This window comes from Pseudonocardia alaniniphila (assembly GCF_022524485.1).
GTDB classification, from domain to species: Bacteria; Actinomycetota; Actinomycetes; order Mycobacteriales; family Pseudonocardiaceae; genus Pseudonocardia; species Pseudonocardia alaniniphila.
Genome location: NZ_JAKXMK010000008.1, coordinates 1 through 57,671, shown reverse-complemented (window position 1 = coordinate 57,671; position 57,671 = coordinate 1). Strand labels below are relative to the sequence as shown.

The window sequence follows — 57,671 nt, the reverse complement described above, 5'->3', positions numbered from 1 at the left end:
TCCCAGCCGCGGACTTCCGCCGTGTTCACCTGGCCGGCCGACGTCACCCCGACGCGGCAGCGCAACGCGTTGGCTCCGAACTCCAGCACGAAGGGGCTTTTCTCCGACGAGGTGGTGTCAGGTGGCGCGCCGGACGCAGGCGGCCGCTTCGTGAACTGGAGCTTGCCGTCGCGGTCGACGTACACGTAGACGTCGTTCTCCATGGCCAGCCGGGTCATGAAGTCCCAGTCGGTGATGTTGGGCTGGGTCGCCTGCTCGTACTGGGTCTTGGTCGGGTCGATCGTGCCGGTCTTCACGTTGTTGGTCTTCGCGATCTTCTGGACGATCGCTGAGGCCGTCATCTTCTTGTAGCTCTCGACCCGGCGGTTCCTCTGCAGCCGGTGGGCCGCGTCGTAGCCGCGGACCCGGAGCGTCCGGCCGGCCCGGTCCGCGTCCACCTCCATCGCGGTGATGTCACCGGTGATCAGCGGCTTCTTCGACTGCGTGCCATCCGCGATGACCGACATCTCGACGGTCGTCCCGATTGCCAGCTGCGGGAAGTTCTTGGTCACGTCGCTGTACGGGTCGGAGAAGGTGAGCTCGAACGCGGAAGGAAGGTTCATGCTGCTGTCCGTCCAGCCGGACGTCATCAGCTGCGCCAGCTGATCCGGCATTTTCGCGCCGTTCAGCTTCACCTGGAGAATGTTGGTGTAGATCTTCTGGCTCATTCGCCCACCTCCTCGGCGGCGGGCAGCAGGAGTTCCCGTCCCGGTCTCAACCGCATGGGATCATCGATGTTGTTCGCCCGCGCGATCGCCCGCCACACGGTGGGGTCGCCGTACTCGTTCCAGGCCAGCGACGCCAGTGAATCCCCGACCACCACCGAATGCACCCGGTTCGCGCTGAGCGCCCCGGATGTCGGGTTCTGGCCCTTGGTCGGCTGAGGAACCTCCTGGAGCGCCAGCTGGCACCGCGCACGGTTGGGCGTGCCGTCGGGGCTGAACCTCGTGAACGACACGTTGACGCTCGTCATGATCGCCGTGAACTGGGCTGCCTTGAGCGACCCCCAGGACAGCTTGACCCACGGCGGTGACGGGCGCTTGCTGTTCACACTCTGTGGGTCCACCTCACAGCAGGACATCAGCAGGTCGACATTCTTCGCGACGTCACCGCCGGTGATCGCGCCGAACGTGCCTCCGTCGAGGATGACCTCGATGTTCATCGTGGCCGGCTGGGCGCCGTGGAACTCAGGCGTGGGGCCGCGGTCGAAGGTCACCGCCGTCTGTGCGCTCCACGAGGCGGACCGGGACATCTGTACCTGGCCCGGGTTGTACTCGAAGTCGACATCGGCGATCTTCGAGCCCAGTGCGCCACCCGCCGATGCGGGCGGGCGGAAGATCGACAGCGAGGCGTGTGAGACCGCGAAGCTGCCGAGGCCCGGCACCGATCCCGCGATGTTCTGCCCGGCGCTCTTGAGCTTGCTTCCAATGCCGCTGGTCATGGGTCAGAACGGTCCGGTGAAGCCGTGGTAGGCGAGTTCCAGGGTCTCTGTCGCCACTCCTGGACTGGACGAGTCGAAATGCGGCCCGTCCCAACTCACGGGTGTCACCTGGTTGAGCCCCCACGAGCAGACCTCGGATCCGTCGGGGCGCAGCGCGGTGATCTCCGCGGTCGGTCGCAGGAAGCCGACGGCCACGGAGGCCTCCATCCACTGGTTGGCCTTGTTCGAGTCCTCGTTGATCGGCCGGGACAACCGGATGTTGCTGTAGTTGAGGCGCGTCGCGAAATGCCAGGTGAAGGAGTTGTTGCCGCCCTCTTCGTGCTGTTCTGCCGGCGCCTGCACGGAAAATCCCTCGCAGGTGTTGAACAGCCCGAGGTCCAGCCCGTCGATCGACAGGCGATAGAAGACTGTCGAGCCGGGATCCTTAGGTGCAGACATTCGTCCTTCTCCTGGTACTAGTGGTCACGCAACCGGCCGTTGCGTTCACGGTCCATCCGCAGTTCTGCCTTCAGCAGACGCGAGAGCGGGCCGATGAGCTGGCGAGCCAGTTCGTCCAGCTCCTGGCGACTCGCGGCAGCGGACGGCAGGGCGCGGCCCGTCGGGGCCGCGCCCTGTTGCTGCTGCTCGGTCTGGGGCGGTGGCGCTGTGCCCGGCAGAGCCCGGCGTTGAACGGCCGCGTTCGAACTGCTCGTCGACGGGGTGGAGGGCCGTGCGGCCGAGCGGTTGGCCGCCGAAATCCCCATGGCGCTCCGCTGCACCGTGGCGGCCTCATCTCGTCTCCGGCTCGGGACGGGAACAGGCAGCGGGGCCGGGTAGCTCCGCGGTGTCAGGGCTACCGCCGCGGATTCCGTGGTCGAGGCTCCCGCCGCCGGGGACCGCTGCACTGCGGCGGTCGGCGCCACACCGCCGGGCTCGGCAATGCCGGGCCCGGCGGCGCTCCCCTGGGGAGCGGTGGAACCGGGCAGCACGCCGGGCGGGTTCGGCAGGCCCGGCAGTGGGAGTCCGCCCGCCGCCGATCCCGTCGGCGGCGAGTCCGTGCCGGTGCCCGACGGCGTGGCTGCTGTCCCTACTGCCGGAGTGGGACCGGCGTTGGTGGATGCGGTGGGGGTCGACGTGCCGGTGCGGCGCCGGAGCTGCACCGCCGGCGGCGAGGCCTGCGGTGCGGCCGATCCCACCGTGCCCGGCGTCGGTGCCGGATCCGGAGCCCCGCTCATCGAGGATTCGGCCAGGCCCAGCACCGAGATGCCACGCAACGGTGCCAGCTCCGTCCGGGACGGTGGGGAAGCCGTCGACGAGCCTTCGGGCAACTCGGAGGTGGTCGAGTTCTCCATCGCCCGTTGAACCGCGGTCGACGCCGACAGCCCCGTCGCCGCCGCGCCGAGGCGCGACATCGACGCTCCGCTTGCGGAGGTCAGCGGCGTGACAGCGCTCGAGACGTGCCCCAGGCCGTCGGACCGGGCCGACGACGGGCCGGTCGCTCCGCTGCCCGGTGGTGCGGATCGGACAGGGCCGGCCACGGCCGCGTGCGTGCTGCGTCGGACTGCGGTGCCGGCCGGTGTGCTCGATGGCGACGTCGAAACGTGTGCTGTGCTGCGTTGCACGGCGGAGGCGGGCGGTGTGGCGGGTGACGCGGTAGTGGCACCCGGTGTGCTGCGTTGCACGGTGGCACCGCCGCCCGTGCCGGGTGCCGCGGGTGGCGGAGCCGCGGTGCCCGACGTGGCGGTTCGTGCGTCGTCACCGGGCGTCGCGACCGGCGAATGCCTGACCGTCCTGCCGGGAGCGGCAACCGGGAGGCCCGACGTGTCCGAGTCGGCCAGGCGCTGCACGTTCGTGCCGGATGACGACGCGAGTGGAGCGCCCTGAGCGGACGCCGAGGCCCCGGGCTGTGGCGCCTCGCGGTTTGCCCCCGAGGACTGCGGCGTGAGCGGCGTCGCGGAGGCGATCGGCCGGGTACCCGTCGTCGCCGCGCCTGCAGCGGTCGACGACGAGGGTGCGGTGCTGGAGGGATGGGAGGTATCCGCGGCACCCGCCGCCGGGCCCGCTGTGGAGGGGCTCGTGCCCGTTGCCGAGCGGGTCGACGGTGGTGTCGTGGCTCGTGCCGGTGAGGCGGCTGCGCGTTGCACCGTGGTTCCCGACCCGGACCCCGGCGACGCGGTTGCGGAGGTCGGAGTGGTCGAGGGGGACCACGGTGCGGTCTGTCGGCTTTCCGTGGTGCTGCCGGTTCCGGCGGGCCGGGTAGCCGACTGGGAGCTAGCCGACTGGGAGCTAGCCGACTGGGAGCTAGCCGACTGGGAGCTAGCCGACTGGGAGCTAGCCGACTGGGAGCTGGCCGGCGGGGTGAGGGCCGACGACGTTGTTGCCGCCGGATCGGATGCTGCCGGATTGGTGGCCCTAGGACTGGTTGCCGTCGGATCGGTGGGTGCGGGGGTAGTGGCCGCCGGGGTGGTGGCGGTCAGGGGCGGCGCCGCGGAGGTGAGGGGCCGGCGCTGCATCGCCGCGGGTCCGCCCGGCGGTGATGCGGCCGACGTGCTGGTGGTCGATGTGGTCGATCCACCGGAGGAGGTCGACGTGCTGGACCTCGTCGACTCGCTGGACGCGCCGGACGTGCTCGACGCGCTGCCGGTGGACGAACCGCCGGACGTGGCCCGCCCACCGGACGTGCTCGGCGGGGTCGACGAGCTTGCCGGGCGCGGCGTTGCCGAGTTGCTGCTCGGCGTCATGCCCGGCGTGGCTGGACCGGTAGGGGAGGTGGGCGAGTGACCGGGTGCCGCCGAGCGGTCCGGCCCTGGTGTGGCCGGGGTCGTGGCACCGGCGGCCGTGCGTTGCACGGTGGCGCTCCCGGTCACCGGGGTCGAGGCCGTCCTGGGGGTGCCTGCAGGGGCGATGGTCGGCTGACCCTCGGCGGTGGTCCCGGTCGCGGGCGACGGCGCGGTAGCCGGTGGGGTCGTGGTGGTCAGGGGTGGCGCCGCCGAGGTCAGGGGCCGGCGCTGCACCGCAGTCGGCTCGCCGGAACGCGATGCGGCCGACGAGGTCGACGTCGTGGAAGACGTGGGCGACCCGCTCGCGCTCGACGTTCCTGATGAGGCCGACGTACCTGATGAGGCCGACGTACCTGGTGAGGCCGACGTACCTGGTGAGGCCGACGTACCTGGTGAGGCCGACGTACCTGATGAGGCCGATGTACCCGACGACGTCGACGGCGAGTTCGACGTACTCGACGAGGTGGACGATGTACTCGACGAGGTGGACGACGTCGACGTGGCCGAAGGTGACCCCGACCGGGACGCGGTCGACGCCGGCGAGCTCGTCGGGGACGGGCGGGTCGTGCTGGGCGCGGCCTGGTCGGGGGCGGGTCGTGACGGGTCGCCCGGCGCTGCCGAACGGCTCGAGGGCGATGTCGTGGGAGTTCCGATCGCGCGCTGCACGGTGGTGCTCGGCAAAGACACGGGTGACGGCGCCGCGGCCCCGGACGTCGAGGTCGAGGTCGAGGTCGAGGTCGCGGACGGGGAGGTCGGTCGGCCCTCGGTCGTGCTACCGGATGCCGCGGACGGGGCGGACGCCGGCGGCGCGGTGGTGGTCAGGGGTGGTGCCGCCGAGGTGAGGGGTCGGCGCTGCACCGCAGCAGGGTCACCCGCGTGCGACGGGGTCGCCGCGCCGGACAGGGAAGCGGCCGACGGGGAGCTAGCGGATGTGGCCGATGCGCCGGTTCCGGATGTGCTGGATGTGGGTGTGGCCGATCGGGAGCCGGCCGAAGGGGTGCCAGTGGTTGTGGCCGAGGGTGAGGCGCCGGTTCCGGATGCGCTGGACGTGGGTGTGGCCGATCGGGGGCCGGTCGAGGGGGAGGCGCCGGTTCCGGATGTGCCCGAACTGGACGTGGCCGAGTGGGAGGCACCGGATCCGGATGTGCCTGATGTGGACGTGGCCGGTCGGGGGGCGGCCGATGGTGAGCTCGCGGACGTGGCCGATGTGGCAGGCCCGGATGTGCCCGATGTGGACCTGGCCGATGGGGAGGCGGCCGACGAAGAGCTCACGGATGCGGATGTCCCCGGCCGCGAGGTGGTCGACGGGGAGGCGACCGATCGGGAGATGACGGGCGGGGAAGAGGCCGACGGCGTGGTGCCCGGCGTGGTGGTCGACGGCGAGGTCGGGGAGGTCGCGGATGTGGAGGTCCGGCGTGAGGCCGACGTGGGTGTGGCCGTTGAACTGGGGTTCGGCGTGGTCTGGCCTGTGGGGGAGCTGAGCGGCCTGCCGGGCGCCGCCAACCGGGTCTCGGACGGTACCGGAGGCGCGAGGGGGGCGGCGGCCTCGCGTTGCACGGTCGTCTCGGACGTGCCCGGCGTCGGGGTTGCCGGGGCGCCGGCCGTCAGGGGAGGAGCCGCGGACGTGAGGGGTCGGCGCTGCACCGCGCCGGGCTCACCTGAGCTCGACGTGGGCGCGGACGCAGCGGAGGAGGTGGCATTGCCTGCCGAGGCCGGCGTCTGCGATTCCTTCGCCGTTGCCGTGGAGGCCTCATGGACCGGTTGTGCTGCGGGCGCGCGCTGCACCGTGGACGAACCCGATGCCGTGGCGGGGGACGTCTGGCTTCCCCCGTCACTGGATGTTGTGCGCGGCCCGCGGCCTAGTTCGGCGTCCGGTGGTGTGACGGGTACGGCGGGCACCTGTGACGCGCCGGCTGGGGAGCGGAACGTCTGCGTCGGAGGTGTCGGAGCCGAGGCCCCGGTGGCAGTGCGCTGCACGTGGGTGTCGGGCGGGCCGCCCGTTGCCGTCGGCGAGATGGGCGGTCCGATCCGTGACCGGCGCCGGACCGTCCGGAGCGGCTGGCTGTCCGGATGGTTCTCGCTCCGCGATGCGGGCGGGGCAGGGGTCGGTGTCGGGGACGATTCCCCTCCTGGAGCCCCGGTCGTGCTGGTGAGCGGTGCGCCGAGTCCGACGGGTCGCTGTCCGGACGGGGTGGACGTGCGCTGGACCGTCGTGTCGTCGCTGCGGGACGGCTCCGAAGCGGTCGGGGTTACAGCCGCCGGTGTCGAGGACACGTCCGGCGCGGGCTGGGAGGAGAGAACTGCCGGAGTGGCTCGTCGTTGCAGGACCGGAGCCTGTCCGTCGATCGACGCGTGCGGCGGAGAGGGGGCGCTCTGCGTCGAGCGGCTCGGCTGGTCCGGGGGCGAGTTCGCAGGACCACCGACCGGACGCGGTGGCGGGGTGGCCGCCGCCTCGGGGGAGGCCGCAGTCGGGTTCGAATGTGCAGGCCGGGGAGGGGGTGTAACCGCTGCCAACCGTCGGACGGGGGCCTGCGGGGCGGCCGAGGTCATCCGACCGGGTCTCGTCGTGCGTTGCACCCTCACCACAGGGTGCTCGGGCTCCGGTGCCGGCTCGGCCGCCCGGGATTCGACCGGCAGCGGCGGCATGTCCAGGTCGAGCGGTTGCGGCTGCCCGATCCGCGTGAAGAGCAAGCCGTGCATCACCCCGCTCGGCGCGTCCGCACTCACGTTGTGACCAAGGTCGCTGCTGGACATCCGCGGATCCGCGAAGGTCGCGGGACCCCTCACACCGGTGTCGCTGACGCGCTGGGGAGCGGCCACGACCCGTTGTATGGGCCCGACGCTCTTCCATTCGGACGGCGGAGCGACCGGTGGCGCGGCCGGCGTCGCCGGCCGCGCCGAAGCCGGCCGTGGCCGGCGGAAGCGTGAAAATAGGTCCATCGATTACTGGCTTTCCTCGATCCGGCGCACGAGGGCGCTCGCCTCGGCCACGTACCGTCGGCGGTCGTGGTGCTCGAGATCCAAGACGTCCTCCAAGCGCCAGTGAAAGTAAAAGGCCAGGTACGCAATCTCCTCATGAATACGAGGAGTTGCGTACGTCACGATTCCCCCAGGCGGCTCCCACCGAGCTCCACGTCGAAGGGCTGTTCACAGTGCGGACAGACCACCGATGCGCGCGTGTGGCCTTCCGCGTTGACCTGCCGGTAGAAGTCCTGCAGGAATGCCAGATCGGCGGCGAACATCTTCTCGACGATCTGGTCGTTCGCGGGCCCGAGTGTGCCCAGTTCGGTGATCACCCGCCCGAGAAGCACCACCGAGAGGTACGCCGGGTTCTCCTTGACCCTTATGTCCCGCAACGGCAGCAGTTCATCACGAGCCGTGGCCAACCGCATCTTTCCTCGACGATGCAGGGTGCCCGACTCGTCGATGTAGCCCCGGGGCAGTTCGAACTCGAACTCGGTACGCAGGGCCTCTCGCTGCGGCAGTGCATCGAGAGGCTCCGGCTCCGGTACCAGGGGTGGGGGCTCCAGCGTGGAAGGAGCAGAACGGATTCGCTGGCCGCCTCGACGCATATCAGCTGTTCTGGATGTTCATTGTTTCCCAGTTGATCTCGATGTCCTGGGTGAACGGTGACGTGCTGCCGGCTTCCCCGCCCGTGGTCGTCACGCTGCTGACCCAGGCGTTCGTCAGGTTGAACCGCATCTTTTCCTGTCCCGTGTAGTCGTTCACCACGAGGGACACGTTCTTGCGGGCCGTGTCCATATTGCCGGCCATTGCGTCGTCGACCCACTGCGAGAACTGGCTGGCATTGTCATCGAGACCACGGGTGACGGTGACCGTGCCGCCGTCCGGAGCGCCGGGCATCTTCTTGCGGAGCGGCTTTCCCTGCTGGTCGACCTGCTGGTACTCGACGACGCCCAGCGAGTACTTCATCTCCCCGATCTTGTTGATCGGCTCCTGGATTCCGTCGATGTCGACGGTGAACTGATGAGCAACATACGCGTCGCCCGGCTGGAGAGTCATGAGCGGCTCCTTGGAGATCTACCTGTGAGAACTGGGTGAGCGAGGGGGGATCGGGCTGCTGTCACTCGGTGAGCTCGCCGCCGCCCTCGGAGTACTGGGAGAGCCGGAAGACCACGAACTCGGCGGGCTTCACCGGCGCGACTCCGATCTCGCACACCACTCGGCCCTGGTCGACCGACTCGACGGGGTTGGTCTCCTCGTCACACTTGACGTAGAACGCGTTCTGCGGCTGGTTGCCGAACAGCGCTCCGCTGCGCCACTCCTGGAGCAGGAACGCCGTGACGTTGCGCCGGATCCGGGCCCACAGCGATCGGTCGTTCGGCTCGAAGACAACCCACTGGGTGCCGTCGAGGATCGACTCCTCGAGGTAGTTGAAGTAGCGGCGGACGTTGAGGTAGCGCCAGGCCGGGTCCGAGGAGAGGGTGCGGGCGCCCCAGACGCGGACACCGCGGCCGGGGAAGACCCGGATGCAGTTGATGCCGACCGGGTTGAGCAGGCCCTGCTCGCCACGGGTGATCTGCGTGCCGAGGTCGATGGCGCCGCGCACCACCTCGTTGGCCGGAGCCTTGTGGACGCCGCGCTGGGCGTCGGTGCGTGCCCACACACCCGCCATGTGACCGCTCGGCGGGACCAGCCTCGGCTGTCCGCTGGCCGGGTCGAACACCCTGATCCAGGGGTAGTAGAGCGCGGAGTGAGCGGAGTCGTAGGCCGCGGTCACCTGGCGCCAGTCGAGGATGTCCTTGGCCTTCATCGCCGGCGGCGGGTCGAGGATGGCCATCCGATCGCCCATCTGCTCGCAGTGCGAGATCATGGCGAGCTGGATGGCCTTCAGCCCGTCCATGTCCAGGGCACCGCGCTCGTAGGCCGCCATCGCGTCGGGCACGGCCACCATGGTGATCTCGTCGATCTCCTCGAGCCCGCCGAGCCCGGTGCGGTCGTCCGTGTCGCCCATGAAGTGGCCGGAGTTGAACTTGACCGGAGCGTCAGCGTCACCACCCCGGGTGGAGACGACCGCGGACGGGGAGCTGATGGTGACCGTCTGGTTGGCGGGCCGGCTCAGCTGCCCGGCCGGGATCGCCTCCTCCACGGTGACCAGCTTCGAGTTCTGCCGCACCTGGTTGACGACGTAGTTGCGGTTCCCCTTGCGCGCCGAGACGTCGAACGACTCGAGCGTGTTGTCGCCTTCCTTGATGGTCAGCGTGAAGCGGTCCTCGGGGACGTCCCCGGCGCTGTCGGTGACCTCTGCCGTGAGCTGTCCTCCGCCGTTGCGGGGCAGCGCGGAGATCCGGAACGGGCCGAGCGCGGCGGGCTCGGCCGCAGGCACAGCGGCCGCGGCGCGCGGCCGGGGCTCGCTCCCGTTCTCCCCGTCGTCGGGTCCACTGCCGACTCGGACGACATAACAAATCGAGCCGCCGTTGTTGAGGTACCCGTACACGGCGTGGGCGAGATAGCAGCCCTCCGCGAACTCACCGAACTGGGCCACGTACGACGACCAGTTCGGAATCAGCACCGGTGTGTTGAGCGGGCCAGTGGGGGCAAAACCGACAAAGGCGGCCACCGACGTGCCCACACCCTGGATGGGGCGTGAGCCGCTGGGAACCTCCTCGACGTAGACGCCGGGGGACAGGTAAGTAGGCATACAGGAGATTCCCTCGTACCGGAGATGGGCTGACCGAACAGACTTTTATTCGAATCCTGGGCTGCCTGCTCACGGCCGTGAAGGTCCGCTCGACTCTGGGAACGGGCATCCAGTCTGACCGATGGCTTCCCACGAGTACATGTCCGTTCGGGCGGAGAGTCTGCCCTCAGCGCTGCCCTTTTGACCCAAGATCTGGCCCTGGGTGCTTCCTAGACTTGTTCAGTGAGTGTATGGACCTCTCTGGAGCCGACAACCGGCACTGTCGCTCCAGGGGCAGTCGCGGCGACGTTCACGCTCCGGGTGCGCAATGGCGGCGACACCGTAGAGGAGTACCAGCTCAGCCTGGTCGGGTCGTTGAGCCGCTGGAGTCAGATCTCCCCGGAGAAGCTGCGGCTCTTCCCGGCTGACGAGGGCAGCGTGACCATCACCATCAAGGTGCCCCGAACATCGGAGGCCCTCGCAGGGCCGACTCCTTTCGGTGTCCGGGTGGTGCCCCGCGAGCACCCCGAGCTGTCCGACGTCGCCGAAGGCACCATCACCGTCACCCCCTTCGGGGAACTGCGTGCCGAGATGAACCCCGTGACCGTGCGCGGACGTCTCTCCGCGTTGCTGCGCTTCACCGTCAACAACCGGGGCAATGCGCCGCTCGAGATCCGGCTGGTCGGCAAGGACGACGAGGGCAAACTCGTCTTCGACGGGCGGGAGCCGTCGACGCAGGTGCCGGCCGGGGTTGTCGGGACGCCGGTGCTGAGGATCCGTCCCCGTCGGCGACGGCTCACCGGGAAGCCGCAGCGCTACCCGTTCGCGGTGACCGTGACGCCGCCCGAGGCGGCGGTGGCGACCGGGGCGAAACCGGCGCTGCTGCGGGGTACGTACATCCAGCAGGGGCTGGTGCCCAAATGGTTGTTGTTCCTCATCCCGTTGCTCCTGCTCGCCGGGCTCCTCGCAGGGCTGTTGTATCTGCCGTTCACGAACCTGCAGTCCCGCTTGTTCCCGGCGTTGAACCTCCCGTCCTTGCAGCTGCCATCCGTGTCGGTACCTCAGCTGCCGGGCGGCGGCGTTCAGGCCACCTTCCAGCAGCAGCCCCCGCCCCCACCTCAGCAACAACAGCAACAGCAGCAGCAAGGACAGCAGCAGCGACAGCAGCGGGGATCAGGCACCGGTCTGGGCCAGGGAACCAACGTGCTGATCAGCCACTCCGAGCTGGCGCTGACGGTGCTCGGCAATGAGCGTGGCGGCCCGCCACTGGCCGTGTCGAGCCCCCTGAACCCGCAGCAGCAGAACGTGAACCAGCAGAACCAGAACCAGCAGAACCAGGGTCAGAACAACCAGAACCAGAACAACCAGAACCAGCAGCAGCAACTGCAACAGCTGCGGCGCCTGCAGACATGGAGCCTGGTGCGCCTTCAGGACGGCTCCACGGCGATCCTCCCGGCGGCGGCGGACAACTTCGTGCTCCAGCAGCCCAACAGCAACAACAACTCGCAGCTCAGCCTGCAGGACCTCAGCGGTGGGCAACAGCTGTTGAAGAACCAGGTGTGGATCCTGCGTCCCGCAGGCAGCAACAACGTCGTGACCATCGTCAACTCGCAGACCGGGGCCTGCATGACCGATATGGGCAACGGGCAGCCCGTGCAGGCGTCGACATGTCAGAGCCAGCTCGCCCCGGCGCAGGAGTGGCAGCTCACCGCCGCGTCCTGACCAGGGGTCCGTCCGGACCGAGTAGGGAGAGTCCACATGCGTGCGGAAGCGAACGGCGCGGCGGAGCGCGAAGCCCGTGACGCCGCCCGCGTCAGGCCCACGGCGCGTTCCCCGAAGGCGGAGCCGGGCGCACACCCCGTCTCCTCCCGGATGCTCGCGCTGCAGCGCCTCGCCGGAAACGCGGCGGTCACACGGTGGCTCGCTGCCGGCGAGGCGCGCGACGACGAGGCCGACGTGGCGGGGTCGGCGGTTGAGCACTCGGCGGAGCCGCAGCCGGTGCAGCGGTCGTCGGTGCACGACGTGCTGGCCTCGCCGGGTCGTCCACTCGATCCGGGCGTGCGGCGGAACATGGAGTCCGCGTTCGGAACGGACTTCGGAGATGTCCGGTTGCTCAACGACGGAGCCGCGCAGAAGTCGGCGCGGGAGATGAGTTCGATCGCCTACACCTCGGGCAACAAGATCGTGTCGGCCGGAAAACTCGACGACCACACCCTCGCCCACGAGTTGGCCCACGTCGTCCAGCAACGACAGGGTCCGGTGGCCGGCACCGACAACGGCGACGGACTGCGGGTGAGCCACCCCGACGACCGGTTCGAGCGGGAGGCCGAAGCAACCGCGCGGTCGATCACGGCGAATCGTCACCGTCACGGATGACGGCGGTGCCGGGCAGGGCGCTCCCCGCCCGGCACCAGCGGCTCACCAGACGACCCGGCCCATCTTCTGGTACTCGCGTTGGGCCCCGAGCAGCGCGTCGGCGTCGGAGATGGGCTCCCCGCGACCTGCGGCGACGTAGGCAGCCGTGATCGCAGCGCTGCGGATCCCGCCGCCCGACAACTCGTACCGTTCCCCGAGTGCCTCCAGGTCCAGACCCGGCATGCACGGTGCGTGCGCCAGGCACTGACGCCACAGCTCCGTGCGCAACGCCGGATCAGGAAAGGGGAAGTCCACGACGAGGTCGAGCCGGCGTGTGAATGCTTCGTCGATGTTGGCCCGCAGGTTCGTGGTGAGCACGGCGACGCCGTCGAACGACTCCAGTCGCTGGAGGAGGAAGGCGCTCTCCAGGTTGGCGTAACGGTCGTGGGAGTCCTTCACCTCCGAGCGCTTGCCGAAGATGGCGTCGGCCTCGTCGAACAGCAGCACCGAGTCGGTGCGGTCGGCCTCGGCGAAGATGCGTTCGAGGTTCTTCTCGGTCTCGCCGATGTACTTGTCGACCACAGAGGACAGATCCACCACGTAGAGCGCGACGCCCAACTCGCCGGCCACCACCTCGGCCGACAGCGTCTTCCCCGTACCCGAGTCGCCGGCGAAGAGGGCCGCCACTCCTCGCCCGCGCCCGCCGCCGGGACGCAGCCGCCAGTCGCGCAGCACCCGGTCGCGCTGTCTGGCGCGCAGCACCAGCTCGCGCAACTGCTGTAGCGGCTCCTCGGGAAGCACCAGGTCCGTCCAGCCGACCTCGGGATTCACCTGACGGGCGTGCTGGCTGAGCAACGGCGCCGACTGCTGGCGCGCGCCGTGCTGGATGTGAACGGTGCTCACCGGCGCGGTGTCGAGTGCCGCCAGCGCACGAGCGGACCGGACGGCCCGGCGAACGTGGTCGCGGCCGAGCCGGAACGGCGCGACCGTGGCGGCGAGATCGGGCACGTCTGCGTCCTCGCCCAACTCGTCGGCCCAGTGCTGCACCGACGCCAGGTCGCCGGGCGGGACATCGAGTGACAACGCGACCGCGGCCGTCGCCCATTGTGGATCGAACGGCCTGGCATCGACCAGGACCACCGGGACCCCGACGTCCTCCAGCGCGCGCAGGATGCGGTTCGGGTGTTCCGGCAGTGGGCTGATGACGAGCGCCGCGCCACGCAACCGGGCTTCCCGCACCAGAACCGGGATCACGTCGGAGGCCTGGGTGGCGTCCGTGGCGGGCGGCAGGTCGCAGCGCAGGACGGTGTGTCCGAAATGCTGCAGCGCGTCCACCGCCACGGCCGCGCCGGTGGCAGGACGCCGTTCGCGCAGGTGCACGACGACCGGGGCCGTGGTGAGCAGCCGCCCCAGCCGGACCTCGAACGAGTCCGCCGCCGGTTCGACCCCCTCCGCGGGCGGCGGTGGCTGGGTCACGGTGTCGAGCAGCCCTTCGTCCAGCACGTCGTCGCCGAGCAGGTGGGCGACGACCCGCTCGGGAACGCGCAGCGTCCGGCCGGGCAGTGGCCGCTCCCGGTCGTCCTCCACGGTCAGCAGGCCGCCGCGTACGAGCGGCCCGGCAGGGTGGACGCGGGCGCGGGCGAACCTGTGGTGCGGGCCCAGCCCGACGAGCTCCAGAGCAACGGAGACGGTCGCCCGGCGTCGTGAGACATCGTCGTTGAGGAACGCGTAGAGGGGCTCGAACCGACGGTCGACGTCCGGGGCGAGCGCGGTCAGAAGGATGTGCAGGTCCAGCACCGACAGGGCGAATCGGGAGATCAGCGTGCTCAACCGGTCTTCAGGCGCGTCGGTGGGCTCCATCGCGGCGTCGTACCCGTCGTCGTGGTCGCCGTCCGCGACCTCGCTGCCGGGCGGGGGCCGGTGTGCCCACTGCAGTGCAACCTCCGGGGAGAGGTACAGCCCGCGCAGGGGGTCGTTGGTGGCGGCCTCGCCCACACTGCGCTGCCGGACGAGACCTGCGGCCCGGGCGTGCAGCAGGTCCACCCGATGCAGCAGCGGGACGGCTGGATCGGCGGTGGTCACGGCGTGCGATCGCGGTAGTTGCGCGTCGCCGAATCGACGACCGAGCCGGCGGGTTCGCGCACCTCGACGGTCTGTTCGACAACCGGCGGTCCGACCGGGTACTCGGGAGAGGCGATGAACGGTGCGACCACGACGACGTCGAGCGACGGTTTCAGCTCGCCCCCGAGGGCGGACCACAGATCGGCGAGCGAGCGCGACTCGGGGGGCGGCACCGCGACCGTCATCGGAATCGACAGGTTGAGGTCCCGGAGTGCTCCGGTCAGGTCCTCGGCCGGGAGGATCTCGTGTTGCAGCAGCAGGATGAGCAGCGCGGAGAGCAGGCGATGCTCGTCCTCCGGCCGGGTCGTCCACGCCGTCACGAGGTAGGAGAGCCGGAACCAGCGTGGTGGCTGCCGCCTGCCCACGACCCGGCCGTCCTCGTCGCGGACCGGGACCGGGCCCCGCTCGCGCCGGCCGACCTCCTCGCGGATGTCGTAGAGGTAGACGTTGACGGTCGGTGAGTTCCGCCGGGCCGCCCAGTTCCTGGTGGGCGCGGCGAACTCGATGTCGGTGATCACGCCCGGCAGGGCACGTGTTCCGATCAGGGACCGGAGCGCGTCGTCGATCTCGTGGATCACTGCCCGGTCTCCTGAAGCGTGTCAGGTGCTTCTAGTCGAGTTGTCTCGATGGTGCGGAGCATCAGATGTAGCCCTCGCGGAGGGCATAGGCCACCGCGTGAGCCCGGTTGCGCAACTGCAGGCGGGACATCACCCCGTAGAGCACGTTCTTGATGGTGCGCTCCGAGTAGGCGAGCTTCTCCGCGATCTGGTGGGTGTCCAGGCCGTCGGCGACGAGCCTGAGCACGTCGATCTCTCGTGGTGCCAGACCGACAGGCGGTGCCGTCGACGGCGAGTGCGGCGCGGTCCGCTGCGATCGGCCGACATGGGCGATCAGCTGTCCGAGCAGATCGGGAGGAAGCTTGGAGTCGCCACGCGCGGCCGAGCGGACCGCTCCGATCAGCCGGCTCTGGGTGGCCTCGGCGCGCCACACGATGGTGCGCACCCCGCACTCCAACACGGCCATCAGCTCCGGTTCCCGCAATTGATCGGTGACCAACACCACGCGTCGACCTGATTCCCGGGTCAATCGGCGCAGTTCGACGACGGCGGGTTCGTCGACCCGGTGGGTCAGCACGATGGCCACCGAGTCACCGTTGGGCGGGGTGGACGGATCGACCACTTCCAAGGCGGGCTGATGCCGAAGATGGCTGACTGCGCCGGCTTGTGCCAATGGATCCGCGGAATGCACGGTCACCGTGATGTGAGGGGCCATGTTGTTTCCCGATGCCTATTGTTTCAGCTGCCGGCCTTCGAGCCGTTGGGGGCGGCAGCGAACCAGGTGCCGCCCACTCCCTGTCCTGTCGCCTGGCCGGGAACCTGGTCCTGGCTGTAGCGGTAGAGCGGCCATCCGCCGAGGGTTACCTGCTGTGTGCCATCCGGGCGCTGAATAGCGCCGAGCGCATTCGCGTTCAGATTGCGGAAGCTGATCGTGTTCTTCGTCAGCACCGGGGGCCAGGTGACGGCGCATTGGCCCGTGCAATTCGACCTCGACGGGTTGGGGGTGTCCTTGTCGAATCGGTAGAGCGTGAAACCCTGACCGTCGACCACCACGTTGCCGAGGCTGCCGTTCTGGCCCACTTGGAGCGTCGTGGGCCAGTAGCCCCCCTCTGAGCTGCGCTGTCCGAGCGATGTCGAACCCTGGGAGCTACCGCCCCCGGACGTGTCCGAGCCCTGGCCGGACTGGATCGGTGCGGGAGCAACGGGTGCCGCGGGCAGGGCCGGTGCCACTGCCGGCGGAGGCGCGGTCTGCACCAGGCCACAGGAAGTCAGCGCAACGGCACTCAACGTGACCAATCCCAGTTTGATGCGCAGGCTTGTGTGCACTCGACTTGCCTTTCGGACGGATTCGGCGGGCTCGGCTGGGCGGGATGGTCGACGGATGCACGGGCCGGGGTGCGGCACGAACAGTTAACGTAACCGTTAACATGAATTCGGTTTTCGTCGGATTTTGGAATCAACTAGATGGGTGTTGGCGAAGGGGGAGCGTAGGCAAGGTGTGACAACTCGTCAAGGATAACACCTTGCTTCTCCCGCTTGGTTTGATTTCTTTCGCGGTGAAGATCCGTTGCGTACGTTGGATCCGAAAAGACCGGACCCTCGGCCATTGGTGTCCTTCGTGGATACCGCCCGGCGCAACACGACGCGACAACTGAACCGTCGGAGAGCGTAGTACGTGTAGGTACCCTTCTTGACGGTCTCGATGCCGAGCAGGACGGAGCGCTACATGACGGCCGATTCCACCGTCCCACCGCAACGGACGCTCGTCGACGAGATGCGGCGTCTTGCGGCAGGTCTCGCGATCGAGGACCGGGTGCGGCTGCTGACCGGCGCCACCGCGTGGACCCTGCACGAGCTGCCGTCGATCGGGCTGCGCAGCCTGGCGGTCTCCGACGGCCCCATCGGGGTGCGAGGTACCGGCGACTCGCTGCCGTCGGCGCAGATGCCCGCCCCCAGCGCCATGGCCGCAACATGGGACGAGGACGTGCTCGGGGCGCTCGGAGTGCTGATGGCGAGCGAGGCGCGGCGCAAGCAGGTGGATGTCGTGCTCGCCCCCGTGGTGAACCTCCAGCGCACACCGGTGGGAGGTCGCCATTTCGAGTGCTTCTCCGAGGACCCGGTGCTCACCGGTCGCATGGCCGTCGCCTTCGTGCGGGCCGTCCAGGGCGCAGGCGTCGGCGCCTGCGTGAAGCACTACCTCGGCAACGAGTCGGAGACCGACCGCACCTCCTACATCGCGCGGATCGACCGGCGCACGCTGCGGGAGGTCTACCTCGCCCCCTTCGAGCGGGTCGTGCTCGACGCGGGGGTCTGGACCGTGATGGCCGCCTACAACGGTCTCGACGACGGCACCGAGTCCGCTCCCGCAACGGAGCATCACGGCCTGCTCACCTCGATCCTCAAGCAGGAGTGGGGCTTCGAGGGGCTGGTCATGAGCGACTGGCAGGCGACGAAGAGCACCGATGAGTCGGCGCTCGCGGGCCTGGACCTCGTCATGCCCGGGCCGGGCGGTCCCTGGGGTGAGGCCCTGCTCGCCGCCGTGCGGTCCGGCCGCGTGCCCGAGTCCGCTGTGGACGACAAGGTCGCCAGGGTGCTCGCGGTGGCACAGCGGGCAGGTGCGCTCTCCGGCCGTCCTGGTCAGGTGGAGCCCTATCGCGTTCCCGGCGGCCTCCCGGGGCCGGACGCCCCCGCGGTGCGTGGGCTGCTGCGGTCCGTGGCCGCCCGGTCCACCGTCGTCCTGCGCAACGAGAACGCGATGCTCCCGGTCGCGGCCGATGCAGTTCGCACGATCGCCCTGATCGGCGACAACGCGCTCGATCCGTTCGTGCAGGGCGGCGGTAGCGCGCACGTCGTCCCGCCGCACCAGCCCGACCTGCCGGCAGCGTTGCGCGAGGCGTTCCCCACGGCGGAGGTCACCGCGCATCCCGGGGGCGCGACGCGGCGCCACATCCCCCTCGCGCTGTACGACGTGGTGCCCGGCGGCTTCAAAGTGCGCGCACTGGACGCCGCCGGTGCGGTGCTGGAGGAACGCCACCACGATGCACCGTGGGACGGCTGGGTGCGCGCGGTGCCGACCGGCACCGCGGAGGTCACCGTCGGTGCCGATCTCCGGCTGGCGGAACCGGGACGCCACGTCGTCGAACTCTGTGTCGTCGGGGCCCACCGCGCGTACGTCGGCCAGGACCTGGTCAGTGCCAGCGATCATCGCGCGGGCAGCGAGGTCGTGCTCGACGGTTCCGCAGGCCACCCGGCCGGGACCAGCCACCCCGTGGACGTGGCCTCCCCGGCCACGGTGCCCGTGACCGCCACACTGCAAGTGGTCGACGCCGCGGGCTTCGGCCGGTTCGCCCGCCTCGAGGTGCGCTACCGGCCTCCGTCGAAAGCCCCGGCCGATGACGAGCTGACGGCCGCCGTGCAGGCAGCGCGAGCCGCTGACCTGGCGGTCGTCGTGGTGGGTACCAATCCGGAGGTCGAGTCCGAGGGTTGGGACCGGCGCGACCTCGCGCTCCCAGGAGCGCAGGACGAGCTCGTCCGCCGGGTCGCGGCCGCCAACCCGCGCACCGTCGTCGTGGTGAACGCGGGAGCGCCGGTGCTCCTGCCGTGGCTGGACGAGGTGCCGGCTGTGCTGTGGTGGTGGCTGCCCGGACAGGAGGGGACCGGTGCTCTCGCCGACGTGCTCGTCGGAGCTGTCGAGCCCGGCGGCCGGCTCCCGTGGACCCTGCCCGCGAGCGCCGAGGACGTTCCGGTGCCCGACGCCGTGCCGGTCGACGGCGTCGTGCACTACACGGAGGGGACGGACGTCGGGCACCGGGCGTGGGACCGTCTGGGGCACAGCCCGGCTCGGGAGTTCGGCTTCGGCCTCGGGTACGAAGCGTGGGAGTACGGCGAGGTGAGGGCCGGGGCGTGGTCGGACAGCGCCGGTGTGATCGTCACCGTCGAGATCGCCAACGTCGCGGACCGGCCGTCCCGCGAGGTCGTCCAGGTGTACCTGGAGCCCCCGGCGGCCGATCCGCGACGACCCGTGCGGTGGCTGGGCGGGTTCACCGGAGCCGAGGTGGCTCCCGGCGAGCGGGCGTCTGTGCAGGTCGCCGTGCCGCCGCGGGCCTTCCAGGTCTGGGACGAGGACGGGCCCGGCTGGCGCACGCCGGCCGGCCGCTACCGGTTGCGTGCCGGGCGCTCCAGCCGGGACCTGCGCGTGACGACCGTCGTTGACGTCCCGCCTACGTGAAGGCGTCCTGTTTGCGCCCGACGAGGAACCACAGCACCGGGCCGAGGAACGGCGCGCAGAAGGCGAAGATGATCCAGACCAGTTTCATCCCGCCGCTCTGGCGGCTTCCCAGGACGCTGACGAGCGCGGCGAGGAAGAAGATGACGTACGCGAGCATGGCGATCACCAGCACGGCGGCGACCACGGGTCCCCAGATCTGCTGGGGGTTCTGAACAGCAGCGGTGGCTGCGGCGGTGAACGTGTTGTCGATGGTCATCGGGACATCTCCTTCTCGGTGGACGTGAACGCGGCCGGGGTTTCGGCCGCAGGTCGGGTGCGTGAGTCGATGACGAGCAGCCCGGACGCCAGCCCGGACAGACCGCGATGGGAGCGGCTGCGCCAGGCGCCGAGGACGCAGGCCGTGAGCAGGAAGCCGGACAGTTGGCTCGCGGCGGGCACGATCGAGCCGAGTCCGGACAGGAGGAAGTAGCCGAAGCCGCCGCACAGCAGCGCGGGAACGACCTGCCTGCCCGGTCGAGCGCCGTCCGCGCGGATCCGGCGCAGCCGTACCGCGCGCTGGCCCAGCGTCGCGCCGCCCTCACCGAACGACGGGACGGCCAGCAGGAGCGCGGCCGGCAGCCACGCGCTGAGGGCGGAGCTCACCAATGGGCCCCACGGCTGCGCGTCCACCCGGACGCCGAAGCCGTACTCGGCCACGATGATCAGAGCGGTGGTGAGGCATGCGCCCAGCAGGAAGACCGAGACGGCATCCACCAGCATGCCCAGCAGGCGGCGCCTGGTCGTCACCGGACGGGCGACGTCCGCTGACGGGATCGCGTCCGGCCTGTGCAACAGGCCCAGGAGCGGGGCGAACAGGAGGCCGAACGCCGTCCCGAGGGTGTTCGCGAGCAGATCGTCCACATCGAACAGTCGGTAGGGGCACGGGACCAGGAACCAGTTCCCGGTGAGCTGGGTGCACTCGATCAGCAGTGACACCCCGAACCCGGTCAACACCACGGCGGCAGCGCGGTGGCGTCCCAGGCGATGGGGGAAGTAGTGGCGAAGGTAGGCGCCGAGGGGGACGAACAGCGCAACGTTGAACATCATCTGCTGCACTGCCGGGTTCGCGAGAAGCCCGCCCACACCCGGTTCCCGCTGCTCCTTCGCGATGTCGCCGAGGAAGCGCACCGGATCCCACTGCGGATCGGCCGACCCCGGGTGCGCGACGCACCAGGCGTCGTCGATCTGTGGAACGGGGAAGAGCGTGTAGACGACGAGCGCGAGCCCGTAGACGAGGAAGGCCAGGGCGAGGAGTGCCGCACCGAGGCCCAGTTCGCCCCGGCGGCGATAGCTGCGGAAGACGAAGGGCACGAGCAGGACGACGGCGAGCAGTACGCCACCGAACACCGCGAGCAATCCGGGCAGCAGTCTGGAGGACATCAGTACCGTCAACCTCGCTTCACCGCTCTGAGCAGGCCGGATGCCTGCTGGTGCTGATCAGTCTGGCGACGGGGGAGCCGGCTCGGATCGGCCCAACGGCCGGTGGTGACGGGCGCGGGTCGTACTTCCGGCTGATCATGGCGACACGCCGTGTCGGCGCCGCCTCTTCAAGATCATCTTCTCGGACGTTCGTCCGTCTGTCGGACGTTCGGGGGGCATGTCCACCTGTCGGAGGCGGTTACGCTGGCGCGACGCCACGTCGAGCCTGGGGGTCACGCCATGGCGCGGACCGGCACCGGACCGGACTTCATCGAGGCGCTCGCCCGTGGGCTCGACGTGATCGCCTCGTTCCGGCCGGGGCGACCAGCGATGTCGCTCACGGAGGTCGCCACGGCCACGGGGCTGGCCCGGCCGACCGCACGGCGCATCCTGCTGACGCTGGAGGAGCTGGGTTATGTCCGCATCCGGCATGCCGGCTTCGAGCTGACCCCGCGCGTGCTGGAGCTCGGTGTCGCGTACGTGCGTTCGCTCGGCTTGTGGCACACGGCCCGCCCGCACATGGAACGGCTGGTGGTGGCCACGAACGAGTCGTGCTCGATCGCGCAGCTCGACGGCTCGGACATCGTGTACGTGGCGCGGGTTGCGGTGCCGAAGATCGTGGCGTTGTCGGTGCAGATCGGCACGAGGTTTCCGGCGCTGCCGACCTCGCTGGGCAAGATCCTGCTCGCGGCCCTGCCCGTCGACGAGCTGGATCGCGTCCTTGCCGAGCCCACACGGTCCGGGCTGACGGCGCGCTGGCAGCCCGACCGGGCGGAGCGGGACGTCGAGCTTCGCGAGGTGCGTGCCCGCGGATGGGCGCTCACCGACGAACAGCTCGCCCCCGGCATCAGGTCGGTTGCCGCCCCGCTGCGGGACGGCTCGGGCGCGATCATCGCCAGCATCAACGTCAACACCCACGCGGCGGAGACGTCGGTGGATCGCCTGCTCGATGCGCACCTGCCGCTCCTGTTGCGGGCCGCGGCGGACATCAGCGCCGACTACGCACACCTGCCGGGTGCCCCGCAGAGGGTTCCCTCGGCCGCCTCCTGAATCCGGTCCCGAGCGGATCCGGGCTCGGCGCTCCGGGTTTGTCCGGTTTTGACCGTTTCCGGCCTCTCGTCAGCGATCCTTGACATTGGTTCGAGCCGTCAGGCATCGTCCGGATCGTGTCCGCGAGGCGGACAAGTGTCCACTGACAAGCCCTGTGGGTGACAGCGCTGCCCCGGAAGGACGGACCTCGCAACATGACGACGACCGCTGCCCCGATCTACGGAGCGGACATCTACGAGGACCAGGTACTCCTCGAGCCGTACGAGCACTACCGGGCGCTGCGGGAGCTGGGTCCGGCGGTCTGGCTCGAGCAGCACGGCGCGTTCGCGGTGGCGCGGTACGCCGAGGCGCGGGCCGTCCTCATGGACAGCGACACCTTCCGGTCGGCGAACGGGATCGCGCTCAACGAGCCCGCGAACCAGGCGATCCTGGGCTGCACGCTCGCCAGCGACGGGGACCTGCACTCCCAGCTGCGCAAGGTGGTGGCGCACCGGCTGACGCCACGGGCCCTGCGCCCGATGCGCGAGCTCGTCACGGAGCGGGCCGACGAACTGGTGGCGGGACTGGTGAAGCGCGGGTCGTTCGACGCCGTCTCCGACCTCGCCCGTGCGCTGCCGCTGTCGATCGTGCCCGACTTCATCGGCTGGCCCCAGGAGGGCCGCGAGCACCTGCTGGAGTGGGCGGGGGCCAACTTCGACTCGTTCGGGCCGATGAACGCGCGGGCGCAGCGAGCGATGCCCAAGTGCGGCGAGATGGCCGCCTACGGCGCGGAGATCGTCCGCACCGGCAACGTACTGCCCGGCAGTCTCGGCGCCGGCGTCCTCGAGGCCCGCGACCAGGGCGAGGTCACCACCGAGCAGTGCATGATGTTGATGCTCGACTACCTCGCGCCCTCGCTCGACACCACGATCAGTGCCGTCGGCAGCGCGGTGTGGCTGTTCGCGCAGCACCCCGACCAGTGGGACCTCGTCCGCTCCGATCCCGGTCTGATCCCGAACGCGGTCAACGAGGTGGTCCGCTTCGAGTCGCCGATCCGCGCGTTCGGCAGGCTGGCCGAGAACGACACGGAGATCGGCGGCGTCCCGATTCCGGCCGGGTCGCGCATTCTGGTGATCTACGCGTCGGCCAACCGCGACGAGCGCAAGTTCGAGCGTGCCGACGAGTTCGACGTCACTCGCAGGGACGCGGTCCACCAGCTCGGTTTCGGGATCGGCGAACACGGCTGCGCCGGACAGGGTCTCGCGCGGATGGAGACCGAGTCGCTCCTCGCCGCGCTCGCTCGGTCCGTCACCCGGTTCCGTGTCGGCACGCCCGAGCGCGCCCTCAACAACCTCATCCGCGCCTTCGGCGCTCTCCCGGTGACGGTCGAGACGGGCGTCTGACGTGCGGATCCTCGTCGACCGCGACCGCTGTGAGGGCCACGGCCTGTGCGCGGGCCAGGCCTCGGAGGTCTTCGAGCTCGACGAGGCGGGCGACCTCGTCTACCGCTTCGACGGTCAGGACGTACCGGAGGAGCTGACGTCAGCCGCGGCACACGGGGCGTCCGTCTGCCCGGTGGCCGCGCTCCGGGTCGTGCACTGAACGACGGCTCGTGAACGGCCAGTAGCGCCGAGCGTGCCGTCGCCCGCTGTTCCCGCACACGAGAAGAGGAGCAATCAATGACGACAGCACCCTCGGTGCTCGGCCGTGCCGACGGCGCCGACCGGCCCACCGATCTGGTGGCCGCCGCCCGTGCGCTCCAGCCGCTGGTGCGTGAGAACAGCGCCGCAGGCGAGGCCGCGGGGCAGCTCACCGACCCGGTGGTCGATGCCCTGCACGACAAGGGCCTCTTCGGCATGTGGGTCCCGGCCCCGCTCGGCGGCGTCGAGCTCGACCCCGTCTCCTCGCTCGAGGTCGTGCAGGCCCTCACCGAGGCCGACCCGTCCACCGGCTGGGTCGTCATGGCCGCCTCGCTCGCCACGGGAACCGGCGGCGCCTACCTGGGCGACGCGGCGGTGGCGGAGATGTTCCAGGGGTCGCGCTTCCCGGTGGTCGCCGGCCAGGGCACCCGGCCGGGCACGGCGGTGCGGGACGGCGACGGCTACCGCTTGTCGGGCTCGTGGAGCTTCGCCTCCGGCATCAAGCACGCGCAGTGGATCCACACGCTCGGGATCGTGGAGGAGACCGGGGAGCCGCTGATCTTCGTGCTCCCGGTCGACAAGGCCGAGTTGATCGACAACTGGGACGTGCTGGGCCTGCGGGCCACCGGCAGCATCGACTACACGATCGAGGACGTCTACGTCCCGGCGGCGTTCACCCACTCCGGCCCCACCGAGACGCCGGTGCGGGGTGGCCCGCTGTTCACCCTCGGGATCATGCACTTCGCGCTGATCGGGCACTCGGCGTGGGCACTGGGTGTCTCGCGGCGGATGCTCGACGAGCTGTCGGGGCTGGTCCGTTCCAAGGCCGGCCGGCCCGGCACCATGGCCGACAGCCTGGCCTTCCAGGCCGCATACGGCGAGGCCGAGGCCCGCTGGCACGCGGCCCGCTCCTTCGTCTGCGAGACGTGGCGCGGTGCGACCGAGACGATCAGCTCCGGCGCCACGCTCAGCGTTGATCAGAAGACGTTGCTGCGGCTTGCTCTGTACAACGCCACGTGGGCGGCGGAGGCGATCAGCGTCGCCGTCTACCGGGCGGGGGGCACCACCGCGCTGCGCGCGGGCGTGATGCAGCGCTACTTCCGCGACATGCACGCCGGGACGCAGCACATCACCTCGGCTCCGGGCGTGATCGAGGGCTGCGGGCGCTATCTGGGCGGCCTCGCCCCTGCGCACGACTGGCTGTACATGAACCTGGTTCCGAAGGCGAGCTGACGGGGACGACGACGGCCGGACCGGGGATCCCCGGTCCGGCCGCGGCGATCCTCAGCGGGCGGTGCCGCCGAGGAAGTCGATCACCAGGTCGGCGACGTAGCCGGGACGCTCCTGATAGAGGGCGTGACCACACTCGGCGGCCACGCGCAGTTCGGCACCCGCGATCGCGGCCGCGTAGGCATCGCTGTGTGCCCGCGGGATGATCGAATCCACCTCCGCGGCCAGCACGAGCGTCGACGCGGTGATCCGCGGCAGTCGTCCGGGCAGCTCGGGGTTGTGCAGGAACGGGTCGCGCGCGAACCGATCGAACGCCTTCGCGTCGCGCGCGGCCTGCTGGGCTGCCTCGGGCGGCGGAGGCACGGACAGCGCGGCGTCGGCGATCGCGCTGTCGTAGAACAGCGCCCGCACGATCTCCGGGGGCGACATCGTGAACAGGTCGGCCGGGGGAGCGTCCGGCACGTGCAGCCCGGCGGGGGCCATGAGGACGAGGTGCTCGATCCGCTCCGGCACGCTGCAGGCGAGCTCGGCGGCCACCCAGCCGCCGAAGGAGGCGCCGACGAGGTCGAACCGGTCGACGTCGAGCTTCTCCAGCAGGTCCACGTAGTGCGGCACGAGCTGCGGCACCGAGCCGATCTCGGGCAGCTCGTCGGACAGCCCGAAGCCCGGGTGGTCGGGCGCGATCACGTCGAAGTGCTCCGAGAGCCGTTCCAGGTACGGGTTCCAGGCTCCGGCACCGCCTGCAGCGTGGAGGACCACGACGGTGCGGCCCGACCCCTTCCGGAACAGGTTGATGGCGCCCGAGCCCATGGGGACCCTCGTCGGGGCCGGGGCGGTGGAGGAAACGCTCACTCTCGACTCCTCTGCGACAGCTGCAGCGGACATTTGTCCGTTCTGCAGACCGTCATCCATCCCGCAGTGGCCTGTCAACGTCGGCCATCGCGCGCGCATGCGCGTACGACAGGAGTCTCGGACGGCATTGCCGTCGCGGACAGGTGTACGGCAGGCGGTTGACAATCCATCGTGTGAGAGTCAGGGTTCCGCCGATATCCGTGTCAGGCCTCCCAACCTGCGTCGGATCACCCGTGCTCTGCGCCCCCGACGACGAGGACGACCCATGGCTCATCCCGTGATCCGATCACCGCGGCTTCGCCGGTGGCTCGCCGTTCCGGCCGCCGCGATCGCGCTCGTCGTGGCGGCCTGCGCGCCCGCCGCGAACGATGCGGCCTCCTCCCAGCCGGGCACGGCGGTCTCCGCGGAGACCATCGCCCAGCTGAAGGCGGAGATCGCCACGGGTCAGCAGCAGCCGCAGTGGGCGGCCCAGGGCCCAGCGTTCTCGGTGGCCGGGCTGGCGGGCAAGAAGATCCTCTCGATGCCCGTGAGCAGCCAACTCGCCGGTTGCGACAGCATGGCGCGCGACGTCGTGGAGATCGCCAAGAGCGTCGGCATGACCGAGAGCAGCTACTTCCAGAACGACGGCGGCCCCGCCGCGTGGGTGCAGGGCATGAACCTCGCGATCAACCAGGGGTTCGACGGTGTCGCGCTGGTGTGTGGCATCGACCCCGCCGCGCTCGCCCCGCAGATGGAGGCGGCGAAGCAGGCCGGCATGAAGGTCGTGGACATGCACCTGGCCGACGTCTCGGAGGCGGCGTCGCCGCTGATCGCGGGCCAGACCAACGGCCAGTTCAACGATGCGATGCGGATGGGGGTGGCGGCGGCCCTCGTTGACGCCAACGGCAACGCCATCGACGCGCTCGTCATCACGTCGAACGAGAACCCGCCGTCCATCGGCATGGAGCAGACCGTCAAGGACGAGTTCGCCCGCCTCTGCAAGGAGTGCGGCGTCGAGTCGATCAACGTGCCGATCCCGTCCTACGCGACCGACCTGTCCGGTGCGGTCCGGTCGGCGCTCGTCCGCAACCCGGACATTCGAGCCGTCTTCACGGTCTACGACGCGCAGACGCCGTTCGTGCTCCCGGCGATCAAGGCCTCCCGCGTCCCGGCCAAGACCTACGCCTTCGGCGGCGACGAGCAGTTCGTGAAGCTGATGGCCGACGCGTCGAACCCGATGGGCACGGACATGGGCCCCAACTTCTCGTGGATGGCCTACACCGGCGCCGACCAGCTGTTCCGCGTGGTCGCCGGGCAGCCACCGATCCCAGCGGCCCAGGCCTACTCCCCGTACCGCCTGTGGACGCCGGCCAACGTCGGCGAGTTCACCCCACCCGACTTCGGCTTCGGCGACTCGTTCGTCGACGGCTACCGCAGCCTCTGGCTCGACGTCCCCGGAGCCTGACCCCCGATGGGGACGACGGCCTTGGAGCTGCGGGGTGTCTCGAAGCAGTTCGGCGCGACCCGGGCCCTGTCCGATGTGGACCTGACCGTCGAGCACGGCGAGGTGCTCGCACTCCTCGGCGAGAACGGCTGCGGGAAGTCGACGCTGGTGAAGGTCATGGCCGGCGTGTACGACCCCGAGCCGGGTGCGCGGATGAGCGTGGACGGGGTGGACGTGCCGCTCCCGATGCTGCCGGGGACGTACCGGGAGATCGGCCTGAGCTTCGTGCACCAGGACCTCGGGCTCGCCCGGCCGCTGACCGTGCTGGAGAACCTCCTCGGGGGCACGGTCGACGGAATGGCCTCCTCGCGCTGGCGGATCCGCTGGCGCCACGAGGCCCGCAAGGCCACCGAGATGCTCCGTTCGTACGGGGTGCAGGTGGACCCGTGGACGGTCGTCGACCACCTCGCGCCGGTCGACCAGGCCCTGGTGGCGATCGCCCGCGCGGCCGAGGAGCTCAAGCAGCACCGCGAGCGGTCGGGCGCCTCGACCTCGGTCCTGGTCCTGGACGAGCCGACGGTCTTCCTCCCCGAAGAGGAGGTGAGCTTCCTCTTCGACCTGATCCGGTCGGTGGTCGCGTCCGGGTCGAGCGTCGTCTTCATCTCCCACGACCTGCCGGCGGTCCGCGAGATCGCCGACCGGGTGACCGTCCTGCGGGACGGCCGCGTAGCAGCGAGCGCCCGGATGAGCGACGTGACCGACGAGGAGATCGTCGAGCTCATCGTGGGGCCTGCGGCCTCGGCCAAGGACGCGTTCGGGCACGGCGAGGTGCGGTCGGGGGCCGGGCGGGAGTTCGACCGGTCACCCGATGCCGGCCTGCACGTCACCGGGCTGGCCGGTGGCCGGGTGCGCGGTCTCGACCTGGACGTCGCGCCCGGGGAGGTCGTCGGCCTCGCCGGTCTCATCGGCTCGGGCGCCGAGGACGTGCCGTACCTCCTGTTCGGCGCCCGCCCCGCCACCGGCGGCGAGCTCGCGCTGAACGGCCGGACCACCCCGCTCACCCGGCAGAACCCCAGCGCGGCCGTGTCGTCGGGCATCGCGCTGATCCCTGCCGAGCGGCGCCGCGACGCCATCGCTCCCGAGGTGTCGGTGGCCGAGAACATGATGCTGCTCGTCGTCTCCCGGTTCCGGAAGCGCGGTCGCCTGCGCACCGGGCAGCTCCGGGCCACCGCCGACGAGCGGGCCGAGATGCTCGACCTGCGGCCGCGTCGCACGACCATGCCGGTGGGCACGCTCAGCGGGGGCAACGCCCAGAAGGTCGTGCTGGCGAAGTGGCTGGAGATCCGCCCCCAGCTGCTCCTGCTGCACGAGCCGACGCAGGGTGTCGACGTCGCTGCCCGGGCCGAGATCTACCGGATCATCCAGCGCGCTGCCGAGGACGGCATGTCCGTCGTCTGGGTATCCAGCGACCCCGACGAGCTGGCCGCCGTCAGCGACCGGGTCGTCATCGTCAGCGGTGGCATGGCGACAACCGCGATCGAACTCTCCGACATCTCGCCCGAGGCCATCACGACCGGTGTCTACGGCGCGGCGACCGCGACGGGCGAGTCCTCCATCTCGACAGTGGGACGGGCGTGACGATGAGCAGCACGCAGGTGGTGAAGCGTCAGGGCGCCCCGGATGCCCGGGGGCCCGCTGGGAACGGGGGCGGTGGCGTCACGTGGCTCGGCCGCTGGGCGGAGCGTGCGGCGCTCCCGGTGGCATGGCTGGTGCTGTTCATCGTGTTCGCGGTGCTGTCGCCGGACCGGTTCCTCTCGATGGGGAACGTCTCGAACATCCTGGGATCGCAGTCGATCCTGTTCATGCTCGCGCTGGCGGCGCTCCTGCCGTCGATGGTGGGGGACATCGACCTGTCGCTCGGGGGCGTGGGCGGGCTCGCCGCCATCGCCATCGCGGTGCTCAACGTCAACCACGGCGTGCCGATCACGCTCGCCTGCCTCGTGGCCGTGGGCATCGGGGCCGTCTGCGGTGCACTCAACGCGCTGTTCGTGGTGCGGTTCAACACCGGCCCGTTCATCATGACGCTCGGCACGGGCACGTTCTTCACCGGCTTGATCTTCTGGGTCGCCAACTCCACGACGATCGTCGGCGTCGCGCCCGAGCTGTCGGAGTGGACCTACCTGCGCAGTCTCCTCGGCGTGCCGGTGCAGTTCTTCTACTGCCTGCTGATCATGCTCGCGATCTGGTACGTCGCCACCTACACGCCGCTGGGCGTGCGGGCGCTGTTCGTCGGGCAGTCCCGGGAGGTCGCCGTACTCAGCGGCATCAAGGCCGACCGCATCCGGTGGGGCGCCTTCGTGCTCGCCGGTGTGATCGCCGCCCTCGCAGGCGTGCTCTACGTCGGCACCACCGGGTCGGCGGGCCCGACCTCGGTCGACACCTTCCTGCTCCCGGCCTACGCGGCGATCTTCCTCGGTGCCACCTCGATCCAGCCCGGCCGGTTCAACGCGCTGGGCACGGGGATCGCCGTCCTCTTCCTCGCCACCGGCGTCGCCGGCCTGCAGCTGCTGGGTGCGCAGGACTACGCGCAGCAGCTCTTCTACGGCGCGGCCCTCGTGCTGGCCGTGACGATCTCACGCTACCTGCGTCGTACCTAGTGCCGAGGAAACGAGGTCGTCTTACCCGCCTCCGGCGCCCAGGCGGCGCCTCGCGGCGTTGTCGTTCGGCGCCGATACAACAGCGGTATCGGCGCCTCCTCCGCCTTGCGATGCATCCGCCTGGACACCGGATCCGGGCAAGGAACCCCGTTTCCGCGACACTAGGGAGTACCCATGTCGGATCTCGGTTTCGGCCAGCCACGCGACGGCGTGATCCAGATGGCCTACATCGTGGAGGACATCCGGGCGGCGATGGCGTACTGGACCGAGGAACTGCACGTCGGGCCGTGGTTCCTGCTCGACTCGTTCACCGGTCGCCACCCGGTCTACCGCGGCGAGCCGAGCCGGGCCGAGGTGTCGATCGCGATGTCCTTCGCGGGCCACATGAACATCGAGCTCATCCAGCCGAAGGACGGCCATCCGTCGGTCTACCGGGAGACGCTGGAGCAGCGCGGCTACGGCTTCCACCACTTCGGCGTGTGCACCGACGACATCGACACGGCCATCGCCGACCTCGAGGCGAAGGGCCTCACGCTCGCGTTCCGCGCGGGCGTGGGGAGCGGCGGAGACGTGGCCTACATGGACGGCGGACCCGGCAAACCCGGGATGACCGAGCTGATCGAGTACACGCCCGGGATGGACGCCGGCTTCACGGCCATGTGGCGGGCGAGCCGGGACTGGGACGGCAGCGACCCCGTCCGGCCCTTCGGCGCGCGGCAGGCCGACGCCGGATGAGCTGCCGACGCTAGGGCGTCTCGCCTTGCTCCACGGCGGCGATCTGGTCCAGCCGCCGCTGGTGCACGCCGCCTTTGAACGGCGTCTCCAGCCACGTCTCGACGATCTGCACCGCGAGCTCGGGTGTGACGACCTTGGCGCCGATCACGAGCACGTTGGAGTTGTTGTTGCCGCGGGAGATCCGGGTGCTGAAGAGGTCCTGGCAGAGGCCTGCGCGGATGCCGCGGATCTTGTTGCAGGTGATGGCTTCGCCCTGGCCGCTGCCGCCGAGGACGATGGCCCGGTCGGCAGGCCCGTCGACGACCTGCCGGCAGACGTCCACGCACAGCGGCGGGTAGTCCACGATCTCGTCGCCGACGTGCGAGGCCCTGTCGTCGACGTCGTGCCCGTGGTCGGCGAGCCAGTTGACGAGGCGCTCCTTCAGGTCGACGCCGTTGTGGTCGGACGTGATCGCGATGCGCACGTGTTCCGCCTTCCTCATGCGGTCAGATCGAGCGTGGCCTGCGCGAAGACCTCCTCGATCGCGGGCGGACGCTCCAGGATCTTCTGGTCGACGGCACTGCGCAGCAGCTCGTCCAGCGTCTTGCGGTTGGGTGCGATCCCGTACGGGAGCGGGTCGGCACCCGTCGACTCCATCACGCGCGCGTACATCCGGTCGGTCGCCGTCGGGTTCGTGATCGCTCCGCTGCGCAGCCGCTCCACGTAGAGCTGCTTCGCGCGGGCGAACGCGTCGAAGACCTCCGTGGCGACCTCCGGCTGTGCCCGGAGCACCTCGTCCTTGATCACGACGAGGTGGTTGATCGGGTAGAGGCCGCGCTGCTGCATCGCCCGGAAACCCGCTTCCAGCGGGTCGGGGATCAACGGTGTGACGTCGGGGCCCTCGATTCCCGCCCCGATCACCGCCGCGAGCTCGCCGCGTTCGAGCATCTCGGCCAGCGTCGTTCCCGCCTCGACCGGCGCCACGTTGCCCGGCGGCCGGTACTGCGCGACGTGTTCGTTGCCGGACAGCACCCATGTCACCGTGCTGAGGTCCACGCCGTACTCGTCCTGGAGGACGGACCGCGCCCAGACACCCGTGGTGACCGTGTAACCGCGGCTCACCCCGACCTTGCGTCCTTCGAGGTCCTTGGGCGTACGGATGTCCGACGCCGTGCTGCGGTGGATCGCACCGTGATGGAAACCGCGCACGAGGAACACGGGCACCGCGGTGAACGCCACTCCGTGCGCCTTCGCGACGAGGTAGGTCGTCAGCGCCATCTCGCACACGTCGAACTCCAGGCCGCGGACCATCCGCCGGAACGCATGGACGAGGACGGGCACCTCCTCGAACGCGAAGCGGAATCCGTGCGGCGTCACCGCGCCGGTCTTGAGTGCTTCGTTGTTGCCCTGCGTGCGGGTCACGGTCAGCAGCTCTGGCGGGCTCACGCCGCCGCCTCCGTGCCGGCGCCGAGCAGGCTCTTCAGCGGGATGGCGGCGTCTGCCGCCTTGTCGGCGTCGATGGTGGTGCCCCGGTCCAGTGCCTTGCGCACCACCATGTAGTCGACTGGGCTGTTGACGGCGTCGACCGCCAGCAGCCGGTCGTCCTCGTAGTAGAGGACGGAGAAGCGCTCGCTGTCGGGGGTGCCGCGCACCACGACCGTGTCGTAGCCGAAGGAGAGCCCCGCGATCTGCAGGCGCAGATCGCCCTGGTTCGACCAGAACCAGGGCACGCTCCGCGGGTCTTCGATGCTCCCGAGCAGCGTGGCCGCTGCGACAGCGGCCTGGGCCTGCGCGTTCTGGACGGACTCCAGCCGCACCCGGCCCTCGCCCGTGAGCGGATGCGGACGGGCGGTGCAGTCGCCCGCCGCGACGACGAAGGGCACGCTGGTGCGCGCGTGGGCGTCGACGACGATGCCCCCGTCGCACTCGAGGCCGATCCGCTCGGCAAGCTCGGTGCGCGGAACCACCCCGATGCCGACCACCACGACGTCCGCCTGCAGCTCGGTGCCGTCGGCGAGCACCACGCCGCGGACCCGCCCTCCCTCGCCGGTGAAGGCCGTGACCGTGGCCGAGAGCTGCACGTGCGTGCCGCGGCGCTCGTGCGCCTGCCGGTAGAACTCCGAGACGACCGGCGCGACGTTTCGCCACATCAGCCGCTCGGCCGCCTCCACCACGGTGACGGTCTTGCCCTGGTTCCGGGCCGCCGCGGCGGCTTCGAGGCCGATGAAGCCGCCGCCGACGACGACCACCCGCGACGCGTCGGCCAGCTGGGACCGCAGGCGGGTCGCGTCGTCGAGGTCGCGCAGGTAGCAGATGCCGCCGAGGTCCGCGCCCGGCACGTCGAGGCGCCGCGCGCCGGCTCCGACGGTGAGCGCGAGCCGGTCGAAGGTCAGCTGGCGCCCGGCCGCGGTGATCGCCGCCCCGCCGGGGTGGGAACCGGGGGAGAGGGCCAGGTCGGTGACCTGCTCGCCGCTGATGAGCGTGATGCCTGTCTCCGCGTACCAGGCCGGGGTCCGCAGTGCCACGGAGCCGTGGTCCGCGTCGCCTGCCAGGTACTCCTTCGAGAGCGGTGGCCGCTGGTAGGGCGCGTGTGGCTCGTCGCCGACGAGCGTGATGGGCGCGGTGTCACCCCGCCCGCGGAGCGTGACGGCCAGCTGGAGGCCTGCTTGGCTGGCACCGATGATGAGGGTGCCGGCGTTCACCGTGGACCTCGGACGAAGCACCGCAGGCGCGTGCACGGCATTGAGCTCCCCTCTCGACATTGGCCATACCATTATACCATCGGATGGCGGGGTGCCCTACGTGATCTCGCGCAGCGCCGTCTGGAAGGCGGCGTCGGAGTGCAGCAGCGCGTCCACCGCGCGTGCGGTGGCGTCCCCGGGCAGGAACTCGATCGGCCTGCGCTGCTTCGTCGACTTCGCCACGAGCTCGGGGTCGGTGAGCGCGCAGGCGAACGCGTCGCGCAGGAACTGCAGCCGGGCAGGCTCCACGTCCGGGGTCGTGGCGACCGTCCGGCTGGCCGCGGCCAGGTCGAGCAACGAGGAGAGGATCTGTGCCTGTTCCGGGGTCCGCAGCGGGAGATCGGCCGCAGTGGGGGTGTCGGCGAAGAGCTCGTCGTCGGTCTCGCCGATCGTGAGCAGGGGGCGGATCTCGCCGGCACGGATCGCGCTCGACACGCTGGCGACCGGGAGGATCTGGGCGTCGGCGTCGCCGCGGAGGTAGGCGGTGCGCGCCTCGCCCGAGCCCGAGAAGCCGGTGATGACGTCCACCGGGAAGTCGAAGATCCGCGACAGCAGGGGCGGGTTGACGTAGTCGTTGGACCCCGGCCCCGTCGAGACGAACTTGACCGGCTCGGTCGAGCGGCGCATGTCCTCGAACGTGCGGAACCTGCTGTCGGCCGCCACCACGACGACGTTCGCCTCGGACGAGACCCTGGCCAGCCAGGAGAGCTCCGACAGGTGGAAGTTCAGGCCCTCGGCCTGGCCGAGCTCGGCGCTCACCGCGCCCACGGTGTTGATGATCTGGACGCGCAGCCCGTCCGGGTCCGCGACCGCGGTCTGGGACGTCGCGAGCAGCCCGCCCGCACCCGGCTCGTTGATCACGGTGACGTCGCTGCCCGTGCACCGCGAGAGGTAGGGCGCGATGTCGCGCGCGTACAGGTCGTAGCCGCCTCCGGGCTCGTACGGCACGACGAACTCGATGGTCTCTCCTGCGAAGAACTCCGCGGGAGGCGCTCCCGCGCCGCTGCCCCCGCACCCGGCGGCGGCGAGGAGGCAGGTGACCGCCGCACCGGCGAGGGCGACACGAACTCCGGCTCTCATGCGAACAGTCCTTCCGGGAGCTGGATGGCGAGCAGTTCGACGAACACGAGCCACAGCAGCAGGCCCATTGCAGCGGCGTAAATGGCGCAGAACCGCCAGCCGGCCCGCACGCTCAGCCGCAGGTACGCGGCGGTGAACACCACGGTCGTGACGACCAGGCCGACGACGTAGACCGCCGCGAAGAAGCCCGCGACCCACAGCAGGGAGCTCCGCCAGTTCGCGGCCCCCGCCGTGGCGAACACGTGCGCGGGGTCGTGGTCCGCCTCGCCGTCGGCCGCTGCGGCCACCGGCGCCGGGACGTGGGTCCGCCCCATGAGCACCAGAACCAGGTGGAGTGCGCTCAGCCCGACGCCGACACTCGCCACCAGGGTCGGGACCAGCGAAGCGCGGAACCCCCACTGCCGGGCCAGCAGCAGCGCTCCGGCGAAGACCACGAGCAGGACGATGGTGAACACGAGATCCGGCGTGCGACGCGCGCCTTCCGGAGTCAGTGGCTTCGGCGAGGTCACAGCCGCTCTCCCGTCTCCTCGAGCTGCGCCGCCGCGGCCGAGCGCCTTCGTCGCCACAGCGGGCGGGCCAGCGTGACCACGATGATCGCGGCCACGATCAGCACCAGCGGCCTGGTCAGCCACTCGAACCCGTAGAGGGAGTAGGACAGGAACAGGTACCGCTCCGCGATCGAGCCGAGCACCACCGCCAGCAGGAACGGGACGCGCGGCCAGTCCCAGCGGACGCAGAGCACGCCGATCACGGCGGCCCCGAGCATCACGACCACGTCGCCGAAGTTGTTGCTGGCGGTGAACGCGCCGACGGTCAGGAGCATCAGCAGCGCCGGAACGATGTACGTGCCGGGCATGGTCGTGAGCCGGGTGAGCTGCCGGACGAGCAGGAAGCCGACGGCGACCGCAACGATGTTGGCGAGGATGGTCACCCACGCCATCGACAGCGTCACGTCGAGGTCGGAGGTCAACATCTCGGGCCCGGGATCCAGGCCGACCACCAGGAACGCGCTGAGCAGCACGGCCGTGGCGGCACCGCCGGGAATCCCGAACGCCACGGTCGGGATCAGCGCACCGCTGTCCTTGGCGTTGTTGGCCGAACCCGCGGCGATGACGCCCTCGATCGAGCCCTTGCCGAACTCCTCGGGGTGCGTGGAGGTCTGCTGGGCGTGGCCGTAGGCGAGGAACTGGGCCACCGACCCGCCGACGCCGGGCACCATGCCCACCCCCACACCGATCGCGCTCGATCGGACCACGAGCCACCAGTGGGCGAAGGAGTCGCGCACGCCCCGCCCCAGCCCGGACAGGTCGCCCGACGCTGAGCTCGCACCGGCCGTGGCAACCTCCGCCTCGGCGCGCGAGATGCTGCGCCTGCTGAGCATCAGCTGCAGAAGCTCGGTGCCCCCGAACAACCCGACGACCAGCGGGACGAGCGGGATGCCGGCCCACAGGTAGAGCTCGCCGAACGCATAGCGCGGCACACCCTCCTGCGCGTCGATCCCCACCATCGCCACCAGCACGCCGAACGTCGCCATCAGCAGGCCCTTCAGCATCTGCTTGCCCGACAGCGCCACGACGAACGTCAGCCCGAGAACCGTGAGGACGAAGAACTCGGCGGGCCCGAACGACAGCACCAGCGGCCGCACGATCGGGATGATCGCCACCAGCACGATCGCGCCGAAGGCCGCGCCCAGCGCGGAGGCGGACAGCACAGCCCCCAGCGCCCGGCCCGCCTGACCGCGCTTCGTCATCGGGTGCCCGTCGAGCACCGTCGCCGCGGACGTCGCCTCACCCGGTACGCCGAACAGCACCGAGGTGATGTCACCCGCCGTCGAGGTCACGGCGAGCATCCCGAGCAGGAACGCGAACGCCTGGACCGGCTCGAGACCGACCGTGAACGGCAACATCAGCGCGAGCGTGACCGCACCGCCGAGGCCGGGCAGGATCCCGACCGCGAACCCGAGCGCGATTCCCACCAGCATCAGCAACAGCGTCTCGAGCTGGAATACCTGGGTGAGACTGCCGACCAGCGCTTCTCCCATGGATCCTCCGTGATCTCGCGGCCGGCCACGTCGTCGTGCCGGTGGGATGGCTGTCGTGTGGGGTCGCTGCGTTCGTCAGGCTGCCCGCGACACCGGTGTAAAGGACATACCATTTGCCCGACTGGTGTCCAGTGTCCGGCGGAGGCGACTTCCGGGGACGGGCGAGGATTCGCGACCCCCCGGGCTGCGAGCACGGTCTGCTCGTCTGGTTCGCGACCCCGGGTCGGACGGCAGATCATGGGCGGCGACGCACACCGGGCCGGCCGTGATCCACGGTTCGGCACACGCGGCGGCGCCGGGCCGCGGATCACGGCGGCGGATCACGGCCGCTGATCAGGCGGAGCGCGCAGACCAGCCCTTTCGTGGCGATGATCATCAGTCGCGTACGCGCAGCAGTGCCCTGCGCGGTTCCGGGGCCTGGATCGTTGATCATGGGGCGGGCCGGGCCTGGGGGCCGCCGTCGTCAGGCCGGCTTCGCCGGATCTGCGGTCGCGATGATCGCCGGTTCGGTTCGCGCGGCGATGTCCGGCGCGGTTCCGGGGGCCAGATCGATGGTCATGGGGTGACGGGCCTGGGGGCCGCCGTCGTCAGGCCGGCTTCGCTCGGTCTCGGCGACGATGATCGTCGGTTGGGTACGCGCTGCAGTGCCCTGCGCGGTTCCGGGGCCTGGATCGTTGATCATGGGGCGGGCCGGGGGAGCCGCCCGCGTCAGGTCAGCTTTGCGTGCCTCCGGTCGCGATGATCATCGGATGGGGACGTGCAGCCGTGCCCGGCGCGGTTCCCGGGCCCAGTTTGCTGATCATGGGTGGTGGACCCGGTCATGCAGCCGCCCTTGCCCGGCCAGGCGGGCTCCCGCACGGTGATCGTCGCTCCGGGCGGCTGGTCTGGCGCGGTGATCGTCGGTTGGGGACGTGCAGCCGGGTCTGGCCCTGTTCCCGACCCCCGAATGCTGATCATGAACTGTGGCGGGTCAAGACAGCGCGCAGTTCGGCCCCGGAGCAACCGACCGGCCATGACCGGCGGGCCGGGGTATCGAACCGGCTCTGCGCCACTCCGCCGCGTCGAGCCTCGGCGCGGTGATCATCGGTTCGGGACCTGGAGCAGGGTCTGGCGCGGGTCCCGGTCCCAGGCCGTTGATCATGAGAATGGCGGGCCCGGGGGCGTCGTCGTCGGGTCGACTTCGCCCGGTCTCCGGGCGCGTTGATCACCGGTTGGGTGCGTTCATCCGTGCCCGGTGCGGTTCCCGGGTCCAAGATGCTGATCACGAGCGGCGGGATCTCGCAGCGCGCGCAGTTCGGTCCCGTAGCCCGAGTTGTCGGTCAGGACCGTTGGGCCAGGTATCGAGCCGGCTCTGCGCCGTCCGCTGCGCCGGCCTGCGGTGCGTTGATCATCGGTTCGGGGTCGGCAGCAGGGTCTGGCACGGTTCCCGACCCCGAACTGCTGATCATGGGCGGCTGACCGGATCATGGCCCGCACCTGGCCTGCCCGCCGACCTCACGCTGTGATCCCTGGATCGGAACGCGGCACCGTCTGGCTTCATGATCGCCGGTTCGGGATACCCAGCCGGGTCTGGCCCTGTTCCTGACCCCCGAATGCTGATCATGAACAGGGGCCGGTCTGGATAGCGCGTAGTTCGGTCCCGGAGCGACTGATTGGCCGTGACCGGTGGGCCGGGCATGGAAGCCGGCTCTGCGCCGTCCGCTGCGCCGGGCCTCGGTGCGTTGATCATCGGTTCGGGGCCGGGAGCAGGGTCTGGCCCGGTTCCCGACCCCGAACTGCTGATCATGGACGGCGGGCCTGGTCATGGGCTGCCTCTCGCCGCGCCTGCCGGTCTCCCGCACGGTGATCGTCGTTCCAGGCGGCTGGTGCGGCGCGGTAATCGTCGGTTGGGGACGTGCAGCCGGGTCTGGCCCTGTTCCCGACCCCCGAATGCTGATCATGAACGGTGGTGGGGTCGGCGGCGCGCGATTTCGGTTTCGGAGGCCGATCCACTGTTCATGAGTGGTGGGCCGGTTGTGGAGCCGTCCCGCGCACCGCCGCTGCGGGGCCCTCGGCGCGGTGATCATCGGTTGGGGACCGAGAGCAGGGTCTGGCCCGGTTCCCTACCCCGATCTGTTGATCATGGGCGGACCTGGCCATGGGGTCGCCCTCGCCGCGCCTGCCGGTCTCCCGCACGGTGATCGTCGCGTGGGGCGGTTGGTCTGGCGCGATGATCACCGTTTCGGGACCGGCAGCGGGGTCTGGCCCGGTTCCCGACCCCGAACTGCTGATCATGGACGGCGGGCCTGGTCATGGGCTGCCCCTCGTCACGCCCGCCGGTCTCCCGCACCGTGATCGTCGCTCCGGGCGGCTCGTCTGGCGCGACGGTCGCCGGCTCGGGACGTCCGGCAGGGTCTGGTGCGGTTCCCCGGCCCAGAACGCTGATCTTGGACCGACCGCGCGGATCAGGAATCGCCCACGTCAGACCGCCACGCCCAATCCCGCCTCGGTGAAGGGGTGGGCCACCAGCCTCGAACCACCTGTCATAAGCGGTGCTTCGCCCGGTCCCCAGCACCATGATCGTCGTTTCGGGGCCGAAGGCCGCGCCCAGCGCAGTTCCCGCGCCCGAACCGATGATCATGAGCACCGACGGTCCCCGGACCACCCGCCCGGAGCGCCGCTCGGCGAAGGTCGGCGGCCCGGGACCGGCGGCGGAGGGATCCGGAAGCGTTGATCACCAAGCACCGACCGAGCCGGGACCGCGTACGCCGGGCCGGGGGATGAGCCCGGCCCGGCGCTTCAGAGGGTCAGGCGCGGCCGGCCGTGGCCAGCTCCACCGTGTCGTACTCGGGGGAGTTCTCGAAGTAGTGCACCCGGTCGTAGCCGAGGTGCTTGAACACGCGGTTCTGGGAGGCGAGCAGTCGCAGTTCGGATCCGTCGGCCGCGAAGTGCTGGACCACGGTGTTCTGCGGGACGTAGAGCGTGTCGCCCTTCTTGATCTCGTGGCGGGTGGGCTTCTTCGCGATGCGGGCGTAGTACTGCTCCGCGATCTCCTCCTGCACCTCCCAGTGCAGGGAGTAGCCCTCGCCGGAGAGGACGTAGTCGACCTCGTCGGCCATCTTCCAGTGCTTGCCCGAGCGGCTTCCGGCCGGGATCGCGAGCTCGAAGATGTCGACGCCGAACTGACGCAGGTCGGTGCGTTCCTTGTTGATCAGGTGCCGGACGTTGCCCAGCGGGGTGGTCTCCCAGTGGGTGTCCTCGGGCGAGACGACCTTCTTGCGGTCGAGCACGCCCTCGGTCCAGATGCTCGACCAGTCCTCGCGCGGGCCGAACTCGTCCTCGCGCTCGATCGGTGCGCTGCGGCCCTGCTGGATCAGCCCCATGAACATCCACGTGCACTTCGCCTTGACGACGAGCGCGACGGCCTTCTCGTCGTACGGGTTGAAGTGCCGGTGCACCGAGTCGGTGTGGACGAAGACGAGGTCGTCCTTCTTCCAGTCGTAACGCTTGTCGTCGTGGATCTCGTAACCCGCGCCCTCGAGGATGTAGAAGGCCGCCTCGTTCTGGTGCCCGTGTCCGTGGTTGGAGCTCTGCGGGGGCAGCTCCACGAAGTGGACCTGCAGGGTCTGGGTCAGGAACTCCTCGTCGCCCGGGCCGATCCGCCACCAGGTGCGTGACTTCTCAGAGTCGCCGGAGTGGCCCACCTTGGCGTCGTCGACCACCACGGAGTCATCGCGCACCCGCTGCGCGGCGAGCTGTGCCTTGCGGAACTCGCCGAGCCCGTAGGTCTCCGAGGTCAGCCCGCGGACGAAGACCCGTCCCTTCTTGCCCATCTGATCTCCTGTTCCCCCGGCAGTCGGCCGGCTCGGCGCTCGTGGTCGGCCGCCACCGTAACAGGTAAATAGCAAATGTTCATACCATTCGCGAAGGTGACGACGCAGCCGAACGGCGCAGTGCGCGGATCCGTGGGAACAGCGCTACGCCGGCGGCCAGCGCGGTCACGCCGGCGACGACGAACCCGGTCCGGGCTCCGAGCATCTCGCAGATCCAGCCGAGTAGTGGGCCGCCGAACGGTGTGGAGCCCAGGAACACCAGCCCGTGCAGGGCCAGTACCCGTCCGTGCATGCCCGGATCGCTGCCCAGCAGCAGGACGGACCGTCCGAGCGTGTTGAAGACGATGTTCACGAATCCCATGGCCACCATCGCGGCGTATGCGGCCACGAGCACGGGGGCTGCCGCTGTCACGAGGTTGACCGCGCCGAACGCCAGGCACGACAGCAGCAACCCCCAGGACGTCGCCGTCTCCCGCGCGGCGCTGAACAGTGCGCCGAGCACCGCGCCGAGCCCGAGCGCGGCGGTGAGGTAGCCGTACACCTCCGGTCCACTGTGGAAGGTGTCCTGCGCGAGCAGCGGCAGCACCACCCGGAAGTTCTGCCCGAACAACGCGACGATCCCGACGAGCAGCAGCGTCGCCCAGAGATCCGGCGTGCGCCGGACGTAGCGCAGGCCTTCCCTGGCCTGGTGCTTGCGGCGACCTGCGGGGGAGGAGCGGGGGCGCAGCGCCGCCGGGTCCATGCGCATCAGCCCGATGAGAACCGCGACGAAGGAGACCGCGTTCACGACGAACGCGATCCCCACTCCGGTCGTGGCGATGAGCAGGCCGGCGATCGCCGGGCCCACCAGCCGTCCGGCGTTGTGCACGGTGGAGCTGAGAGCCTGGGCGTTGACGTAGTTCGCCGGCCCGACCATCTCGCCGACGAGCGCCTGTCTCGCCGGGGTGTCCAGAACCGTCACGACGCCCAGTGCGAGCGCGAGGGCGTAGACCATCCACAGCTGGACGACCCCGGCCAGTGCGAGCGCGCCGAGCGCCGCCGCGAGCACCGCCTGCGCGGCCTGGGTCGCCATGAGGAGCCGCCTGCGGTCGGTGCGGTCGACGACTGCGCCGCCCCACATGCCGAGTAGGAGCACCGGCCCGAACTGCAGGACGGCGCTGATGCCGAGCGCGACGCCGCTGTCGGTCAAGGTCAGGACCAGCCAGTCCTGGGCGACCCGCTGCGCCCACGTGCCGACCACGGAGATGGCGTGGCCGACGAAGTACCTGCGGAAGTTCGGTTCCTGCAAGGAGCGGAACACCCGGTCGCATGCGCGTCGGGTTGCCCGGAAAAGCCGTCTCACGCGGCGGCGGCCTGCACTTCCCGCTCTCCCCTTCCGGTCGGGAAGGACCAATGGTAAGACCTACAAACCGAAAAGAGGAAGAGCCATGCTGCTGATCGACAACGAGGCGACGGCAACCGTCCTCGCTATGCCGGCCGTCGTGGCCGTGCTCGAGCAGACCTATCGGGATCTCGCGGGTGGTCACGCGATCTGCCGTCCGCGGATCGACATGCGCTTCCCGGTGGGCGACGGCGACGCGATCTACCAGTGGGGTTCGATGGAAGGTGGGTCCGCCGCCTCCGGGTACTACGCGATCCGGATGAAGTCCGACGTCCTGACCGAGGTGGAGTACGGCGGCACCCGCACGCAGGAGAAGTACTGCGTCTCGCCGGGGAACTTCTGCGGACTGATCCTCCTGCTGTCCACTCGCACCGGCGAGCCGCTGGCCCTGCTCAACGACGGCGTGCTGCAGCACATGCGGGTGGGCGCCGACTCGGCGATCGGCGCCAAGTACGCCGCGCGCACCGACGCCCGTGTTCTCGGAATGCTCGGCTCCGGCGGTATGGCGCGAAGTCACCTCGAAGCCCTGCTCGCGGTCCGGCCGATCGAGCGCGTTCAGGTCTACAGCCCGACCACGGCCAACCGTGAGCGTTACGCCGCGGAGATGAGCGAGCGGCACGGGGTCGACGTGTTCGCCGTCTCCCACCCTCGCGACGCCTTCCGCGGCGCCGACATCGTCGCAGGTTGCACGGATGCGGCGGCGGAGGTGATCGTCGGCGACTGGCTGGAGCCCGGCACGCACGTGACGTGCGTCGGTGGCCGCCCCGATGCCCGCACGTTCGAGGTGCTCGACACCTGGCTGCGGCTGGGCACCGCGCCGGCACCGGTCAACGATCCGTCCTGGCGTCCGACCGACGAGTTCCTCGCCTACGTCGCCCGCCCGGAGGACCCGGTGTGGGCGCGGCATTCCCACGGTCGGGTGCGGCGTCCGCCCGAGGGGCCGGGCGCGCCCCGGGTCGTCACCTTCGACGACGTCGTGGCCGGCAGGGCCCGGGTGCGCACCGGCGCCGGAGACATCACGTACTCCGAGCGCGGCAACGTCCAGGGCGCCCAGTTCTTCGCCGTGGCCGGGCACGTCTACGAGCAGTGCCGGGAGCGCGGGCTCGGTCACGAGTTGCCGACGTCGTGGTTCCTCCAGGACATCAGGGACTGAGATGTGCCGCCTGGCTCGACGGGACACGGCGGTCGGGACGGGGCCGAGCCGGACACATGCGGTCACATTCGCGTCACGATCGTCGATCAGCGTGCTGAGTCCTGCCCGGGGGGCCGCTTACGATCTGGCGCGTCAGTCCGCGGAAAGGGTATGACCTCAGACCAATACGTGTTACTTTCGCCCGCGAGGAACCAACCTCGCGTCCCGGCCTCGGCCGGCTCTTCCTCGCAGGAGACCCCGATGACGTGTTCTCTGGCATTTCGTGCGGCCGCCACCGCAGTGGCCGCCGCCCTCGTCCTCGCCGCGTGCGGCGGCTCTCCTACGGCGGGCACCGGCCCGGTGGTTGCGGAGAAGACCGCGGCGACCGAGACCTACCAGCGCATGAACGCCATGTCGGGAGGGCAGCGCACCGACGCGCTCGTGAAGTGCGCGGAGGAGGAGGGCAAGGTCTCCGTCTACACCTCGAACACCGATATCGATCCGCTGATCAAGGGGTTCTCCGACCGCTACGACATCGAGGTCTCCGTCTACCGCGGCAACTCGGAGTCGGTGCTGCAGCGCGTCCTCCAGGAGCAGTCGGCCGGCTACTACGGAAACGACGTGATCGAGACGAACGCGCTCGAGCTGAACGTGATGCACCGGGAAGCGCTGCTGTCGCCGTACGAGGGCGAGCTGCGCGAAGCCGTGCGCGAGGAAGGAAAGGCCGAGGGGTGGACGGCCACGCGGTTCAACGCCTTCGTGATCGGCTGGAACACCGATCTCGTGAAGCCGGGTGAGGAGCCGAAGAGCTTCGAGGAGCTCGCCGATCCGAAGTGGAAGGGCCGGGTCTCGATGGAGATCGGCGACGTGGACTGGTTCACCGCGCTCTTCCGCCACCTGATCGAGCAGGGACGCAGTGAGCAGGAGGCTCTCGACCTGTTCAAGGCCGTCGCCGCGAACGCCCAGATCACCAAGGGCCACACCGTTCAGGGCGAGCTGCTCTCGGCCGGCCAGTTCGCCGTGGCCGTCTCGGTGTACAGCCACACCGTCGACAACGCCGCGGCAAAGGGCGCCCACGTCGCATGGAAGCCGGCGCAGGGCGAGGCCGCACAGCCGGTCGTCGTACGGCCGAACGGCATCGGGCTGATGACGAACGCCGTCAACCCGTGTGCCGCGATGTTGTTCGTGGACTACGAGCTCAGCGCCGGCCAGGAGGCCGTTGCGGAGGCGAACCGGATCGGCGCCACCGCGGAGGCGGCGAAGGCACTCGACGGCCTGGACGTGGTCGCCGTGCCGGAGCAGGAGCTGCTCGACAACCCGAAGAAGTGGGACGACCTCTACGCCGAGGTCACCCGAAGCGGGTCCGCGTGATCACCCGCGCCCGCTTGCCGATCCCTGCACCGTCCAAGGAGGACTCCGTGCGCACGACCCGTCTCCGAATCGGCCTCACCGCAGCCCTGGCCGCACTAGCGCTCGTCGCGTGCGGGGGGTCCCCGACCGCGACGAACGGCGTGCCCGCCGCCGGGGGAGGTGCCGCGGCAGGCCAGGCGGAGGCCGTCTTCGCCGAGCTCACGGCGCTGAAGGGGCAGCAGCGGCGCGACGAGCTCGTCAAGCGCGCCAAGGAGGAGGGGCAGCTGGCCCTCTACACGTCCATGACCTCCGACGTCGCCGATGCCATCACCAAGGCGTTCACCGACCAGTTCGACATCCCGATCTCGGTGTACCGCGCCGGTTCCGAGACCGTGCTGCAGCGCGTCCTGCAGGAGCAGTCGGCGCACTTCGCCGGCAACGACGTCGTGGAGACCAACGCGACCGAGCTCGCGGCCCTCGAACGCGAGGGATACCTCGCCGAGTACAAGGGCGAGCGCCGCGACCTCGTGCCCGAGGCCGGCCGGTTCCCCCGCTGGACCGCCACCCGTTTCAATCTGTTCTCGCCCGGCTGGAACACCGGTGTGATCGACTCGGTCGGCGGCCCGCCCAAGACCTGGGAGGACCTGGCCGACCCGCGCTTCGACGGCAAGCTGTCCATGGAGCTGTCCGACACCGACTGGTACCTCACGCTCTACGAGTACTGGAAGCAGCAGGGCAAGTCCGACGCCGAGGTCGACAAGCTCTTCGCCGACATGGCTCAGGGCGCGCAGATCACCAAGGGCCACACGGTGCAGGTCGAGCTGATGTCGGCAGGCCAGTTCGCCGTCGCCGCCTCCGCTTACACCTACATCGTCGAGCGCGGAAAGCAGGATGGCGCCCCGATCGAGTACGCGCCGCCCGTCCAGCCGGTGATCGCGCGGCCCAACGGCGTGGCCCTGATGAAGAGCGCAACCCACCCGGCCGCCGCGATGCTCTTCAACGACTGGATTCTCGACGAGGGCCAGAAGGTGATCGCGGACCTGCACCTGACCCCGTCGATCATCCAGGGCAACGACCCCCTTGCGGGTGTCCAGATCATTCCCGTCGACGTCAACAAGGTCCTCGACGAGAACGCCGAGTGGAGCAAGAAGTACGAGGCCGTCGTCAGCGGTGGCTCGCCTGCCAGCAACTAGGACTCCCGGTCGGAATACGAAGGTGATGACATGACCACAGCGATGCCGACGGTGCCGTCCACGGCGCCGCCGCAGCAGTCTGCGGAGCCGGCTTCGGGCCTACTGGCGCGAGTTCGTTCGCTGCTCACGCTCAAGTTGCTCATCGTCGCCGGCGTGGCCGTAGTCATCGGCTACCTCGCGCTCGTCCCGCTGTACTACCTGCTGTACGGGACGTTCTTCGACGCGAACGGCTTCACGCTGGGGGCTTTCGCGCGGGCCTACACCGCCGACGGGATCGGCGAGCTCATCACGAACTCGCTGTTGTTCGCGATCGGCGCGGCGATCCTGAGCCTGGTCGTCGGCACCGCGTTGGCATATCTCAACGTGCGGACCGACGTGCCGTTCAAGCCGCTGTTCTTCGCGGCGTCGATGATTCCGCTGATCATCCCGGGGATCCTCTACACGATCTCGTGGATCTTCCTGGCGAGCCCGGACATCGGCCTGCTGAACGCGTTCCTCGAACCGCTCGTCGGTCCCGGTTTCTTCGACATCTTCACGATCTGGGGAATGATCTGGGTCGAGGGGCTGCACCTCTCGCCCATCGTCTTTCTCCTGATGGTGGCGGCGTTCCGCTCGATGGACCCGTCGTTGGAGGAGTCGGCGCTCATGAGCGGCGCCAGCCGCTGGACGACGTTCCTCAAGATCACCGTCCCGCTCGTCCGGCCGGCGATCGTCGCGAGCATCCTGGTGATGACGGTGCGCAGCCTCGAGAGCTTCGAGGTGCCTGCCCTGCTGGGCCTGCAGAACGGCATCTACGTCTTCACCAGCCAGATCTACTTCACCCTGCGCAGCTACCCGCCGGACCTGGCCGGCGCGGGGGCTCTTGCGGTCGGCCTGCTCGTGATCGCCGTCCTCGGCGTCATCCTGAGCAACCGGGTGGGCAGGAACGGCAAGGACTTCCAGACCGTCACGGGCAAGGGATTCCGGCCGCGTCCCATGGAGCTCGGCAGGTTCCGCTGGGTGGCAGGCGGGCTGATCATCGTGTACTTCGTCGCGACGGTGCTTGCTCCGCTCGCGGTGCTGCTCTACACGTCGTTGCTGAAGTTCTACGTCGCGCCGTCGGCGGAGGCGTTCCGCACGATGACCCTGGACAACTACCGGGAGCTCGCCGGACTGTCCGCGGCGGGCACGGCGCTGAAGAACAGCCTGATCCTCGGTCTCGGCTCGGCGACGGTCGTGATGCTGTTCATGTCCGTGGCCGCATGGATCGTCGTGCGCTCCAAGATCCGGTTCCGTGGCCTGCTCGACCAGCTGGCGTTCGTCCCGCTCGTCATTCCCGGTCTCGTGCTCGGCCTCGCCATCTCGTTCGTGTACCTGCGCAGCCCCATCCCCATCTACGGCACGATCTTCATCCTGCTGATCGCCTACTGCACCCGGTACATGCCCTACGGCATGCGCTACGCGGTGACGTCGATGCACCAGATCTCGGCCGAGCTCGAGGAGTCGGCGCAGGTGAGCGGCGCGAGCTGGTGGCAGACGTTCCGGCGGGTGCTCCTGCCGTTGCTCAGCCCGGGACTCGTGGCCGGGTTCATCTACATCCTGACGGTCTCGTTCCGGGAGCTGAGCAGCTCGATCCTGCTCTACAGCCCGGGCAACGAGGTGCTGTCGATCCTGATTTTCGAGCAGTTCGAGAACGGATCGTTCACGATTCTCGCGGCCCTCGGCGTCGTGATGGTGCTGACGCTCGTGGTGCTCGTGACCGTCGCCTACAAGGTCGGGGCCAAGGTCGGCCTCCGGCAGGACTGACCCCCGCCACGCGTCCCGAAGGAGACAAACGTGCTGGCCATTGACAACCTCGTCAAGACGTTTGCGGCGGACAAGAAGTCGCGCAAGCAGTCCAAGGCGGCGAAGGCGAACGGTGACGAGGCGGAGCCGACGCGCGTGTTCGCCGTCGACGACGTGAGCTTCGAGGTCCAGCAGGGCGAGATGTTCACCCTGCTCGGACCGTCCGGTTGTGGGAAGACCACGACGCTGCGCTCGATCGCCGGTCTGGAGAAGCCCGACTCCGGCAAGATCTCGGTCGACCGGCGTGTGCTGTTCGACGCGGCAACGGGCAAGTCCACCGTCAACGTGCCGGCCAACGAGCGCGGACTCGGAATGGTGTTCCAGTCCTACGCGATCTGGCCGCACATGACGGTCTTCGACAACGTGGGCTTCCCGCTACAGGTGCGTAAGCGCTCGCAACGACCAGCCAAGGCCGAGATCGCCGAGCGCGTGGAGCGGGTGCTCGACGTGATGGAACTCGGTCATCTGGCCGGACGCCAGGCCACCAAGCTCTCCGGCGGGCAGCAGCAGCGACTGGCGCTGGCGCGCGCCCTCGTCACCCAGCCGCCGCTGCTGCTGCTCGACGAGCCGCTGTCCAACCTGGACGCCAAGCTGCGCGAGTCGCTGCGGTTCGAGCTCAAGCGCCTCCAGCGCGAGCTCGGCATCACCTCGATCTACGTCACCCACGACCAGGTCGAGGCGTTGGCGTTGTCCTCGCACATCGCCGTGATGCGGCTGGGCAAGGTGGTGCAGCTCGGCAAGCCGCGCGAGATCTACACCAACCCCAACTCACGGTTCGTCGCCGAGTTCATCGGCACCTCCAACTTCATCACCGGCACGGTCGCGGGCCACGACGGGGACTGCGTCACGGTCGACACGACCGAGGGCAGGCTGCGGGTGCGCTCCGCGATCGCCCTTCCGGTGGGCGACGAGGCGATCGTGTCGATCCGTCCGGAGGCGGTCGAGATCGGGCTGGAGGGCTCCGGCGGCACCGTCCCGAACGAGTGGACGGGGGAGGTCGTGAACCGGGCCTTCCTGGGCGACTCGGTCGACCACGTCGTCAAGGTCGGCAAGGTCGAGGTCCGCAACCGCTCCAACCCGGACGTCTCCGTCGCGCCGGGAACGACCGTGCACCTGCGGATGGACCCGGACAAGCTCTCGCTGGTGCCGGTGGAATAGGAGGGTGCTGGACAACTCCGCCCGTAGCGAGCGGTGATCCAGGTGCAGTGTCCTTGCGGGACACCCGCACCCGGGCGATCGCAAGGCGGAGGAGGGGCCGATACCGCTGTTGTATCGGGCCCGACGACAACGCCGCGAGGGCGCCGCCTGGGCGCCGCGCAGTAGGGCCGAGTTGTCCAGCGCGCTCCTTGCACGACTCGACCTCGACGGAGGATTCGCAAGGTGGCAGTGCCCGCAGTGCTGCGGAATCGCGACTTCAACCTGTACTGGGCGGGTGTCGTCCTGTCACAGATCGGTACCCGTGGCACGGTTGCCGCGAACTACTTCCAGGTCTACGCGCTCACGGGCTCGGTCCTCCAGACCGGGCTCGTCGGCGCAGGCCAGGCGGTCGCGCTGATCGTGCTCAGCCCGATCGGCGGCGCGTACGCCGACCGGCTCGACCGGCGCAAGCTCCTGATGTGGGCGCAGGTGGTCAGCCTCGTCGTGGCCCTCCTCCTTGCCGTGCTGACGCTCACGGGGCAGGCGCAGGCCTGGCACGTGATCCTGAGCGTCCTCTTCACCACGGCTGCTGCGACGTTCGACCAGCCGGCCCGCCAGGCGCTCATCCCGGCGATGGTGCCCAAGCATCAGCTCGCCCAGGCCATCGCGCTGCTCAACCCGTCCCGCGAGGTGGCTGTCCTGGTCGGTCCCGCGCTCGCCGGGGTCTTCATCGCCGTCGGCGGTCCGGGGCTGATGTACGCGGTGGACGCGGTGACCTACGCGGTGCTCATCGGTGTGCTGGCGGTGCTCCGGGTGGCGCCGCTGGTGCAGGCGGGACCTCCGCGGTCGGTCTTCGGATCTGTCGCGGAGGGCGCCCGGTACGTGCTGAAGCGGCCGCTCGTCACGCGGCTCATGGCCTTGGACCTGGCCGCCACCGTGTTCGGTGCCTATCGGGTGCTGCTGCCCGCGCTGGCGCTCGACGTCCTGCATGTGGGCCCGACGGGCTACGGGTTGCTGTCGTCCGCCCCCTCCGCCGGTGCGCTGCTCGCCACGTACGTGATCTTCCGCGTCGTCGCGCGCAGCAACCGGCTCGGCCGGATCGTGCTGGCGTCCACGGCGTTGTACGGAATCGCCGCGATCTTCCTGGCACAGTCGCGGTGGTTCCCGCTCGCACTGGTGGCGGCCCTGTTGCTCGGCGCGCTCGACGCGATGGCCACCACCATCAGGCACGCGGCGGTGCAGGTGGACACGCCCGACGACATCCGCGGCCGCGTCACGGCCTTTTACCAGATGTCCTCGCGCGGGGGCCCGGCGCTCGGGGACCTGCTCATGGGCGCGTTCGCGGGGGTCGTGGGTCCGATCGCGGCCCTGACGATCGGCGGTCTCGGCCCGGTGCTCGTGGCGGCCGCGTTCCGGGCTCGCCCCAACGCCGTCCGCGAGTACACCAGCGCCTCGGTGCCGGAACCCGACGTCCCCGCGCCGGAGGAACCGCAGGCAGGTGGGACGCGCACACAGGCGAACAGTTCGGGGACCAGGGGTGATTCGTCGGAGTAGTCGATCCGGTGGCCGGACGCTCAGCCGGACTTCCCGGTGGCGGGGCCTTTCCTGGTCGCGCCACCGGTGGGCTTCTCGGCGACGGTGTCGGCCCGCTTGCGGCCGCCGGGGCGGCTCGTCCGCCGGGTGTCTCCGCGTTCGGCGGTTGCGACCAGCTTCGCGGTTCTCTCGAGGTGGGTTCTCATGAGCTCGGTCGCCCGTGCCGCGTCTCGTTCGGCGATGGCGTCGACGAGCGCGCGGTGTTCCCTGACGCCGCGCCTGCCGTGCAGCGGTGCCGCCTCCCGGGCGCGTTCGAGCGACATGACCAGCGGGTCGTGCAGCGACTCGACCAGCATCGCGATGGCACCGTTGTGCGTTGCCTGTGCGTAACGCGTGTGCCACTCCGCGGACAGGGCGAGCGGGTATTCGTCGTCTTCGAGTGCTGCTTTGCTGCGATCGCAGATCTCGTACAGCGCGGCGATGTCCTCCTTGGTGGCCCTCTCACAGACCAGCGGAATGATCCCGAGTTCGAGCACCATCCGCGTCTCGGTGACCTCCTGTGCCGACATCGTCGACAGGGTGATGAGATCGGCGATGCCTTCTCCGACGAGTCGGCTGCTCGGTGCCGTGACGAATGCTCCACCTCGCGCCCCGACCCGGATCACGACCAGGCCGTTCGCCTCGAGGACCCGCAATGCCTCGCGGACGGTGACGCGGCTGACGCCGAACCGCTCGCACAACTCACGCTCGGCGGGCAACCGGTCGCCCGGGGCCAGATCGCCCTGGCGGATGAGCAACCGAATCTGGTCGACGATCATTTCCGAGACACGCCCGACGCTCACCCGGGTGAGGAGGTCCCCCTTTCCTCCTTCAGCTGGTGTAGCGGCTGGGACGGTTCCCGGCGTGGTCATTTGTGCAGTGTACGGGCGTAGGTCCGATCGGTCTGATGGTTGCTACCAATCGGAGGAGGCTGCTGCACCAGCCGCATTGGCGTCCGATACCACTTCCTCCGGGTGCTCTGTCGCCCCTGGACCCTGCGCCCGATTATGGCCCCCATGTCCAAGCGAATGGTCTAATGGACAGGCCAAATAGTCGGTGCCGGGAAGGGACGCGAGAGACTTTGACGAAGGTGATCTATGTCGACGCCGAGGGGCGGGAGTACGCCGTCGACGCCGCGGTCGGCGAGTCGGTCATGGCCATGGCGGTCAAGAACGGGGTCCCCGGGATCGTCGGGGAGTGCGGCGGGAACGCCTCCTGCGCCACCTGCCACGTCTGGGTGCGCGAGGAGTACGCGCGGCTCGTCGGTTCCCCGGGCGACCTGGAGGAGGACCTCCTCGACCTCGGCGTGTCCGATCGGCGGCCGACGAGCCGGCTCTCCTGTCAGATCGCGGTCACGCCCGACCTCGACGGCCTGACGGTCGACATCCCGCCCGACCAGCCGTGAGGCAGCCCCGGCCGTCGGCTTGACAGCGTGGGAATAAGGGTATGACATTAGTCCGAAATGACTCGCTAGTCGGTTTCTCGGCGGCGCGTCGGTAGACCAGAAGGAGACGCTCGTGCTCAGACAAGAGATCAACGACCTCTTGACGCAGACCGGGCCGGGCACACCGATGGGCGAGCTGTTCCGGCAGTACTGGATGCCTGCGCTCCTCGCGGAAGAGCTCCCGGAGGATGACTGCCCGCCGGTCCGGGTCAAGCTGCTGTCCGAGCGGCTCATCGCATTCCGCGACAGCCAAGGGCGATACGGCCTGATCGACGAGTTCTGTGCCCACCGCGGCGTCTCGCTCTGGTTCGGCCGGAACGAGGAGTCGGGCCTGCGCTGCTCGTACCACGGCTGGAAGTACGACGTCACCGGTCAATGCATCGAGGTGCCGTCGGAGGCGGACAACAGCAACTTCTGCGAGAACGTCAAGCTCACGGCGTACCCCCTGGTCAAGATCGGTGACGTCCTGTGGACGCACATGGGGGACAGGCGCAACCGCCCCGCACCGCCCGAGTTCGAGTTCGCGCAGGTCCCACCCGAGCAGACCTACACGTCGAAGCGCTGGCAGCAGTGCAACTGGCTGCAGGCGTTCGAGGGGGGAATCGACTCCAGCCACGTGACATGGCTGCATTCCGGCGGGCTGAAGAACGACCCGCTCTTCAAGGGCGCGAAGGGAAACGAGTACAACCAGAAGGACACGAAACCGTTCTTCGAGGTGGCCGACAGCGAGGGTGGGCTGTTCGTCGGCGCGCGCCGCAACGCCGAGGAGGGCAGCTACTACTGGCGGATCACGCCCTGGGTGATGCCGGCCTTCACCATGGTGCCGCCGCGCGGTGACCACCCGATCCACGGCCACTTCTGGATCCCGATCGACGACGAGAACTGCTGGGCGTACAGCTTCGACTACCACCCGCTGCGGGCCCTGACCGCGAGCGAGCGGCAGGCGATGCTCGACGGCCACGGGGTGCACAGCAAGAACATCCCCGGTACGTATCGGCCCGTGGCCAACCTCGACAACGACTATCTGATGGACCGCGAGGCGCAGAAGCGCGGCGAGGACTACTCCGGGGTCAAGGGCATCGCCATCCAGGACGCGTCGCTGCAGGAGAGCATGGGCCCGGTCGTCGACCGCACGAAGGAGCGGCTCGTCCCCGCCGACAGCGGGATCATCAAGGCGCGCCAGAAGCTGCGGAAGGCCGCGCTGGCCCTGCGCGACGAGGGCGTGACGCCTCCCGGTGTGGACCCCGCCCACCACCGCGTGCGCTCGGCGGCGGTGGTCCTGCCCCGATCCGAGTCGTTCCTGCAGTCCTGCCGCGACGACGTCCGCGTCAGGCCCGGCGTGCCGATCTCGTCGGTCTGACCTGGAAGCCTGCTCTATGGCCATGAGCGACAGCGCCAGAGCGGCGTCCGCCGCGGAGGCACGCTTCCGGATCGACGCCCAGATCGCCCCTGCCCGTGCCCCACGCATCATTGCGCTGGACGCGGGGGCGGCCGGGGTCGTCCGGCGCGTTGCAGGGCATCGGTGGGCGAACGCGCGTTTCGTCGTCTGCGAAGGCCTCGCGCCCGGCGCGAACGGTGGGGACGCCGCGCCCGACAGCCTCCTGCTCCGAGAAATCGACGGCACGCCGGTCCTGCTGAGCGAGGAGTTGACCCGCGCCGACGCCGTGTTCATGGTCGCGACCGACGACTCGGGTGCGGCGTGTGCATGGGCGATCGGCAGGGCATGCGCCGAGCGCGGTGTGATGACGGCCGGATTCGTCCTCGGCGACGGGTTCGAGGCCGACGGCGCGGCTGCCGGCCTGCGGCCGCATGCCCGTGTGCTGCTGCCCACGGCGGGCGAGAGCGACGTCGTCGACGTGCTTCGGGCGCTGCGGGCCTGAACGAACCCCAGCGGACCGAAATGGTCCAGCCGAACTCACGGCGCACCCGAAACAAAGGGGAGAATGCGCTGTTCGCCTCTCGACGGCCGGCCCGCCGTCGACCATGCCGGGTTATAGTCCGTGGCATCCGGGGGGAGGATCGCAATGAAAATCGTTGGAGCCTTGTTATCTGCTGCTGTCGTGACGATGGCACTTGCGGTGCCGGCGTGTGCCGCTCAGTCCTCGCTGACTGTGAACGTATTTCAGGGCATGCAGAACCTTCCGCTCTTCGCGGCGCAGCAGAAGGGCTTCTTCGCCGAACGCGGCTTATCGGTCAACCTCGAGATCACGCCGTCGTCCGACGAGCAGCGGGCCGGCCTCGCCGACGGGAAGTACCAGATCATTCACTGTGGGATCGACAACGGCGTGGCCATGGCGGATGTCGCCAAGGTGGACGTCGCGGCGGTGATCGGTGGTGACAACGGCTTCAACCGGCTGATCGTACAGCCCGACATCCACGCGATCAGCGATCTTCGCGGCAAGACGGTGATTGTTGACGCGCCCGACACCGCGTACGCGTTCCAGCTCTACGAAATGCTCAAGCGCGGCGGCCTCGACAAGGGCGAGTACACCATCAAATCGGTCGGTGCGACGGCCAAACGGCTCGTCGATATCCAGCAGAACAAGGACGACAAGGCGTCCATGCTCAACCCGCCGTTCGCCTTCACCGCTCAGAACGACGGTCTCAAGGACCAGGGTTCGGCAGTGTCGACGATCGGCCCGTATCAGGCGACCGCAGGTATCGTGCTGCGGTCGTGGGCCAAGGATCATCCCGACATTCTGATCAAGTATCTGGAGGCCTACATCGAAGGGCTGCGCTACGTGCTCGATCCGAAGAACAAGGATGAGGCGACAAAGATGCTGGCCGACGGTCTGAAGCTGCCGCCCGACGTCGCGGCCGCCACCTACGCCGTCGCCACCGATCCGGCCGAGGGGCTGGCGAAGGACGGCCGGTTCGACGGTCCGGGTTTCGACAACGTGTTGCGGCTGCGCGCCGACTGGACCGGTCATGCGCCCCGACCGGCCGCCGCCTACTTCGACCTTTCCTATTACGAGAAGGCGCTGGCCGGGCTCGGATGACGTCAGCTCGCCGTACGACCCCGGCGCCGGCGCCCTCCCGGGGAGTGGGGATCGTCAGAGGTCGAGCGTGACCCGGTAGTCGGTGCACCAGGCGTGGAGGTTCAAAATCTGCTCGAGTTCGAACCGGGCGCCCAGCCCGGAGCGGCGGCCGATGGGCTCGGCCAGCCGTTCCCGCAATGCGTCACGGTCGAGCAGTGGCGCGACGGGTGAGTCGGGTCGGTCGAGCAGCGCCGAGAGCTCCGCGCGGAGCTCTCGCTCGTAGCTCGCGTCCTGCGGGGACGGGTACGGGCTCTTCACCCGCTGTGCCACCGACGCGGGCAGCAGGTCCGCGGTGGCGGCACGCAGCAGGCTCTTCTCCCGCCCGTCGAAGCTCTTGTGCGACCAGGGTGTGCCGAAGACGTACTCGACGAGGCGGTGGTCGCAGAACGGCACCCGTACCTCGAGCCCCACGGCCATGCTCACCCGGTCCTTGCGGTCGAGCAGGACGGGCAGGAAGTGCGTGAGGAACAGGTGGCAGACCTCGCGCATCCGGCGCTCGTGGGGATCGGCTGCGGCCGGGCCGGTCAGCGCGGGCACTGCCGCGAGCGCCGTCCGGTACGTGTCCTTGACGTAGGAGGGCAGATCGAGCTGCTTAGCCAGGGACTGGTCGAGCAGGCCGGATCGGGTCATGTCGTGGTTGAACATCCGTCCGGCAAACCACGGGAACGTGTCGGCGGCGATGGTGTCGGCGTCGGAGAAGTCGCGGTAACCGCCGAACACCTCGTCGGCCGACTCCCCGGACAGGGCCACGGTCGACTCCTGCCGGACCGCCTGGAACAGCAGGTAGAGCGACGCGTCCATATCACCGCCCGACCCGACCACCGGGAGGTCACGCGCGTGCAGGACGGCGTCACGTACCGCGGGGTCCATCAACGCCTCGTTCGCGAGCGTGATGTCGCTGTGGCGGGTGCCGACGAAATCGGCCACCGCGTGGGCGTAGGGGGTGTCGGGAGTCGGACGCACTTCGTCGGCGACGAAGTTCTCGGTGTAGCCGGCGAACTCGACCGCGAACGAGCGCACTTGCTCGGCACTGTGCCGCGCGGCCAGCGCGGTCAACGCCGACGAGTCGAGCCCGCCGGACAACAACGTGCACAACGGCACGTCGGCCACCAGCTGACGTTGCGCGGTGTCCTCCAGCAGCTCCCGCACGTGCCGCACCGTGGACGGCACATCATCGGTGTGCCCGGTGTCCTCCAGCTGCCAGTACCGCAGCTCCTGGATCCCCTCGCGGCTCACCCGCACCACGTGGCCCGGCGGCACCTCCCGCAAACCCCGGAACACCGCGTTCCCCGCATCGGCGAGGTACACGAGCACCCGACGCAGCCCGTCCGCGTCCACCACCCGCTCCGCCAGCGCGTTCGCCAGTACCGCCTTGGGCTCCGAACCGAACAGCACGCCGTGCGCGGTCGGGTAGTAGTACAGCGGCTTGACGCCCAGCCGGTCCCGCACCAGCACCAGCTCCCGGGCCCGCGAGTCCCAGATCGCGTAGGCGAACATCCCGTTCAGCTCGCGCACCGCGTTCCGTGGATCGCTGCGGCCCCACTCCTGGTGCGCGCGCAGCACCACCTCGGTGTCACTGCTCGTCTCGAACCGGTGTCCTACCGAGGCGAGTCGCTCACGCAGTTCCCGGAAGTTGTAGGTCTCCCCGCTGTAGACCAACGCCAGCGCGGCGCGCCCCTCGTCCTGCACGGTCATCGGCTGCCGCCCGCCCGGCAGATCGATGATCGCCAACCGCCGGTGCCCCAGCGCGGCCGGCCCGTCGACCCACGTGCCCTCGTCGTCCGGACCGCGGCACGCCATCGTCGCGGTCATGTCGGCCAACTCCCGGCGAGCGGCCGGGTCCGCCAGGTCGCGCTCGTAGTCCACCCATCCGCAGATCCCGCACATAGTCATCCATCCCGCCGCAGTATAGTTACGTTCATTGCTTGTAACGTTACTGCGGTTGCGGTTCTGGGTTGCATCGGGAACGCACCGTTCGCGCCGGTACGTCCCGATCTCGCCTCGGTGACACTGCTCACCGGCGAGAGCATCGCCCGGATCGAGGCGCACGTACTCCCGGCCGACTGGCCGGCGAGCGGCCCCCGTACGGAGTGCTCGTTCAGGTCGACGCGATCCGCCGGCTGGACCGACGTGAGAGGCCCCGGCTCCGGCCATCGCGGAGCAGGGGCCGAGCCGGTCGCCGACCGCCGTGGAGGGGCCCCGGCTTCACCGCGCGGAAGAGGGGCAGGCGCCGCGGCATGAACGGCGGCGCCGCGTCCAGTGGACCTGTGAATGGGTCGTCAGGCGGGTTGGTGGCTTCCGAGGGGGTTGGCAGCGACGAGCCCTGCCATGTTCCTCTTGTCGACGGATGCGGCGCAGGCGCTGTTCGGCTTACGGCTCGCCTGGTTCGTGAAGTTCGCCAGCACCTCCGCGCCGAATCCCAGCCAGGGATAGCGGGCGAGCATCTCCGTCCTCGCGTCCGATGGGAACTCTGCCGAGTGACGTCCGACCACCTCAAAGCTGGTGGCGACCTGCAGCAGGTGGGACTCGGGGTCGGCGGACGGGGATACGTCGTCGCGCATGTGCAGCACGATGATCTCCGCGGCCCTGGCGGCCCGCTCCTCGGGCCAGTCGGCTGCCACGCCGAAGACCCAGGCCAGATCGCCTCCTGCGACCTCGAACGAAAGCCGGTGGTTGTCGAACGCCTCCGTCAGGCCGATGTCGTGCAGCATCGCCGAGACGTAGAACAGCTCGTCGTCGAAGGTGATCCCGTGCGCTCTGCCGTACATCGTTCCCCAGAGGTAGCAGCGAACGGAGTGGTTGAGCAGCGCCGGCGAGTGGAAACGGGTGGCCACGGACAACGCGGCCGCAGCGGCGGGGGTCTCTGGAAACATTGTTGACCTTTCCTGTCGTCGATTGCTGATCACGGTGGCGCGGCGACGACTACCGAGGCGGTGTGGGAATGCGTTGGCTCGCTTTGGCTGCAAGCTCCTCATCGGAGACCACGGTGATCATCTCGACTTCAGGAGTGCACGGCGCGACCACCACGAAACGGCTGGTCCTGTCGTCGAGCAGGTTGGCGACCGTGTAGTGGATGACATCGCCACCCGGTTCCCAGAAAGTCTCTCCGGCCTTGATCGGATACGGTGGCTCTCCTTCGAGCGCGAAGAGCATCTCGCCCTCGAGCATGTAGCCGAACACGGGCCCGGAGTGACGGTGTGGGGCGATACCTGGGTCGCCCGGCGGCAACTCGAGGACTCGGACCATCGCGGAGGAACCCTGCGCGATGAACGGTGGCACGAGTTCCAGCAGATCTTCCTGGCTCATGTTGGAAGAGGTAGGCATTTCATCTCCTTCGTCATGCCTCTCGCGACGACGAGCTTTCGGCCGCCGGTAAGTCCTGGACGGTCAGCACGGTCTTGCCGGGGTGAGCCCGCCGGACGGTGCCGCTCTCGTACGCGGCCCGGCCTTCGGCCAGGGGGAACATTGCGGCGACGCCGACCTTCAGCCTGTCGTTGTCGATCATGTCGGCGATCCGGGCCAGGCTGTTCTGGTCTGCCGTCACGACGAAGAAGAGCGCGGTGATGCCGTACTCGTCGGCCAGCTCCTGCGAGGGGGGTTCCTGCAGGGTGATCAGGCGTCCGCCGCGGCGCAGTGCTGTGAACAGGGCTTCGGGTACCTCGCGGCCGACGGCGTCGATCACGACGTCGAAGACCCCCGTCTGCGCATCCAGTGGCTGGCGGTCGGTGTCGATCACGCGGTCGGCGCCCAGCGAGCGGACGTAGTCCACGTCGGGGGTGTGC

General features: G+C 69.7%; 53 protein-coding genes (1 of these 53 running past the window's edge). 25 read left to right on the top strand and 28 right to left on the bottom strand.

Going from position 1 to position 57,671, the window contains the following annotated elements; genetic code table 11:
* The 4 genes in view from MMF94_RS10240 to MMF94_RS10225 are tightly spaced (at most 17 nt apart) and all read right to left on the bottom strand, a layout consistent with a single transcriptional unit that may run on beyond the window.
* Positions 1-707: the 5' end (the start) of a VgrG-related protein gene (locus MMF94_RS10240; protein ID WP_241036096.1), read on the bottom strand. The gene continues 1,162 nt to the left of window position 1, outside the view; 707 of the gene's 1,869 nt are visible here — the first part of the coding sequence; the start codon lies at positions 705-707; its stop codon lies off the left edge, out of view.
* Positions 704-1,480 (bottom strand): CIS tube protein, encoded by a 777-nt coding sequence (locus MMF94_RS10235; RefSeq protein WP_241036095.1) that lies wholly within the window; start codon positions 1,478-1,480, stop codon positions 704-706. Before MMF94_RS10235 ends, MMF94_RS10240 begins: the two co-directional genes overlap by 4 nt.
* A gap of 3 nt (positions 1,481-1,483) precedes the next feature.
* Complete coding sequence (locus MMF94_RS10230; protein ID WP_241036094.1) at positions 1,484-1,918, bottom strand: phage tail protein; 435 nt, start codon at positions 1,916-1,918, stop codon at positions 1,484-1,486.
* Positions 1,919-1,935: 17 nt separating this feature from the next.
* Positions 1,936-2,223 carry a hypothetical protein gene (locus MMF94_RS10225; protein ID WP_241036093.1) on the bottom strand — a complete coding sequence of 96 codons (288 nt, stop codon included), beginning with the start codon at positions 2,221-2,223 and terminating at the stop codon, positions 1,936-1,938.
* A gap of 106 nt (positions 2,224-2,329) precedes the next feature.
* Between MMF94_RS10225 and MMF94_RS10220 the strand changes: the two genes are divergently transcribed.
* From MMF94_RS10220 to MMF94_RS10205, 4 genes are all read left to right on the top strand, one after another.
* Positions 2,330-2,821, top strand: a complete 492-nt coding sequence (locus MMF94_RS10220) for a hypothetical protein (RefSeq protein WP_241036092.1) — start codon at positions 2,330-2,332, stop codon at positions 2,819-2,821.
* A 78-nt stretch (positions 2,822-2,899) separates the two neighbouring features.
* The gene (locus MMF94_RS10215; RefSeq protein WP_241036091.1) at positions 2,900-3,343 is read left to right on the top strand and encodes a hypothetical protein; all 444 of its coding nucleotides are present in this window, start codon (positions 2,900-2,902) and stop codon (positions 3,341-3,343) included.
* A gap of 57 nt (positions 3,344-3,400) precedes the next feature.
* On the top strand, positions 3,401-4,240 hold the full coding sequence (locus MMF94_RS10210) for a hypothetical protein (protein ID WP_241036090.1): 840 nt from the start codon (positions 3,401-3,403) through the stop codon (positions 4,238-4,240).
* Positions 4,241-4,384: 144 nt separating this feature from the next.
* Complete coding sequence (locus MMF94_RS10205) at positions 4,385-6,973, top strand: hypothetical protein (RefSeq protein ID WP_241036089.1); 2,589 nt, start codon at positions 4,385-4,387, stop codon at positions 6,971-6,973.
* A gap of 209 nt (positions 6,974-7,182) precedes the next feature.
* On the opposite strand, the gene MMF94_RS43555 is transcribed toward MMF94_RS10205, so the two are convergent.
* From MMF94_RS43555 to MMF94_RS10190, 4 genes are all read right to left on the bottom strand, one after another.
* A complete protein-coding gene (locus tag MMF94_RS43555) occupies positions 7,183-7,341 on the bottom strand; it encodes a DUF6760 family protein (RefSeq protein WP_338104185.1) in 159 nt (52 codons plus the stop codon).
* On the bottom strand, positions 7,338-7,811 hold the full coding sequence (locus MMF94_RS10200; protein WP_241036088.1) for a hypothetical protein: 474 nt from the start codon (positions 7,809-7,811) through the stop codon (positions 7,338-7,340). Before MMF94_RS10200 ends, MMF94_RS43555 begins: the two co-directional genes overlap by 4 nt.
* 1 nt (position 7,812) lies before the next feature.
* Entirely contained in the window at positions 7,813-8,262 is a 450-nt protein-coding gene (locus tag MMF94_RS10195) for a phage tail protein (protein WP_241036087.1), read from the bottom strand.
* A gap of 61 nt (positions 8,263-8,323) precedes the next feature.
* Entirely contained in the window at positions 8,324-9,901 is a 1,578-nt protein-coding gene (locus tag MMF94_RS10190; protein ID WP_241036086.1) for a phage tail sheath family protein, read from the bottom strand.
* A 222-nt stretch (positions 9,902-10,123) separates the two neighbouring features.
* Between MMF94_RS10190 and MMF94_RS10185 the strand changes: the two genes are divergently transcribed.
* Both MMF94_RS10185 and MMF94_RS10180 read left to right on the top strand, forming a co-directional pair.
* A complete protein-coding gene (locus MMF94_RS10185; protein WP_241036085.1) occupies positions 10,124-11,602 on the top strand; it encodes a hypothetical protein in 1,479 nt (492 codons plus the stop codon).
* A gap of 36 nt (positions 11,603-11,638) precedes the next feature.
* The gene (locus MMF94_RS10180) at positions 11,639-12,256 is read left to right on the top strand and encodes an eCIS core domain-containing protein (RefSeq protein WP_241036084.1); all 618 of its coding nucleotides are present in this window, start codon (positions 11,639-11,641) and stop codon (positions 12,254-12,256) included.
* 42 nt (positions 12,257-12,298) lie between these two features.
* Here MMF94_RS10180 and MMF94_RS10175 read toward each other — a convergent pair whose 3' ends face one another.
* The 4 genes from MMF94_RS10175 to MMF94_RS10160 form a co-directional block, all read right to left on the bottom strand.
* Complete coding sequence (locus tag MMF94_RS10175; protein ID WP_241036083.1) at positions 12,299-14,317, bottom strand: AAA family ATPase; 2,019 nt, start codon at positions 14,315-14,317, stop codon at positions 12,299-12,301.
* Entirely contained in the window at positions 14,314-14,934 is a 621-nt protein-coding gene (locus tag MMF94_RS10170; protein ID WP_241036082.1) for a Pvc16 family protein, read from the bottom strand. Before MMF94_RS10170 ends, MMF94_RS10175 begins: the two co-directional genes overlap by 4 nt.
* Positions 14,935-14,995: 61 nt before the next feature.
* Positions 14,996-15,499, bottom strand: a complete 504-nt coding sequence (locus MMF94_RS10165; protein WP_241036081.1) for a helix-turn-helix transcriptional regulator — start codon at positions 15,497-15,499, stop codon at positions 14,996-14,998.
* Between the two features lie 152 nt (positions 15,500-15,651).
* Positions 15,652-15,993 (bottom strand): COG4315 family predicted lipoprotein, encoded by a 342-nt coding sequence (locus MMF94_RS10160; RefSeq protein ID WP_241036080.1) that lies wholly within the window; start codon positions 15,991-15,993, stop codon positions 15,652-15,654.
* A 646-nt stretch (positions 15,994-16,639) separates the two neighbouring features.
* Between MMF94_RS10160 and MMF94_RS10155 the strand changes: the two genes are divergently transcribed.
* A complete protein-coding gene (locus MMF94_RS10155) occupies positions 16,640-19,141 on the top strand; it encodes a beta-glucosidase family protein (protein WP_241036079.1) in 2,502 nt (833 codons plus the stop codon).
* Here MMF94_RS10155 and MMF94_RS10150 read toward each other — a convergent pair.
* A complete protein-coding gene (locus MMF94_RS10150; protein ID WP_241036078.1) occupies positions 19,134-19,397 on the bottom strand; it encodes a PLD nuclease N-terminal domain-containing protein in 264 nt (87 codons plus the stop codon). The two genes, MMF94_RS10155 and MMF94_RS10150, sit on opposite strands and share 8 nt — an antisense overlap.
* On the bottom strand, positions 19,394-20,560 hold the full coding sequence (locus MMF94_RS10145) for a VanZ family protein (RefSeq protein WP_241036077.1): 1,167 nt from the start codon (positions 20,558-20,560) through the stop codon (positions 19,394-19,396). Before MMF94_RS10145 ends, MMF94_RS10150 begins: the two co-directional genes overlap by 4 nt.
* Positions 20,561-20,839: 279 nt before the next feature.
* Between MMF94_RS10145 and MMF94_RS10140 the strand changes: the two genes are divergently transcribed.
* The 4 genes from MMF94_RS10140 (at position 20,840) to MMF94_RS10125 (ending at position 24,501) form a co-directional block, all read left to right on the top strand.
* Positions 20,840-21,649, top strand: coding sequence for an IclR family transcriptional regulator domain-containing protein (locus MMF94_RS10140; protein ID WP_241036076.1), 810 nt, complete (start codon positions 20,840-20,842; stop codon positions 21,647-21,649).
* A 194-nt stretch (positions 21,650-21,843) separates the two neighbouring features.
* On the top strand, positions 21,844-23,031 hold the full coding sequence (locus MMF94_RS10135; protein ID WP_241036075.1) for a cytochrome P450: 1,188 nt from the start codon (positions 21,844-21,846) through the stop codon (positions 23,029-23,031).
* Between the two features lies 1 nt (position 23,032).
* Positions 23,033-23,230 carry a ferredoxin gene (locus MMF94_RS10130; RefSeq protein WP_241036074.1) on the top strand — a complete coding sequence of 66 codons (198 nt, stop codon included), beginning with the start codon at positions 23,033-23,035 and terminating at the stop codon, positions 23,228-23,230.
* A gap of 77 nt (positions 23,231-23,307) precedes the next feature.
* On the top strand, positions 23,308-24,501 hold the full coding sequence (locus MMF94_RS10125; protein ID WP_241036073.1) for an acyl-CoA dehydrogenase family protein: 1,194 nt from the start codon (positions 23,308-23,310) through the stop codon (positions 24,499-24,501).
* A 51-nt stretch (positions 24,502-24,552) separates the two neighbouring features.
* On the opposite strand, the gene MMF94_RS10120 is transcribed toward MMF94_RS10125, so the two are convergent.
* On the bottom strand, positions 24,553-25,350 hold the full coding sequence (locus MMF94_RS10120) for an alpha/beta fold hydrolase (protein ID WP_241036072.1): 798 nt from the start codon (positions 25,348-25,350) through the stop codon (positions 24,553-24,555).
* Between the two features lie 265 nt (positions 25,351-25,615).
* Between MMF94_RS10120 and MMF94_RS10115 the strand changes: the two genes are divergently transcribed.
* The 4 genes from MMF94_RS10115 to MMF94_RS10100 all read left to right on the top strand — a co-directional run bounded on the left by MMF94_RS10115 (position 25,616) and on the right by MMF94_RS10100 (position 30,165).
* Complete coding sequence (locus MMF94_RS10115) at positions 25,616-26,794, top strand: sugar ABC transporter substrate-binding protein (RefSeq protein ID WP_241036071.1); 1,179 nt, start codon at positions 25,616-25,618, stop codon at positions 26,792-26,794.
* Between the two features lie 6 nt (positions 26,795-26,800).
* Positions 26,801-28,411, top strand: a complete 1,611-nt coding sequence (locus tag MMF94_RS10110; RefSeq protein WP_241036070.1) for a sugar ABC transporter ATP-binding protein — start codon at positions 26,801-26,803, stop codon at positions 28,409-28,411.
* Positions 28,412-28,413: 2 nt separating this feature from the next.
* Positions 28,414-29,430 carry an ABC transporter permease gene (locus MMF94_RS10105; RefSeq protein WP_241036069.1) on the top strand — a complete coding sequence of 339 codons (1,017 nt, stop codon included), beginning with the start codon at positions 28,414-28,416 and terminating at the stop codon, positions 29,428-29,430.
* Between the two features lie 174 nt (positions 29,431-29,604).
* On the top strand, positions 29,605-30,165 hold the full coding sequence (locus tag MMF94_RS10100) for a VOC family protein (protein WP_241036068.1): 561 nt from the start codon (positions 29,605-29,607) through the stop codon (positions 30,163-30,165).
* A 10-nt stretch (positions 30,166-30,175) separates the two neighbouring features.
* On the opposite strand, the gene MMF94_RS10095 is transcribed toward MMF94_RS10100, so the two are convergent.
* The 8 genes from MMF94_RS10095 to MMF94_RS10060 all read right to left on the bottom strand — a co-directional run bounded on the left by MMF94_RS10095 (position 30,176) and on the right by MMF94_RS10060 (position 41,106).
* Positions 30,176-30,628, bottom strand: coding sequence for an RpiB/LacA/LacB family sugar-phosphate isomerase (locus MMF94_RS10095; protein WP_241036067.1), 453 nt, complete (start codon positions 30,626-30,628; stop codon positions 30,176-30,178).
* Between the two features lie 14 nt (positions 30,629-30,642).
* Positions 30,643-31,590, bottom strand: a complete 948-nt coding sequence (locus tag MMF94_RS10090; RefSeq protein WP_241036066.1) for a substrate-binding domain-containing protein — start codon at positions 31,588-31,590, stop codon at positions 30,643-30,645.
* Positions 31,587-32,906 (bottom strand): NAD(P)/FAD-dependent oxidoreductase, encoded by a 1,320-nt coding sequence (locus MMF94_RS10085; RefSeq protein ID WP_241036065.1) that lies wholly within the window; start codon positions 32,904-32,906, stop codon positions 31,587-31,589. The genes MMF94_RS10090 and MMF94_RS10085 overlap by 4 nt, the downstream gene beginning before the upstream one ends.
* 36 nt (positions 32,907-32,942) lie before the next feature.
* Entirely contained in the window at positions 32,943-33,965 is a 1,023-nt protein-coding gene (locus MMF94_RS10080; protein ID WP_241036064.1) for a Bug family tripartite tricarboxylate transporter substrate binding protein, read from the bottom strand.
* A complete protein-coding gene (locus MMF94_RS10075) occupies positions 33,962-34,474 on the bottom strand; it encodes a tripartite tricarboxylate transporter TctB family protein (protein WP_241036063.1) in 513 nt (170 codons plus the stop codon). Before MMF94_RS10075 ends, MMF94_RS10080 begins: the two co-directional genes overlap by 4 nt.
* Positions 34,471-36,006 (bottom strand): tripartite tricarboxylate transporter permease, encoded by a 1,536-nt coding sequence (locus MMF94_RS10070; protein WP_241036062.1) that lies wholly within the window; start codon positions 36,004-36,006, stop codon positions 34,471-34,473. The genes MMF94_RS10075 and MMF94_RS10070 overlap by 4 nt, the downstream gene beginning before the upstream one ends.
* Before the next feature lie 2,786 nt (positions 36,007-38,792).
* Complete coding sequence (locus MMF94_RS10065; RefSeq protein ID WP_241036061.1) at positions 38,793-39,818, bottom strand: cupin domain-containing protein; 1,026 nt, start codon at positions 39,816-39,818, stop codon at positions 38,793-38,795.
* 79 nt (positions 39,819-39,897) lie between these two features.
* Positions 39,898-41,106, bottom strand: coding sequence for an MFS transporter (locus MMF94_RS10060; RefSeq protein ID WP_241036060.1), 1,209 nt, complete (start codon positions 41,104-41,106; stop codon positions 39,898-39,900).
* Positions 41,107-41,245: 139 nt separating this feature from the next.
* Between MMF94_RS10060 and MMF94_RS10055 the strand changes: the two genes are divergently transcribed.
* The 6 genes from MMF94_RS10055 (at position 41,246) to MMF94_RS10030 (ending at position 49,389) form a co-directional block, all read left to right on the top strand.
* Positions 41,246-42,352 carry an ornithine cyclodeaminase family protein gene (locus MMF94_RS10055; protein WP_241036059.1) on the top strand — a complete coding sequence of 369 codons (1,107 nt, stop codon included), beginning with the start codon at positions 41,246-41,248 and terminating at the stop codon, positions 42,350-42,352.
* Between the two features lie 240 nt (positions 42,353-42,592).
* Positions 42,593-43,702: an ABC transporter substrate-binding protein gene (locus tag MMF94_RS10050; protein ID WP_241036058.1), complete on the top strand. Its 1,110-nt coding sequence runs from the start codon at positions 42,593-42,595 to the stop codon at positions 43,700-43,702.
* A 47-nt stretch (positions 43,703-43,749) separates the two neighbouring features.
* Entirely contained in the window at positions 43,750-44,874 is a 1,125-nt protein-coding gene (locus MMF94_RS10045; protein WP_241036057.1) for an ABC transporter substrate-binding protein, read from the top strand.
* A gap of 30 nt (positions 44,875-44,904) precedes the next feature.
* The gene (locus tag MMF94_RS10040) at positions 44,905-46,659 is read left to right on the top strand and encodes an ABC transporter permease (RefSeq protein WP_241036056.1); all 1,755 of its coding nucleotides are present in this window, start codon (positions 44,905-44,907) and stop codon (positions 46,657-46,659) included.
* A gap of 30 nt (positions 46,660-46,689) precedes the next feature.
* Positions 46,690-47,856 (top strand): ABC transporter ATP-binding protein, encoded by a 1,167-nt coding sequence (locus MMF94_RS10035; RefSeq protein ID WP_241036055.1) that lies wholly within the window; start codon positions 46,690-46,692, stop codon positions 47,854-47,856.
* A gap of 222 nt (positions 47,857-48,078) precedes the next feature.
* Complete coding sequence (locus MMF94_RS10030) at positions 48,079-49,389, top strand: MFS transporter (RefSeq protein ID WP_241036054.1); 1,311 nt, start codon at positions 48,079-48,081, stop codon at positions 49,387-49,389.
* Between the two features lie 20 nt (positions 49,390-49,409).
* Here MMF94_RS10030 and MMF94_RS43310 read toward each other — a convergent pair whose 3' ends face one another.
* Complete coding sequence (locus tag MMF94_RS43310) at positions 49,410-50,210, bottom strand: FadR/GntR family transcriptional regulator (protein WP_277398688.1); 801 nt, start codon at positions 50,208-50,210, stop codon at positions 49,410-49,412.
* 287 nt (positions 50,211-50,497) lie between these two features.
* Between MMF94_RS43310 and MMF94_RS10015 the strand changes: the two genes are divergently transcribed.
* The 4 genes from MMF94_RS10015 (at position 50,498) to MMF94_RS10000 (ending at position 53,850) form a co-directional block, all read left to right on the top strand.
* Positions 50,498-50,812, top strand: a complete 315-nt coding sequence (locus MMF94_RS10015; RefSeq protein ID WP_241036053.1) for a 2Fe-2S iron-sulfur cluster-binding protein — start codon at positions 50,498-50,500, stop codon at positions 50,810-50,812.
* A gap of 112 nt (positions 50,813-50,924) precedes the next feature.
* Entirely contained in the window at positions 50,925-52,211 is a 1,287-nt protein-coding gene (locus tag MMF94_RS10010) for an aromatic ring-hydroxylating dioxygenase subunit alpha (RefSeq protein WP_241036052.1), read from the top strand.
* 22 nt (positions 52,212-52,233) lie between these two features.
* A complete protein-coding gene (locus MMF94_RS10005; protein ID WP_241036051.1) occupies positions 52,234-52,731 on the top strand; it encodes a hypothetical protein in 498 nt (165 codons plus the stop codon).
* Positions 52,732-52,875: 144 nt separating this feature from the next.
* Positions 52,876-53,850 (top strand): ABC transporter substrate-binding protein, encoded by a 975-nt coding sequence (locus MMF94_RS10000; RefSeq protein WP_241036050.1) that lies wholly within the window; start codon positions 52,876-52,878, stop codon positions 53,848-53,850.
* A gap of 54 nt (positions 53,851-53,904) precedes the next feature.
* Here the strand turns inward: MMF94_RS10000 and asnB are convergent, their stop codons facing one another.
* The 4 genes from asnB to MMF94_RS09980 all read right to left on the bottom strand — a co-directional run.
* Positions 53,905-55,776: an asparagine synthase (glutamine-hydrolyzing) gene (gene asnB / locus MMF94_RS09995; RefSeq protein WP_241036049.1), complete on the bottom strand. Its 1,872-nt coding sequence runs from the start codon at positions 55,774-55,776 to the stop codon at positions 53,905-53,907.
* A 392-nt stretch (positions 55,777-56,168) separates the two neighbouring features.
* On the bottom strand, positions 56,169-56,762 hold the full coding sequence (locus tag MMF94_RS09990) for an HD domain-containing protein (protein WP_241036048.1): 594 nt from the start codon (positions 56,760-56,762) through the stop codon (positions 56,169-56,171).
* Positions 56,763-56,811: 49 nt separating this feature from the next.
* Positions 56,812-57,213 (bottom strand): cupin domain-containing protein, encoded by a 402-nt coding sequence (locus MMF94_RS09985; protein ID WP_241036047.1) that lies wholly within the window; start codon positions 57,211-57,213, stop codon positions 56,812-56,814.
* A 13-nt stretch (positions 57,214-57,226) separates the two neighbouring features.
* Positions 57,227-57,671: zinc-binding dehydrogenase (locus MMF94_RS09980; RefSeq protein WP_241036046.1), on the bottom strand; the 445-nt coding region annotated here is incomplete at its 5' end.

Coding starts and splice junctions, on each gene's coding strand:
- MMF94_RS10235 (WP_241036095.1), bottom strand. CDS start 1,480: ATGACCAGCGGCATTGGAAGCAAGCTCAAGAGCGCCGGGCAGAACATC.
- MMF94_RS10230 (WP_241036094.1), bottom strand. CDS start 1,918: ATGTCTGCACCTAAGGATCCCGGCTCGACAGTCTTCTATCGCCTGTCG.
- MMF94_RS10225 (WP_241036093.1), bottom strand. CDS start 2,223: ATGGGGATTTCGGCGGCCAACCGCTCGGCCGCACGGCCCTCCACCCCG.
- MMF94_RS10200 (WP_241036088.1), bottom strand. CDS start 7,811: ATGCGTCGAGGCGGCCAGCGAATCCGTTCTGCTCCTTCCACGCTGGAG.
- MMF94_RS10195 (WP_241036087.1), bottom strand. CDS start 8,262: ATGACTCTCCAGCCGGGCGACGCGTATGTTGCTCATCAGTTCACCGTC.
- MMF94_RS10190 (WP_241036086.1), bottom strand. CDS start 9,901: ATGCCTACTTACCTGTCCCCCGGCGTCTACGTCGAGGAGGTTCCCAGC.
- MMF94_RS10180 (WP_241036084.1), top strand. CDS start 11,639: ATGCGTGCGGAAGCGAACGGCGCGGCGGAGCGCGAAGCCCGTGACGCC.
- MMF94_RS10155 (WP_241036079.1), top strand. CDS start 16,640: ATGACGGCCGATTCCACCGTCCCACCGCAACGGACGCTCGTCGACGAG.
- MMF94_RS10150 (WP_241036078.1), bottom strand. CDS start 19,397: ATGACCATCGACAACACGTTCACCGCCGCAGCCACCGCTGCTGTTCAG.
- MMF94_RS10145 (WP_241036077.1), bottom strand. CDS start 20,560: ATGTCCTCCAGACTGCTGCCCGGATTGCTCGCGGTGTTCGGTGGCGTA.
- MMF94_RS10140 (WP_241036076.1), top strand. CDS start 20,840: ATGGCGCGGACCGGCACCGGACCGGACTTCATCGAGGCGCTCGCCCGT.
- MMF94_RS10135 (WP_241036075.1), top strand. CDS start 21,844: ATGACGACGACCGCTGCCCCGATCTACGGAGCGGACATCTACGAGGAC.
- MMF94_RS10125 (WP_241036073.1), top strand. CDS start 23,308: ATGACGACAGCACCCTCGGTGCTCGGCCGTGCCGACGGCGCCGACCGG.
- MMF94_RS10115 (WP_241036071.1), top strand. CDS start 25,616: ATGGCTCATCCCGTGATCCGATCACCGCGGCTTCGCCGGTGGCTCGCC.
- MMF94_RS10110 (WP_241036070.1), top strand. CDS start 26,801: ATGGGGACGACGGCCTTGGAGCTGCGGGGTGTCTCGAAGCAGTTCGGC.
- MMF94_RS10105 (WP_241036069.1), top strand. CDS start 28,414: ATGAGCAGCACGCAGGTGGTGAAGCGTCAGGGCGCCCCGGATGCCCGG.
- MMF94_RS10100 (WP_241036068.1), top strand. CDS start 29,605: ATGTCGGATCTCGGTTTCGGCCAGCCACGCGACGGCGTGATCCAGATG.
- MMF94_RS10085 (WP_241036065.1), bottom strand. CDS start 32,906: ATGTCGAGAGGGGAGCTCAATGCCGTGCACGCGCCTGCGGTGCTTCGT.
- MMF94_RS10080 (WP_241036064.1), bottom strand. CDS start 33,965: ATGAGAGCCGGAGTTCGTGTCGCCCTCGCCGGTGCGGCGGTCACCTGC.
- MMF94_RS10070 (WP_241036062.1), bottom strand. CDS start 36,006: ATGGGAGAAGCGCTGGTCGGCAGTCTCACCCAGGTATTCCAGCTCGAG.
- MMF94_RS10065 (WP_241036061.1), bottom strand. CDS start 39,818: ATGGGCAAGAAGGGACGGGTCTTCGTCCGCGGGCTGACCTCGGAGACC.
- MMF94_RS10055 (WP_241036059.1), top strand. CDS start 41,246: ATGCTGCTGATCGACAACGAGGCGACGGCAACCGTCCTCGCTATGCCG.
- MMF94_RS10050 (WP_241036058.1), top strand. CDS start 42,593: ATGACGTGTTCTCTGGCATTTCGTGCGGCCGCCACCGCAGTGGCCGCC.
- MMF94_RS10040 (WP_241036056.1), top strand. CDS start 44,905: ATGACCACAGCGATGCCGACGGTGCCGTCCACGGCGCCGCCGCAGCAG.
- MMF94_RS10005 (WP_241036051.1), top strand. CDS start 52,234: ATGAGCGACAGCGCCAGAGCGGCGTCCGCCGCGGAGGCACGCTTCCGG.
- MMF94_RS10000 (WP_241036050.1), top strand. CDS start 52,876: ATGAAAATCGTTGGAGCCTTGTTATCTGCTGCTGTCGTGACGATGGCA.
- asnB (WP_241036049.1), bottom strand. CDS start 55,776: ATGTGCGGGATCTGCGGATGGGTGGACTACGAGCGCGACCTGGCGGAC.
- MMF94_RS09990 (WP_241036048.1), bottom strand. CDS start 56,762: ATGTTTCCAGAGACCCCCGCCGCTGCGGCCGCGTTGTCCGTGGCCACC.
- MMF94_RS09985 (WP_241036047.1), bottom strand. CDS start 57,213: ATGCCTACCTCTTCCAACATGAGCCAGGAAGATCTGCTGGAACTCGTG.